This is a genomic window from Streptomyces sp. NPDC051180 (assembly GCF_040689545.1).
In the GTDB taxonomy this organism is placed as follows: domain Bacteria; phylum Actinomycetota; class Actinomycetes; order Streptomycetales; family Streptomycetaceae; genus Streptomyces.
Genome location: NZ_JBFBBC010000007.1, coordinates 1 through 57,671 on the forward strand (window position 1 = coordinate 1; position 57,671 = coordinate 57,671).

The window sequence follows — 57,671 nt, forward strand, 5'->3', positions numbered from 1 at the left end:
CTCGGCGCCGGCGGCGAGGGAGAGGTCGGCGCCGACGAGGGGGGTGTAGGTGGTGCCCGGGGAGGTGGCGCCGTCGAGGGCGACGCGGCGGGCATGTCCGCCGCGTCGCAGGCCCGCAGGCTCAGGCCGGCCGGGGAGTTGGAGATCGTCGCGTTCGAGCGCGGTCACTTCTCCTCGTACTCGGCCTGCGGAATCCCCTACTGGGTGGGCGGCGACGTCGCGGGGCCAGGGGAGCTGATCGCCCGCTCCCCCGAGGAGCACCGGGCACGCGACATCGACCTGCGGATGCGGACCGAGGTGACGGCGATCGACGTGCCGGGGCAGCGGGTCCTCGCCCGCGACCTGGAGGCGGGTACGGAGTCCTGGACGGGCTTCGACAAGCTGGTCGTCGCGACCGGCGCCCGTCCGCTGCGGCCGCCGATGCCGGGGATCGACGCGCCCGGGGTGCACGGCGTGCAGAACCTGGACGACGGCCGGGCGCTGCTCGACTCGCTGGAGCGGACCCGGGGACGGCGCGCGGTCGTGGTGGGCGCCGGGTACATCGGGGTCGAGATGGCCGAGGCGCTCCTCGCCCGGGACTACGAGGTGACGGTCCTGACCCGGGGCGAGCAGCCGATGGCGACCCTCGATCCGGACATGGGCCGGCTGGTGCACCGGGCGATGGACAGGCTCGGGATCAGGACGGTCGCGTCGGCCGAGGTGACGAAGATCCTCACCGGCGCCGACGGCCGGGTGCGGGCCGTGGCCACGGACGCGGCCGAGTACCCGGCGGACGTGGTGGTCCTGGGGACGGGCGTGGCGCCGGAGACCTCGCTGGCGCGGGCGGCGGGGCTGCCGCTCGGCACGTCCGGCGGGATCCTCACCGATCTGGCGATGCGGGTGCGCGGTCACCGGAACATCTGGGCGGGGGGTGACTGCGTGGAGGTCCTGGACCTCGTCTCGGGCCGGGAGCGGTACGTACCCCTCGGGACGCACGCGAACAAGCACGGCCAGGTCATCGGCGCGAACGTCGGCGGCGACTACGCGACCTTCCCCGGGGTGGTGGGGACGGCGGTGTCGAAGGTGTGCGACCTGGAGATCGCCCGGACCGGTCTGCGGGAGAAGGACGCCCGCGAGGTGGGGCTGCGGTACGTGACGGTGACGGTCGAGTCGACGAGCCGCGCGGGCTACTACCCGGGCGCGGCGCCGATGACGGTGAAGATGCTGGCCGAGCGACGCACCGGGCGGCTGCTCGGCGTGCAGATCGTGGGCCGGGAGGGCGCGGCCAAGCGGGTCGACATCGCGGCCGTGGCGCTGACGGCCGGGATGACGGTGGAGGCGATGACGGCCCTGGACCTGGGGTACGCGCCGCCGTTCTCGCCGGTGTGGGACCCGGTCCTGGTCGCGGCCCGGAAGGCCACGGCGGCGGTCCGGGCGGCCTGACGGCCGCGGTACGGCGACGGCCGCCGGGGAGGAGGTCCCCGGCGGCCGTCGCCGTCCCTGCGTGGGTGCCGGGCGCCGGTCAGACGGCCGTCCGGGTGTGGACGTGCTCGACGAGGCGGGTCAGCGCGTCCGGGTCCATCGCCGGCATGACGCCGTGACCCAGGTTGAAGACGTGCCCCTCCAGGCCCTTCGCCGCGGCGAGGACCTCGTCCGCCTTGGCCTCGACGACCTCGCGGGAGGCGAAGAGCACGGCCGGGTCCAGGTTGCCCTGGAGCGCCTTGCCGGGGCCGACGCGGCGGGCGGCCTCGTCGAGCGGGACGCGCCAGTCGACGCCGACGACGTCCGCGCCGGCCTCGCCCATGAGGCCGAGGAGCTCGCCGGTGCCGACGCCGAAGTGGATGCGCGGGACGCCGTACCCGGCGACCGCGTCGAAGACCTTCGCGGAGGCCGGCATCACCGAGCGGCGGTAGTCGGCCGGGGAGAGGGCGCCGACCCAGGAGTCGAAGAGCTGGACGGCGGAGGCGCCGGCCTCGATCTGGACCTTGAGGAAGGCCGAGGTGATCTCGGCGAGGCGGTCGAGCAGGTCGGCCCAGAGCTGCGGGTCGCCGTACATGAGCGCCTTGGTGTGCTCGTGGCTGCGCGACGGGCCGCCCTCGACGAGGTAGCTCGCGAGGGTGAAGGGCGCGCCGGCGAAACCGATGAGCGGGGTGTCCCCCAGCTCGCCGGTGAGCATGCCGATGGCCTCGGTGACGTAGTGGACGTCCTCGGGCGTGAGGTCGCGCAGCCGGGCCAGGTCGGCGCGGGTGCGGATCGGGTCGGCGACGACCGGGCCGACGCCCGGCTTGATGTCGAGGTCGAGTCCGATGGCCTTGAGGGGGACCACGATGTCGCTGAAGTAGATGGCGGCGTCGACCTTGTGGCGGCGCACCGGCTGCAGCGTGATCTCGGTGACGAGCTCGGGCCGCATGCACGACTCGAGCATCGGGATGCCCTCGCGGACCTTCAGGTACTCGGGGAGGGAGCGCCCGGCCTGTCGCATGAACCAGACGGGGGTGTGCGGCACGGGCTCGCGCCGGCATGCCTTGAGGAACGCGGAGTCGTGCGTCCGCGACTGCTGCTTCGTCTGCTGGCCCTGCGGGCGGTCAATGGCACTCACGCCCAGAATCTTCGCATGTGGCGGGAAGCCGCTCGTCCGGGCCGGGTGTCCCTCCCTGCGCGGAGGCCCCGTTCCGCCTACTCTTCCCCGCATGGCTGCGGCTCAGGGACATTTTTCCGATCATTCCGACGGCGATCGAGGGACGGACGAAACGGCGGACAGTACGGAGACGAACCCGGTGCCACCCGCGTTCCGGCGGGCGGTGGAGGCGTTGCGCTCGGCGCGGCTGAGGTCCGAGATCGAGGTCGACCCGACCAGGCCGCCGCAGCGCCTGGCGCCGCACGCGTACGCGGTGGAGGCGGCCGTCGTGGACGGCGAGGAGGATCTGGCCGACGGGCGGCTCGTCCTGCTGCACGACCCGGACGGCCACGAGGCATGGAAGGGAACGTTCCGTCTGGTGACGCTGGTCCGGGCGGAGCTGGAACCGGAGATGGCGGCGGACCCGCTGCTGCCGGAGGTGTGCTGGTCCTGGCTGACCGGCGCGCTGGAGGCGCGGGGGCTCGGGTACGGGGAGGCGAGCGGCACCGTGACGATGGCGGGCTCGCACTACTTCGGCGGGCTCGCGGACCGCAGGCCGGCGACGCAGATCGAGATCCGGGCCTCCTGGACGCCCCGCGAGGGGCTCGCCGGGGTGCCGGACACGGCGGCGCACCTGGCGGCCTGGTGCGACCTGCTGTGCCAGGTCGCGGGGCTGCCGCCGGCGCCGGCGGATCCGGGGGCCGGCACGGTGACCGGCGCGGGGGTCGTCTCCCTTCCCCAGCGGCGGGGCCCCCAGCAGCCCTGAGGAGCGCGCCGGAGCGGTCGCGGCAGACACCGAACCCGTCTGCCGCGGCGACCCGGAAGCGGTCCGGCGGCGGTCCGGAGAGGCGTCCCGCCCCTCCCTCGTGCGGGTGACACGGCGGCAGCCGCTCGTAGGATGATCGATCACTCGTCCGAATTGCCCTAATTGTTACTCACCAAATCGTGATCTTTCCCTAAAGGCGGGCGACGGTCCTGCCGAAGGATTCAGTGACCCCTTCACTGCACGGGTTCGCCCCCGGCTTCTTCCCCGAGCCGGCTCCGTCCCGCACCCTTCCCCCCAGGAGGCCTGGTGTCCGTTCTCCTCGAGCAGCCCGCAAGCCTGGTCGCCTACCGCCCGAACAAGCCGACGGCCATGGTCGTCGTGGCCGACCCGCGCGTCCGCTCCACCGTGACCCGCCACCTGTGGGCCCTCGGAGTACGTGACGTGATCGAGGCTTCGTCCATCGCGGAGGCGCGTCCCCGCGTCGGCAACCCACGCGACATCTGCGTGGCCGACGTCCATCTGCCCGACGGCAGCGGCCTGACCCTGCTGTCCGAGACCCGCGCCGCGGGCTGGCCCAACGGCCTCGCCCTCTCGGCCGCCGACGACATCGGCGCCGTGCGCAACGCCCTGGCGGGCGGCGTGAAGGGCTACGTCGTCACCGGCACCCGGACCAACATCGGCCACCCGACCCGGCCCGGAGCCGCCCCCATCGGCTCCGCCGCCGCCCGTCTGGGCCACCGCCGCCCCCCGGGTGCCCCGAGCCACCCGGGCGGCTACCGCGAGCTCTCCGGCCGTGAGGTCGAGGTGCTCCGGCTGGTGGCCGAGGGCCAGTCCAACAAGGCCATCGGCGTCTCCATGGGGCTGTCCGCCCTCACCGTGAAGAGCCACCTCGCCCGCATCGCCCGCAAGCTGGGCACCGGCGACCGCGCCGGCATGGTCGCGGTGGCCCTGCGGACGGGGATCATCCACTGACGGCGGTCGACAAGAAGCCGGCGCCTGTCGACGGAACGTTCCGTCGACAGGCGCTTGCCGTTCACCGATACCCTTGACAGGTGACCGACGCCCAAGAGACCGCAGCAGACACAGCACTGCGCACCACCGGGGGCGGCCCCCCGGACGACGATGTCCCTGCGAATGGGCTTCCGACCCCCTTGCTGGAGCCCCGCGAGGGGATTCCGCCCGTCGTCGAGACGGACGAGGCCCTCGCCGAGGTGATCGCCGCCTTCGCGGCCGGAAGCGGCCCCGTGGCCGTGGACGCCGAGCGTGCCTCCGGCTACCGCTACGGCCAGCGCGCCTACCTCGTCCAGCTCCGGCGCGAAGGCGCGGGCACCGCGCTGATCGACCCCGTCGGCTGCCCCGACCTCTCGGGGCTGGGCGAGGCGCTCTCCGGCACCGAGTGGATCCTGCACGCCGCCACCCAGGACCTCCCGTGCCTGCGCGACATAGGCATGCTCCCCTCCTCGCTCTTCGACACCGAGCTGGCCGGACGGCTCGCGGGCTTCCCGCGGGTCGGCCTCGGCGCGATGGTCGAGTCCGTCCTCGGCTACGCCCTGGAGAAGGGCCACTCCGCGGTGGACTGGTCCACCCGCCCGCTGCCCGAGCCGTGGCTGCGGTACGCGGCCCTCGACGTCGAACTCCTCGTCGACCTGCGCGACGCGCTGGAGAAGGAGCTCGACCGGCAGGGCAAGCTGGAGTGGGCCCTCCAGGAGTTCGACGCCATCGCCTCCGCCCCGCCCGCCCCGCCGCGCAAGGACCCGTGGCGCCGGACCTCCGGCATGCACAAGGTGCGCCGCCGCCGCCAGATGGCGGTCGTGCGGGAGCTGTGGACGGCCCGGGACAAGGTGGCCCAGCGCCGGGACGTCTCCCCGGGCAAGGTCCTGAGCGACGCGGCCATCGTCGAGGCGGCGCTGTCGGTGCCGGTGAACGTGGCCGCGCTCACCGCCCTGCCCGGCTTCGGCAACCGCATGGGGCGGCGTCAGCTGGAGCAGTGGCAGGCCGCCGTCGACCGCGCCCGGGCGCTGCCGGAGAGCGAGCTGCCGCAGCCCGGCCAGCAGGTCGCCGGGCCTCCCCCGCCCCGCGCCTGGGCCGACAAGGACCCGGCCGCCGCCGCCCGCCTCGCGGCGGCACGCACCGCGGTCTCCGCCCTCGCCGAGGAGCTCAACCTCCCGCAGGAGAACCTCATCACCCCCGACACGGTCCGCCGCGTCTGCTGGGAACCCCCGTCGCCGGCCACCCCGGACACCGTCTCCGCCGCCCTCGCCTCCCACGGCGCCCGCCCCTGGCAGGTCGGCCTGGTGACCCCCCTCCTGGTGAAGGCCCTGTCGGCGACGGCGTGACCCGGCCGGTCCCGCCGCCCCGTCGCGAAGGCCCCCGGCAGCCCCGCCGGGGGCCTTCGCGCACCCGGCCGCGGATGTGACCTTCGCCGCTTGGGCGCCAAGGACTGGGCAGCTTGGTTACCCACAAGTAGCATGGGCGGAGCAAGCGCACGCTTAGGCGTGTGCCGCAGCAGTGCCATCCCGCACCCTGGAGGAGAGCCATCGTGCCTCGTACCGTCAGGGACGTCGTCTTCGTCGACGGCGTCCGCACCCCGTTCGGCAAGGCGGGCCCGAAGGGCATCTACCACGAGACCCGCGCCGACGACCTCGTCGTCAAGGCCATCCGGGAGCTGCTGCGCCGCAACCCGGGCCTCGACCCCGCGCGCATCGACGAGGTCGCCATCGCCGCGACCACGCAGATCGGCGACCAGGGTCTGACCCTCGGCCGCACGGCGGGCATCCTCGCCGGCCTGCCGCAGTCGGTGCCGGGCTACTCCATCGACCGCATGTGCGCCGGCGCCCTCACGGCCGTCACCAGCGTCGCCGGTTCGATCGCCTTCGGCGCGTACGACGCCGTCATCGCCGGTGGTGTCGAGCACATGGGCCGCCACCCCATGGGCGAGGGCGTCGACCCGAACCCGCGCTTCGTGTCGGAGAAGCTCGTCGACGAGTCCGCCCTGTTCATGGGCATGACCGCCGAGAACCTGCACGACCGCTACCCGAGCATCACCAAGCAGCGCGCCGACGAGTACGCCGTGCGCTCGCAGGAGAAGGCCGCCAAGGCGTACGCCGACGGCAAGATCCAGCAGGACCTGGTGCCGATCTCGGTGCGCCGCACCGACGCCTCCACCGGTGAGACCGGCTGGGGCCTGGTCACCGCCGACGAGCCGATGCGCCCGGGCACCACCCTGGAGTCGCTGGCGAACCTGAAGACGCCGTTCCGCGTCCACGGCAACGTCACCGCGGGCAACGCGGCCGGCCTGAACGACGGCGCCACCGCCTCGATCATCGCCTCCGAGGACTTCGCCCGCGAGAACGACCTCCCGGTCAAGATGCGCCTCGTCTCGTACGCCTTCGCCGGCGTCGAGCCCGAGGTCATGGGCTACGGCCCGATCCCCGCGACCGAGAAGGCCCTCGCCCAGGCCGGCCTGTCCATCGAGGACATCGGCCTGTTCGAGGTCAACGAGGCGTTCGCGGTCCAGGTCCTCGCCTTCCTGGAGCACTACGGCATCGCCGACGACGACGCCCGCGTGAACCAGTACGGCGGCGCCATCGCCTACGGTCACCCGCTGGCCTCCTCCGGCGTCCGGCTCATGACGCAGCTGGCCCGCCAGTTCGAGGAGAACCCGCAGGTCCGCTACGGCCTCAACACGATGTGCGTCGGCTTCGGCATGGGCGCCACGGTCATCTGGGAAAACCCCCACTGGGAGGGCAAGTGAGCACCACCGCCGAGCTTCTGAAGGGCGCCGCGGAGCTCTTCCCCGACGAGGTCGTCACCAGCGCCCACGTACGGCACTTCGAGCTGCCCGCGGGTGCGGGCCGGTTCGCCCTCATCACGCTGGACAACGGCTTCGACCACACGAAGCCGACCACCTTCGGCCCGCAGTCGCTGGCCAACCTCAACGCGGCGATCGACCAGGTCGAGGCCGAGGCCGCCAACGGTGAGATCACCGGCGTCGGCATCACCGGCAAGCCGTTCATCTTCGCGGTCGGCGCCGACCTCAAGGGCGTCGAGCTGCTGAAGAAGCACGACGAGGCGCTCGCCATCGGCAAGGGCGGCCACGACGTCTTCAAGCGTCTGTCCGCGCTCGCCGTGCCGACCTTCGCGTACTACAACGGCGCGGCCATGGGCGGCGGCGTCGAGGTCGGTCTGCACTGCACCTACCGCACCGTGTCGAAGGCCCTGCCGGCCTTCTCGCTGCCCGAGGTCTTCCTCGGCCTGGTGCCCGGCTGGGGCGGCTGCGCCATCCTGCCGAACCTGATCGGCGCGGAGAAGGCCGTCTCGGTCATCATCGAGAACTCGCTGAACCAGAACCGTCAGCTCAAGGGCAAGCAGGTCTTCGAGCTCGGCATCGCCGACGCGCTGTTCGAGGGCGCGGACTTCCTGGAGCAGTCGCTGATCTGGACGGCTTCCGTCCTCAACGGCTCCGTGACCGTCGAGCGCCCCGAGGTCGACCGCGGCGACGCCTGGGACCAGGCCGTCGCCAAGGGGCGTCTGGTCGCCGACGCCAAGGTGCACGGCGCCGCCCCGGCCGCCTACCGCGCCCTCGACATCATCGAGGCCGCCAAGGACGGGGACCTGCAGAAGGGCTTCGACGCCGAGGACCAGGCCCTCGCGGACCTGATCATGGGCGGGGAGCTCCGCTCCGGCATCTACGCCTTCAACCTGGTGCAGAAGCGCGGCAAGCGCCCCGCGGGCGCCCCGGACAAGTCGCTGGCCCGCCCGGTCACCAAGGTCGGTGTCGTCGGCGCCGGCCTGATGGCCTCCCAGCTCGCCCTGCTCTTCCTGCGCCGCCTCGAGGTGCCGGTCGTCCTGACCGACATCGACCAGGAGCGCGTCGACAAGGGCGTGGGCTACGTCCACGCCGAGATCGAGAAGCTGCTCGGCAAGGGCCGCATCAACCAGGACAAGGCCAACCGCCTCAAGGGCCTGGTCTCCGGTGTCCTGGACAAGGCGGCGGGCTTCGCGGACGCGGACTTCATCATCGAGGCCGTGTTCGAGGAGATGTCCGTCAAGCAGAAGGTGTTCGCGGAGGTCGAGGCGGTCGCCCCGGCGCACGCGATCCTCGCCACCAACACCTCCTCGCTGTCCGTCTCGGAGATGGCCTCCCAGCTCCGGCACCCGGAGCGCGTGGTCGGCTTCCACTTCTTCAACCCGGTCGCGATCCTCCCGCTCCTGGAGATCGTCCGCGGCGAGAAGACGGACGACGCCTCGCTGGCCACCGCGTTCGGTGTCGCCAAGAAGCTGAAGAAGACCGCGGTCCTCACCAAGGACGCCCCGGCGTTCGTCGTGAACCGCATCCTGACCCGCTTCATGGGCGAGATCCAGAACGTCATCGACGAGGGCACCTCGGTCGAGACGGCCGAGAAGGCCATCGAGCCGCTCGGTCTGCCGATGTCCCCGCTGGTGCTCCTGGAGCTCGTGGGCCCGGCCATCGGCCTGCACGTCTCCGAGACCCTGAACCGCTCCTTCCCGGAGCGCTTCACCGTCTCGCCGAACCTCAAGCGCGTCGTCGAGGCCGGCAAGCGCGGCTTCTACGTCTACAACGCCGAGAACGGCTTCAAGCCGGAGCTCGACCCGGAGGTCGCCGCCCTCCTCGTCCAGGGCGACTCCGTCCTGACCGAGGAGCAGGTCCGCGACCGCGTCCTGGACGCGGTGGCGCAGGAGATCGGCCTGATGCTGGAGGAGGGTGTCGTCGCCGAGGCGCAGGACATCGACCTCTGCCTGATCACCGGCGCGGGCTGGCCCTTCCACCTGGGCGGCATCACGCCGTACCTGGACCGTGAAGGCGTCTCCGAGCGCGTCAACGGCAAGACCTTCCTCGCCCAGGGCGTGGCGAGCGTCCCGGCGTAACACCGGTTCGCCCGCTCGAACGGGTACGCGAACGGCCCCGGCACCTTCCCAGGTGCCGGGGCCGTTCGCGTGTGCGCTCAGAACAGGGGGCGCCAGTTCTCCACGGCCAGGCCGTCAGCCCCGGGCCGCTGCCGCGTGGTGATCAGCGAGGTCTCGTCGACGAGGGCCACCGCGACGAGGCTCTCGTCGTCGGCGCGGGTGAGGGTGGTGACCAGCGGGCCGTGCCGCTCGCCCGTCTCCGACCAGCGGGCGCCGGCGTCCTCCTGCTCGCTCGGGTAGGCGGCGAGCGCCAGCCGGCCGTCCTCGTTCTGCTGGGCCAGCACGGTGCAGTCCAGGCCGTCGACGAGGCAGCGGGTGGCGGTGAGCGGGCCGGTGCCGAGGGCGTCCGCCAGGTACGTCGGCTTCAGGGAGCGCTCGGGCGACCAGGCGCACACCCGGCCGTCGTGGTCGACGTAGAAGAGGGTGCAGTGGCCCGAGGGGCCGGTGACGCCCGCCAGGGTGCCCATGGTGACGGCGGCGGGCAGGATCTCCTCGCGGATCGGCTTGCCGCCGGACTCGCGCTGCACGTAGCGCAGCAGGCCCGTGGCGTGCGAGGTGTAGAGCTCGACGAAGCCCGAGCCGTTGGTGAGGGCGACCGGCGAGGGGTCGGTCTTGGAGCCGACCAGGTCCCACCAGGGGTGCCAGCCGCCGGCGTCCTTCTGGGCCCGCACGCTGATGCCGCCGCCACCGTTGCGCGAGAAGACGTAGGCGCGGCCGATGCCGTCCACGGTGACGCTGGGGTTGCCGGTCCAGTGGTACGAGGCGCCGTTGGGGTGGGTGATGGACTTCCACTCCAGGGCCGGACGGCCCGTCTGGTACTGCGTGGTGTGCACCAGTTCGACGTGCTCCGGCTTCCCGGCCACCGGGCGCATCCCGACGAGGTGGACGTACCCGTCGGCCCCCTGGGCCGCGGAGAGGCCCGGCGTCAGACCGCCGCCGCCGAGCGAGAAGGGCTCGCTCCAGCGGCCGTCGGCGCCTTCGGTCCAGCGCACCACTTCGCCGTTCCGGGGCAGGTAGACGCTGAATCTGCCCTCCTTCCCACGGGCCAGCCAGGCTCCCCGCAACTGCGGGGTGGCAGGGGCACCGTGGGGGTGGGCGGTGGGGGCCTCGGATCGATTCGCCATGAGGGGTCCAGCACTCCGGTCATCGGGTTACGGGTCGGGTACGAGCCGACTGTAGTCGCCCGTTCCGGCGCTCCGACCCGCGCCCGTCGCCCGGATTCCGGCCGCCCCTCAGTACCGGGCTTCCGCGCCCTCCCGGCCCAACCGACTGTGACGGCGGCCGTACAGGAAGTACACGACGAAGCCGATCACCATCCACACGGCGAACCGGAACCAGGTCTCCCCCGGCAGGTTCAGCATCAGCCAGACCGAGGCGGCGATCGAGATGATCGGCAGCGCCGGGACCCACGGGGTGCGGAAGGCCCGGGGCAGGTCGGGGCGGGTGCGGCGGAGCACGATGACACCGACCGCGACGACGACGAAGGCGAAGAGGGTGCCGATGTTCACCAGGGTCGCCAGCTCGTTGATGCTGGTGAAGCCCGCGACGATCGCGATGATCACGCCGAGCAGGATCGTCGGCCGGTAGGGGGTCCTGAACCGCGGGTGCGTGACGGAGAAGAAGCGGGGCAGCAGTCCGTCGCGGCTCATGGCGAAGAAGACGCGGGTCTGGCCGAGGAGCAGGATCAGACAGACCGTGGTGAGGCCGACGGCGGCGCCGAAACTGATCACGCCCGCGTAGAAGGGATGTCCGGCCGCCTTGAAGGCGTCGGCGAGCGGGGCGCTCACGGAGAGCTCGGTGTAGTGCTGCATGCCGGTCACGACGAGCGCCACGGCCACGTAGAGCACGGTGCAGATGAGGAGCGAGCCGAGGATGCCCCGGGGCATGTCCCGCTGCGGCAGCTTGGTCTCCTCGGCGGCGGTCGCCACCACGTCGAAGCCGATGAAGGCGAAGAAGACCACGGAGGCGGCGGTGAAGATGCCCATGACGCCGAAGTTCGTGGGCTCGTATCCGAAGATCAGCTGGACCATCGGGGAGTCCCAGCTGGAGCCGCCGCCCTCGGGGGTGACGGCCGGCGGGATGAACGGCTTGTAGTTGTCGCCGACGATGAAGAACAGGCCGGCGATGATCACGATCATGACCACGGTGACCTTGATCGCCACGACGACCGCGGTGATCCGGGCCGACAGCTTCATGCCGAGGACGAGGACCACCGTCAGCACGAGGACGAGCAGGAAGGCCAGGATGTCGAAGGTGCCCCCCGCCACGTCCGGCCCTTCGAGCGAGGCCGGTAGGTGCCAGCCGATGTTGTCCATCAGCGAGCGCACGTAGCCCGACCAGCCGACGGCGACCACCGCCGTGCCGAGCGCGAACTCCAGGACGAGGTCCCAGCCGATGATCCAGGCGGGCAGTTCGCCGATGGAGGCGTACGCGAAGGTGTACGCCGATCCGGCCACCGGGACGGTGGAGGCGAACTCGGCGTAGCAGAGGGCGGCGAGGGCGCAGACGATGCCCGCCGCGACGAAGGCGAGGGCCGTGGCCGGCCCGGCGTTCTCCTTGGCCACCTTGCCCGTGAGCACGAAGATGCCGGTGCCGATGATGACACCGACGCCGAACACCGTCAGATCCCAGGCGGACAGGGACTTCCGGAGTGCGTGCTCCGGTTCCTCCGTGTCGCGGATCGACTGCTCGACCGTCTTGGTCCGGAAGATTCCGGAGTTCGCCCGTGGCTGCTGATCCGTACTCACACTGGTACCTCCGCGCCGTGCCTGGACCTCGGTCGCTCTGGGCCACCGCGGGCGGGTGGCTGGGATACGCCTGCCCGCTCAGAGTCAGCATGCACGCGAAAGGGCCGGTCGGCACCCGGGAGGGTGAGCCGACCGGCCCAAGGGTCACGCACGGTGACCGGTGCCGTGGGGGCGGGGTCAGTCGCGGGCGGGCTCCACGGCCTGCGCGCTGGGGTCGAAACGGCCGTCGAGCCGCGAGACCAGACCGGTGACCTGGCGCGCGATGTCCGGCGCGGTCAGCCCGATCTCGGCCATCACCTCGCCGCGCGAGGCGTGGTCGAGGAAGCGCGGCGGGATGCCGAAGTCACGCAGCGGCACGTCGACACCGGCGTCGCGCAGCGCCTGCGAGACGGCCGAGCCGACGCCGCCGACGCGGCTGTTGTCCTCGACGGTGACGACGACCCGGTGGCGTTCGGCCAGCGGGGCGAGGGCCTCGTCGACGGGCTTGACCCAGCGGGGGTCGACCACGGTGGTGGAGATGCCGTGGTTGTCGAGGAGGTCGGCGATCTCCAGGCACATCGGGGCCAGCGCGCCGACGGAGACCAGGAGGACGTCCGGGGTGTCGCTGCCGGGCTCGCGGAGCACGTCCATGCCGCCGACGCGCCGCAGCGCGGGCACCGCCGGGCCGACCGCGCCCTTGGAGAAGCGGACCACGGTGGGGGCGTCGGTGACCTCGACGGCCTCGCGCAGCTGGGCGCGGACCTGGTCGGCGTCGCGCGGCGCGGCGAGCCTCAGGCCGGGCACGACCTGGAGGATCGACATGTCCCACATGCCGTTGTGGGAGGCGCCGTCGGTGCCGGTGACGCCGGCGCGGTCCAGGACGAAGGTGACGCCGCACTTGTGCAGGGCCACGTCCATCAGGACCTGGTCGAAGGCGCGGTTGAGGAAGGTCGCGTAGACGGCGAAGACCGGGTGGAGTCCGCCGGTGGCGAGGCCGGCGGCGGAGACCGCGGCGTGCTGCTCGGCGATGCCGACGTCGAAGACCCGGTCGGGGAACGCCTTGGCGAACCGGTCGAGGCCGACGGGCTGGAGCATGGCCGCCGTGATGGCGACGATGTCCGCGCGCTCCTCGCCGAGCTTCACCATCTCCTCGCCGAAGACCGAGGTCCAGTCGGCGCCGGAGGAGGCGATGGGCAGGCCGGTGTCGGGGTGGATCTTGCCGACGGCGTGGAAGCGGTCGGCCTCGTCCTGGAGCGCGGGCTGGTAGCCACGGCCCTTCTCGGTGAGGCAGTGGACGATGACCGGGCCGCCGAAGCGCTTGGCGCGGGTCAGCGCGGACTCCAGGGCCTCGATGTCGTGGCCGTCGATGGGGCCGACGTACTTGAGGCCGAGGTCCTCGAACATGCCCTGCGGGGCGATGAAGTCCTTGAGGCCCTTCTTGGCGCCGTGCAGGGTCTCGTAGAGCGGCTTCCCGACGACCGGGGTGCGCTCCAGGATGTCCTTGCCCCGGGCGAGGAAGCGCTCGTAGCCGTCGGTGGTGCGCAGGGTCGCCAGGTGGTTGGCGAGGCCGCCGATGGTCGGCGCGTAGGAACGCTCGTTGTCGTTGACCACGATGACGAGCGGGCGGTCCTTGGCCGCGGCGATGTTGTTCAGCGCCTCCCAGGCCATGCCGCCGGTGAGCGCGCCGTCGCCGATGACGGCGACGACGTGGTCGTCCTTCTTCAGGACCTCGTTCGCCTTGGCGAGGCCGTCGGCCCAGCCGAGGACCGTGGAGGCGTGCGAGTTCTCGATCACGTCGTGGTCGGACTCCGCCTGCGAGGGGTAGCCGGAGAGGCCGCCCTTCATCTTGAGCTTCGAGAAGTCCTGGCGCCCGGTGAGGAGCTTGTGGACGTAGCTCTGGTGGCCGGTGTCCCAGAGGACCCGGTCCTTCGGGGAGTCGAACACCCGGTGCAGGGCGATGGTCAGCTCGACCACACCCAGGTTGGGCCCGAGGTGCCCGCCGGTCTTGGAGACGGCGTCCACGAGGAACGTCCTGATCTCGTCGGCCAGCTGGTCCAGCTGTTCCGGGGAGAGCCGGTCCAGATCTCGCGGTCCCCTGATACGGGTCAGCAGAGCCACCCGTGCCTCCTTGCTTTGAGCTGGTCGAGCTTGCCGATTTGTCGAGTCTAATGTTCCGTCTTGGATCGTGGGCATCGGGCCGGGGGGTCAGGCGTCACCCTCACGGCCGACACGCCGCTGATCTGTACGGCTCCGTGCGGTCCCGTGCACTGCTCCGGACGCAGCAGAGCCCGGCGCCGGTTTCGCGGCGCCGGGCGGTGTGGCGAGCGTTACGCGCGCGGGACGGGGTCCCTAGGCGCGTCCCGCCGTCTTCTGCGTCTTGCGGGAGACCGAGTCGATGATGACGGCGATGAGCAGGACCGCTCCCGTGATCATGTACTGGATCGCGTTGGAGGAGAGGTTCATCTGGTTCAGGCCCTGGACGATCGACTGGATGACCAGGATGCCCAGGAGCGCCGACCAGACCTTGCCGCGTCCGCCGAACAGGGACGTACCGCCGATGACCGCGGCGGCGATGCACATCATCAGCTGGTTGCCGCCGCCGAGGGAGCGGTCGGCGCCGCCGGTCGCGGAGGCGAGGAACAGACCGCCGATGGCGCCCATGGTGCCGGAGATCATGAAGACCGAGATCCGGATCCACGAGACGTTGATGCCGGCGCGGCGGGCGGCCTCGATGCCGCCGCCGACCGCGAAGACCTGGCGGCCGTAGGTGGTGCGGCGGAGCACGAAGTCGGTGACGAGCAGGATCACCAGGAAGATCACCAGGGAGAGCGGGAGGCCCTGCTCCTGGTTGAAGCCGTAGGCGGCGACGAGGACCAGGACCGCCAGGACCGCGGTGCGCAGGATGATCTCGCTCTGCGGGCGGTGCGGCAGCCCGGCGTTCTTGCGGCGGCCGGAGTCGCGCAGCTGGGCGACGTAGAAGGCGGCGACGACGGCCACGGCGAGGCCGTAGGCGGCGGCGACGTCGGAGAAGTAGTACTTCGTGAGGTCGCCGACGAAGCTGCCGATCGGCGTCGGGATGGTCGACTTGTCGCCCATCACCCAGGTCTGGAGACCGGCCCAGCCGAGGAAGCCGGCCAGGGTCACGACGAACGCGGGCACGCCGATCTTGGCGAAGACCAGACCGTGGAAGGCGCCCAGGAGGGTGCCGGAGAGGATGCCGAGGAGGATCGCGAGGCCGTCCGGCATGTCCGTGCCGAGGACGCCCCAGACCGAGCCGGCCAGACCCGCCACGGAGCCGACGGCGAGGTCGATCTCGCCGAGCAGCAGCACGAAGACGATGCCGACGGCCATGATGCCGGGGCCGACCGCGTACAGCGTGATCTGGTCGAGGTTGTACGAGGTGATGAAGTTGCCGGTCAGCGCCTGGAAGACGATGCCGATGACGATCAGGCCGATGACGACCGGCAGCGAGCCGATCTCGCCGGAGCGGATCTTGCGCTTGAACTCGTCGACGTAGCCCTTGAAGCCCTGCTCGCGGACGAGGAGGCGGGGGTCGACGGCCGGGACCGCGGCCGGGGCCGGGGCCTCGGTCGCCGCGACCTCGGTCTCCGGGGTGCGGGGGTCCGGCACGGCTGCCTGGTCGCTCGCGGTGGGAGGGGTCTTGCTCACTTCGCTACCTCCGCGTTGCGGGCCTGGCGTCGGGTCACGGCGTTGTCCGTGGCACCGGTGATCGCGGCGATGATCTCTTCGTGCGTGGTGGTGGCCACCGGGAAGGTGCCGTTGTTGCGGCCCAGGCGCAGCACCGCCACCGTGTCGGCGACGGCCTTCACGTCGGCCATGTTGTGGCTGATGAGGATGACGCCGAGGCCCTGCTCGCGCAGCCGCTCGACCAGGTCGAGGACCTGGGCGGTCTGCTCGACGCCGAGGGCGGCGGTCGGCTCGTCCAGGATCACGATCTTGGGGTCGCCGACCAGGGCGCGCGCGATGGCGACGACCTGGCGCTGGCCGCCGGAGAGGGCGGCGACGGGGATGCGGACGCTGGGGATGCGGATGGAGAGCGTGGAGAGCAGGTCCTTGGCCCGCTTCTCCATGGCGACCTCGTCGAGGACGCCGCCCTTCTTGATCTCGCGGCCGAGGAACAGGTTGGCGACGACGTCGAGGTTGTCGCAGAGCGCGAGGTCCTGGTAGACGGTCGCGACACCGAGGTTCTGGGAGTCGTGCGGGCGCTGGATGTCGACCTGCTCGCCCTCCCACTCGATGACGCCCTCGTCGATGGGGTGCACGCCGGCGATCGTCTTGACCAGCGTGGACTTTCCCGCTCCGTTGTCGCCGACGAGCGCGACGACCTCTCCTGCGTGGACTTCGAGATCGACACCGGAGAGGACCTGGACCGCTCCGAATCGCTTGAAGATCCCGCGCAACGCCAGCACGGGCGTCTGGGACACGTGAACCAACTCCTTCGCCGCCCGCGGGCGGCGGCATGTCGCGCCGCCGGTGCAGCGCCAAAGTTCGAGGGGGGCTGGGCTCGTCCGGCCCCCGGACCGACAGCGGGGTCTGGGTCGGCCGGGGGCCGGACGGGCTTGAGGGGTACGGATCCGGGCGCCGTGCGCCTCCCGGCGGTACGAGGGGGTGTTCACCCTCTGTACGCAGCCGGTGGCGCCTCATTCCGTGGGAACGGGCTGCGGGGCGCCGGGGCGCTCCGTTCCGGGATCCGTGCGCCGGGCCTGCGAGCGGCCCGGCGGCGGGGTGGGGCAGGGTTACTTGATGCCCAGCTCGGTGCACTTGGCGGCGAGGTCCGCCGTGCAGAGGTCGGCGGCCTTGTAGATGCCGTCCTGGACCACCGTGGACTGGATGTTGGCCTTGTCGACCACGACCGGGGCGAAGAGCGTCGACGGCACGCCGTCGGTGGTGCCCTGGGCGCCCACGTCCTTGCCCTGGAGCAGGTTCACCGCGAACTTGGCGGCCTCGGGGGCCAGCTGCAGCGGCGACTTGTAGATCGTGAAGGTCTGCGTGCCGGCGATGATCCGCTGGATGCCCGCGACCTCGGCGTCCTGGCCACCCACCGGGATGCCCTTGATGCCCGCGTTCTCGAGGGACGTGATGATGCCGCCGGCCATGCCGTCGTTGGCGGAGTAGACCGCGGCGATCTTGTCCTTGCCGAGGGAGGAGATGGCGGCGGCCATCTTCTCGCCGGCGATCTTCGGGTCCCACTCGCCGGACGCCTCGTAGGCGATCTTGCCGACCTTGCCGTCGAGCGCGGTGTGGGCGCCCTTCTTGAAGAGCCCGGCGTTCGGGTCCTTCTCGTCGCCGTTGATCATGACGACGTTGGCGGAGGCGGCCTTGGCGCCGAGGGCGGTGATCAGGGCCTGGCCCTGGAGCTCGCCGACCTTGTTGTTGTCGTGGCTGACGTAGGCGTCGGCGCCGGCGACGGCACGGTCGTACGCGACGACCTTGACGCCCTTGGCCTTGGCGTCCTTGACCCAGCCCGCGGCCTTCTCGGCGTCGACCGGGTCGAGCGCGATGACCTTGACGCCGTCGGCGATCAGCTGGTCGAACTGCTGCTTCTGCTTCACGACGTCGGAGACCGCGTTGTTGTAGACGATCTCGCAGTCGCCGCAGGCGGCCTTGACGGCCTTCTCGAACTGCGGCTTGTCGAGCGCCTCGTAGCGCGAGGTCTTGTTCTCGGGAAGGAGCAGACCGATCTTGGTCGAGCTGCCCTTGTCCTTGCTGTCGTCGCCGCCGGCCTGGCCGCAGGCGGCGAGCGAGAGAGCCATCGAGACCGCGGCCGTTGCTATGACGGCACGACGCGTCACTGCGTTCATGTGGGTTGCCTCCCTGACGAGGCCGCGACGTTGCGGCCGAGGTGTCCCGAAGTCAACTCGGCCGCAACGTTGCCGTCAAGAAGTAAATTCTTAACGAGATGACAACGGTGGTGTTCGTTATCTAAGTGAAGGCAAGCCGGGAGACCGGAGCGGCCGTGGGCAGGGCACTCTCCAACAGGGTCGAATCGCCCATCTCGCTCAGGACGAGGGCCAGCGCGCCGAGCACCTCCGCGCGGCCGCCCAAGGCCCCCTGGGCGAGCGAGAGCTGCCGGGCGGCACTGGGGATCGCGTACCGCGAGACGGAGTCCCTGATGGGCGCCAGGACCAGCTCGCCGGCCTCGGCGAGGTCGCCGCCGAGGACCACGCGGCTCGGGTTCAGGAGATTGCAGAGGTTGGCGATGCCGCTGCCGATGTGCCGGCCGACGTCCGCGATCACCCGCCGGCAGCCGGGGTCGCCCTCCCGGGCCAGCTGCACCACCCGTTCCATGGTCAGGTCGGGGCCGTGGCTGGGCTGGAGCAGCGGCAGGACGTACCGGGCCGCCGTGAAGGTCTCCAGGCAGCCCCGGTTGCCGCAGCGGCAGACCGGGCCGGACTCGTCGAGCGTGATGTGCCCGATCTCGCCCGCGGTGCCGCCCGGGCCCCGGTAGACCCGCCCGTCGATCACCAGGCCGGCGCCGACACCGCTGGCCACCTTGATGTACGCCAGGTCCTTGACGCCCCGGCCGCTCCCCCAGACCAGCTCGCCGAGGGCGCCGAGGTTGGCGTCGTTGTCGACGTGGACGGGCACGCCGAGCCGGCCGCTGAGCTCCTCGGCCGGATTGATGCCGCTCCACCCCGGCAGGATCGAGGTCGACCCGAGGGTGCCGGAGGAGACGTCGATCGGGCCGGGCACGCCGAGTCCGACGCCGATGACCTTGTCCCGGCCGATGCCGGTGGCCTGGATCAGCCGGTTGACGAGCTGCTCCGCCCGGTCGAAGCCCTCGGCGGCGGAGGCGTCGACGTCGAGCGGCTCGGCCTCCTCGGCGAGCACCTGGTGGGCGAGGTTGCCGACCGCGACCCGGAGGTGCGTATGGCCGAAGTCGACGCCGATCACGATGCCTGCGTCGCCGGAGAGCGAGACGCTGCGGGCCCGGCGGCCCCCGGCGGAGGTCGGCGTGACCTCGACGGTGCCGCCGTCCTTCAGCTCCCGCACGATGTTGGAGACCGTGGCGGCGGAGAGGCCCGTCGCCCGTGCGATCTCCGCCTGGGTGAGCGAGCCGGCCATCCGCACCGCCCGGACGACCCGTTCGAGATTGGCCCTGTGCAGAGACGTCTGCGACCCCGGAGTCTCCATCGACTCACTCACTCCCACCGTTTTCTCCAACATGTGAACTCTAAGGGGACTCTTTCGGCTTGCTCCCCGTCAAGACCTTGAGTGGCGGACGGTACGGGTCACACGATGCGAAGGGCCCCCGGCGCGCGGTGCGCCGGGGGCCCTTCGGGCGGATTCGGGAGGGGCTCGACGCCCCGGGGGTCACTTCACGGCGCCGGCGGTCAGACCCGCCACCACCTGCCGCTGGAAGATGATGTACGCCGCGAGGACGGGGAGCATCGCCATCACCAGACCGGCGAAGAGACCGGACCAGTCGCCCTTGTAGCCCTGGCTGACCGCGAGCTGGACGAGACCCTGCGAGAGCACCTTGTTCTCCGGTTCGGTGTTGAGCACCGTCGGCAGCAGGTACTGGTTCCACTGGCCGAGGAAGTTGAAGATGCCGACGCTGATGAGGCCGGGCTTCGCCATGGGCAGCATCACCTGGAAGAAGGTCCTGGTGTGCGAGGCGCCGTCCACGAACGCCGCCTCCGCCACCGAGGTCGGCAGGGTGCGGAAGAAGGCGGTGAGGAAGAAGACGGTGAACGGCAGCGAGTACGCGATGTAGACGATGATCAGGCCGTGGAGCGTGTTCAGCAGGGCCATGTTCTGCATCACGTAGAACAGCGGCACCAGCGCCAGGATGATCGGGAAGCTCATCCCTCCGATGAAGAGGAAGTAGATGAAGCGGTTGCCCGGGAAGTCGAAGCGGGCCAGTACGTAGGCCGCCATCGAACCGAGCAGCAGGGTGCCGAGGAGCGAGCCGCCGACCACCAGGATCGTGTTCAGGAAGTAGTCGCTCATGTGCGCCTCGGTCCAGGCGCGCGACCAGTTCTCGAAGTGCAGCTTGTCGGGGAGCGACCACGGCGAGGTGAAGATGGCCCGGTCGGTCTTGAACGAGGTCATCACCGCCCAGAGGAGCGGCGTGACGACCATGACCGCCCAGAGGATCAGGATGCCGTGGGAGAAGACGTTGAGCGTCCTGCCCTCGCTCTTCGAGTCCTTGACGGCGGCGGGCTCGGAGCTCTTGCCGAGGGTGGGTCCCGGGCCGGCCGGGGAGCCGGGGGTGTCCTCGACGCCGGTCGAGGCAGTGTCGGTCGTCTTCATCAGAACTCCAGCCGCTCGCGCCGGCCCAGCTTCATCACGACGGCCGCGAAGGCGAGCGTGACGACGAGGAGCGCGACGCCGATGGTCGTTGCGTAGGCGGCCTGACCGTCCCGGAACGCCTTCTGGTAGACGTACAGCGGCAGGACGATGGTGGAGTAGTCGGGCCCGCCGCCGGAGGGGCCGACGGTCATGATCTGGACGACCGCGAAGGACTCCGCGCCGAGCGCGAGGATGCCCATGTAGATCCAGCCGGACTGCACGGTGTCCCAGAGCAGCGGCAGGGTGATCTTGAAGAACGTGGTGAAGCGGTTCGCGCCGTCGAGCAGGGCGGCCTCGTAGAAATCCCTCGGAATGGACGCCATGCCGGCCGAGAAGAGGACGACGAAGAATCCGACCGTGGACCAGACGAGGACCATCATCACGCAGATCAGGGCGAGGTCCGGATCGCCGAGCCAGTCCGGCTGGACGCTGCCCAGACCGACGCCCTTCAATACGGAATTGATGGCTCCGCTATTCGGGTTGTACGCGAACTGGAAGAGCAGCGCCACGATCGCGATCGACAGCACCTGCGGGAAGAAGTACACGATTTTGTAGAAGGACGAACCGCGCACACCCGCGATCGCCGCCCCCCTGCGGCGCCGACCGCCGACATTGAGCATGAAGGCGAAGAAGAGCGCGAGACCGACGGTCACCAGCGGCAGCACCACCGCGAAGGTCAGACTGTGCTGGAGCGATTTCCAGAAGATCTCGTCGTCCAGCATTCTGCTGTAGTTGTCGAATCCGACCATCCCGAATTCGGGACTCAGTCCGGTCCAGTCCGTGAAGGAGTAGTAGATGGACTGGACGAACGGCCAGATGACGAAGAGCACGTAGAGCGCGAGCGGGGCCGCCAGGAACCCCACGATGAAACGGTACTTGCCGTGTTGCATTCCTACCGACCCCGATCTTCCCGCGGAGGCGCGCCGCCGGTGCTGCGCGCGAAGTGGCCGGGGCCCGCTCCCGGTCGGCGGGAAGGGGCCCCGGCACTGTTCGTCAGTGCTTGTAGTGCTTGATCGACGAGTCCTTGGCCGCCTCGTCGGCGTACTTCTGGATCTTCTTGATCGTCTCGGCCGGGGTGGCGCGGCCGGCCATCATCTCGCCGATGCCGGCGACACCGATCTTCTCCTTCTGGAGGGCGACGTACCAGTCCTGCAGGCGCGGGTTGACGACGTTCTGGCCGGCCTTCTCCAGCGCGGCGACACCGGACTTGAGGCCGGGGGAGAGCTCGATGCCGTCGGTGCCGCCGTTGAGGGCGGTCAGGGACTTCACCGACTGGGTGAAGTTCTTGGAGGACGCCTCGCTGAGCATGATGCGCAGCTGCTCCATGCCGCCCTCGGCGTTCGCCGCCTTGGCCGGGACGATGAAGGGCTCGCCGCCGGCGGCCCAGATGGTGCCGAAGGGCATCTTGTCGGAGGCGTCGATGCCGGTCGGGGCGGAGACGGAGAGCGCGAAGTCGGCGGGCATGGTCTTGGCCGCCTCGTTCTCCACCCAGGAGCCGTTCGGGATGAACAGCGCCTTGCCCTCGGTCCAGGCGGTCTGCGACTGGATGTGGTCGAGGCCCGGGGTGCCCTGGAGGATGTAGCCCTTCTTGAAGAGCTCGTAGTACGCCTCGAAACACGCCTTGACCGCGGGGTGCTCCCACGCCTTCGGCTCCAGGTTGTCGATGGCGTCCAGGACCTCGCGGCCGCCGACCTTGGCGATCATCGGGTAGAGCGAGAAGGGGAGGTAGTACGGGTGCTTGCCCGCGTACGTCCAGCCCGCGATGCCCTTCTTCTTGGCCTTCTCGCAGACGGCCAGCATCTCGTCCCAGGTCTCGGGGTACTTCGCGTCGAGCGAGTCGAGGAGCTTCTGCGAGTACCAGACGCCGTAGACGGTGTAGGCGTAGTTGAGGATCCAGCACTGCTCGCCGTCGAACTGGCCCATCTCGACGATGCCCGGACGCAGGGTGTCGCGGACCTTCTTGCTCGGGTCGTCGATCGAGGGCGCGTCCAGCAGCGGGGTGAGGTCCGCGAGCTGCTTCTGGCCGACGAGGACGCCCATGTCCATCTGCTCGGCGCCGGAGTTGTCGATGAGGTCCGGCGGGTTGCCGCCGTTGAAGCGCGGCTGGAGCGTGGTGGTGATCTTCTGGGTGGGGGTGAACTTGACCTTGGCCTTCGGGTAATTCGTCTCGTAGACCTTGACCGCGTCCTTGGCGTAGTCCTGTCCGAATCCACCGTCGAAGAGGACGAAATCGAGCGGGGCCGACTCGTTCACCCCGAGCGGGTTCTTTTCGGACTTCGTGCCCTTCTCGACCTTTCCGTTGCCACCGCTGTCACTGCTCGCACAGGCGGACAGGAAGCTCATCGTCGGCACCGAGATCAGACCGATAGCGGCGGACCGCTTGATCAGATCGCGACGGCCGAGGCCGCCCTCATTGGTCTGTGCGGAGGTGGATCCCATGCTCAAGTCCTCGCCTTCATTCAGGACTCAGGCGGTGTACCGGTCGCCCGTCGTACTCACTCGCCACAGGCGAAGGGCCCCGCCACCGCGGTCATTTGCAGCCGGGTCGTGCAGGCGTCGGGCCGTCGTCCGATGGAAACGACTGGCTGGACGCCGACAGGTATAGTCCACTTCCCTTCGCCGGAGCAAGATCGAAAGCAGGTTTTCACGGCCATCTTTCCCGAGTTGAGACCTGCGCGATAAGCACGCCGGATCTTGCGGCGTTTCGTCCAACCCTTCGTGAACCGACACCCTTGACACCACCCCGAAGGTGCCCGTACTGGGGCCTGTTCGGCGGGACTTCGCCACACGGCCTGGCGGAACAGGCGGGATACCGTACGACAAACAGGACATATGATCTTGGACCGAAACAGTTGTGTCACAAACCAGTTGCCAGGTGAAGATCCCGTAAGAAGGATCCTGGATCATAGAGAGCCCGCTGCCTGCGCCCCTCGGGTGTGCGCGCGGCGGGAACCGACTCATTCCACTCGGATCTGGAGTACTACGTGGCCAACTCTTCTGGCCTGAACCGCGCGGGCGTCCTGTCCCGTGTCACCGTCGCGGCGATAACCGCCGCCCTCGTCGGCACCACCACCGCCGCTGTGGCGGCCGACGCGCCGCAGCGTTCGGTGTCGGGTGTCCAGCAGCAGGCGTCGAACGCGAGCGCCTTCGCCGCGTCCACCGCTGCCGTCACCCCGGTGAACGCGCTGTACGGCGTCAACAGCGCCGGCACCATCTACGGTTACGTCCCGAACGGCCAGGGCGGGCTCACGCTCCCCACCGAGAACTCGGGCACCGGCTGGAACTACAGCCAGCACATCAACCAGGTCGACCAGACCGCCGACGGCAAGTCCGACGGCCTGTTCGACGTCACGGGCGGCACGCTCTACTACACCAAGTGGAACACCACCCCCCGCAAGATCGGCGCCGGCTGGGGCATCTACAACAAGCTGGTCTCGGTCGGCAACACCGGTGGTGCGGCCGCCGACGACCTGCTCGCCCGCGACTCCGCGGGTGTGCTGTGGCACTACCTGGGCTACGGCACGGGCAGCCTGACCACCCGCACCAAGATCTCCGCGGGCTGGGGCGGCTACAACCAGCTCGCCGGCAAGGGCGACCTGACCAGCGACGGCAAGGCCGACCTCGTCGCCCGCGACGGCGCCGGCGTGCTCTGGCTGTACAAGGGCACGGGCAACTACAAGACGCCCTTCACCGGTCGTACCAAGATCAGCGCCGGCTGGGGCGGCTTCAACGCCCTGGTCTCCGTCGGCGACATCAACTACGACGGTGTCACGGACCTGATGGCCCGTGACGCCGCCGGCGCCCTGTGGCTGTACAAGGGCACGGGCAACGCCACCACGCCGTTCTACAACCGCGTCAAGATCGGCACGGGCGGCTGGAACGGCTTCAAGCAGCTGTTCTGATCCTCCGGCGCGCCGGTCGTCCACCCGCCCGCGGGTGAGCGCACGAAAGGGCCCCGCTCCTCTTCCGAGGAGCGGGGCCCTTGCCGTTCATCCGATCCGTCAGCCGCGGATCAGGTTGCGCAGCACGTACTGCATGATGCCGCCGTTGCGGTAGTAGTCCGCCTCGCCGGGGGTGTCGATGCGGACGACCGCGTCGAACTCGACACCGGTGTCGGTGGTGACCTTCACCGTGCTCGGCGTGGTGCCGTCGTTCAGCTCCGTGACGCCCGCGATGGAGAAGGTCTCCTCGCCGGTCAGGCCGAGCGAGTCGGCCGACTGGCCGGCCGGGAACTGGAGCGGCAGGACGCCCATGCCGATGAGGTTCGAGCGGTGGATGCGCTCGTACGACTCGGTGATGACGGCCTTGACGCCGAGGAGCGCGGTGCCCTTGGCGGCCCAGTCACGGGACGAACCGGAGCCGTACTCCTTGCCGCCCAGGATGACCAGCGGGGTGCCGGCGGCCTGGTAGTTCTGCGAGGCGTCGTAGATGAACGACACCGGCGCGCCCTCGACGGTGAAGTCGCGGGTGTAGCCGCCCTCGGTGCCCGGCGCGATCTGGTTGCGCAGGCGGATGTTGGCGAACGTGCCGCGGATCATGACCTCGTGGTTGCCTCGGCGCGAGCCGTAGGAGTTGAAGTCACGACGCTCCACACCGTGCTCGGTGAGGTACTTGCCGGCCGGGGTGTCGGCCTTGATGGCACCGGCCGGGGAGATGTGGTCGGTGGTGACCGAGTCGCCCAGCTTGGCCAGGACGCGGGCGCCGACGATGTCGGTGACCGGGGTGGTCTCCATCGTCATGCCCTCGAAGTACGGGGGCTTGCGGACGTAGGTGGACTCGGCGTCCCACTCGAAGGTGCTGCCGGTCGGGATCTCCAGCGCCTGCCACTGGGCGTCGCCCGCGAAGACGTCCTGGTAGGACTTGTTGAACATGTCCTCGCCGATGGCGTTGGCGACGACGTCGTTGACCTCGGCCTCCGACGGCCAGATGTCGGCCAGGTAGACGGGCTTGCCGTCCTGGTCGACGCCGAGGGCGTCCTTGGTGATGTCCACCTTCATGGAGCCCGCGATGGCGTACGCGACGACCAGCGGCGGGGAGGCCAGGTAGTTCATCTTGACGTCGGGGTTGATGCGACCCTCGAAGTTGCGGTTGCCCGAGAGCACCGAGGTCACGGCCAGGTCGTGCTCGTTGACGGCCTTGGAGACCTCCTCCGGCAGCGGGCCGGAGTTGCCGATGCAGGTGGTGCAGCCGTAGCCGACGAGGTTGAAGCCGACCTTGTCGAGGTACGGGGTGAGGCCCGCCTTGTCGAAGTAGTCGGTGACGACCTTCGAGCCCGGGGCGAGGGTGGTCTTGACCCACGGCTTGCGGGTCAGGCCCTTCTCGGTGGCCTTCTTCGCGACGAGCGCGGCGGCGACCATCACGTACGGGTTCGACGTGTTGGTGCAGGAGGTGATCGCGGCGACGGTGACGGCGCCGTGGTCGATCGTGTAGGTGGTGCCGTCGGGGGCGGTCACCTCGACCGGGTTCGACGGGACGCCGTTGCTGACGGCCGGGGCGTCGGAGGCCGGGAAGGACTCCTCGCCCGCCTCGTCGGCGGTGGAGACGTAGTTGCGGACGTCCTGGGCGAACTGCGCGGCGGCGTTCGCGAGGACGATGCGGTCCTGCGGGCGCTTCGGGCCGGCGATGGAGGGGACGACCGTGGAGAGGTCGAGCTCCAGCTTCTCGGAGAAGTCCGGCTCGGCGGCCGGGTCCAGCCAGAGGCCCTGCTCCTTGGCGTACGCCTCGACGAGCGCGACCTGCTGCGCGGAGCGGCCGGTGAGCTTGAGGTAGTTCAGGGTCTCGCCGTCGATCGGGAAGACCGCGGCGGTGGAGCCGAACTCCGGCGACATGTTGCCGATGGTGGCGCGGTTCGCGAGGGAGGTGGCGGCGACGCCCTCACCGTAGAACTCGACGAACTTGCCGACGACACCGTGCTTGCGCAGCATCTCGGTGATGGTCAGCACCAGGTCGGTGGCGGTGGTGCCGGCGGGCAGCTCGCCGGTCAGCTTGAAGCCGACGACGCGCGGGATGAGCATGGAGACCGGCTGGCCGAGCATCGCGGCCTCGGCCTCGATGCCGCCGACGCCCCAGCCCAGCACACCGAGGCCGTTGACCATGGTGGTGTGGGAGTCGGTGCCGACGAGGGTGTCGGGGTACGCCTGGCCGTTGCGGACCATGACCGTGCGGGCCAGGTGCTCGATGTTGACCTGGTGGACGATGCCGGTGCCCGGCGGGACGACCTTGAAGTCGTCGAAGGCGGTCTGGCCCCAGCGCAGGAACTGGTAGCGCTCCTTGTTGCGGCCGTACTCCAGCTCGACGTTCTGCGCGAAGGCGTCGTGGGTGCCGAACTTGTCGGCGATGACGGAGTGGTCGATGACCATCTCGGCCGGGGAGAGCGGGTTGATCTTCGCCGGGTCGCCGCCGAGCGCGGCGACGGCCTCGCGCATGGTGGCGAGGTCGACGACACACGGCACACCGGTGAAGTCCTGCATGATCACGCGGGCCGGCGTGAACTGGATCTCCTGGCTCGGCTGAGCCTGCGAGTCCCAGCTGCCGAGCGCACGGATGTGGTCGGCGGTGATGTTCGCGCCGTCCTCGGTGCGGAGCAGGTTCTCCAGGAGGACCTTCAGGCTGTAAGGGAGGCGCGCAGAGCCCTCGACCTTGTCCAGCTTGAAGATCTCGTACGACTCGTCGCCCACGCGCAGCGTGCTGCGGGCGTCGAAGCTGTTCGCCGACACGACAGTCTCCTTCATCAATGTGCGCGTACTACCGTCATGCTGCCGCCACGACCCCTCGCCGATCCGCTAAGGTAAGGCTAAGTTAGGTAGCCCTTACCGGGCGGGCGGCCGTAGTGCGCCGTAAGCAGTTATCTCGATGTCGAGATAACTCTAGTGCATCCCCGCCCCGCGGTCATGCCCGGGCATGCCGTTTTCCCGTCCCGCCCGTCCGCCCCGGCGCCGCTCCGTCCGGCCCCGCGCACCCCGGACGCCGCACGGACTCCCCCCGCTGCCGGGTCACCGCAGGTCACCGCCGTCGGGGAGGGCGGCGAGAGCCTGGAGGAGCCGGCGCAGCGCCGGCGACGGCGGGCCCGGCCGCACCGCCAGGGAGGTGGTGACGGCGGGCGCGTCCAGCCGCCGCACCGCCACCCGGGGGACCCGCGGCACCCCGGCGACCTCGTAGAAGACCGTCCAGGACGGCGGCCCCGTCCCGATGGCCATCAGGGTCTCCTGCAGTCCGGTGAACGACGGGCCCAGGAGCGGTTCGGCCCCCGCGGCGCGCAGGGCGCCGGTGATCAGATCATGGAACGGAGGGTTCTCCTCCCGGGGCGCCAGCCGCAGCGGAAGACCGGCCGGCAGTTCCCGCCCGGTCAGCGGCCCGGCCGGCAGGGGGTGGTCCTCGGGCAGCGCCACGTACAGCGGATCGGTCCACACCGGCAGCAGCTCCAGTCCCGGCGACGCCGTCAGGCCCCGGACGAGCGCGGCATCCAGTTCCCCCGCGCGCACGGCGGCCGGCCGCTCGGCCGGGGGCAGGCGCCGCGGCCGGACGTGCAGCCCCGGCGCCGACGCCGCGAGCTCGTCCAGGAGCCGGTAGATCCGGTCGCCGGGACCGCGCACGGTCCCCAGCCTCAGCACCCCTTCCGCGCCGGAGGCGAGGTCTGCGGCCACCCGCCGCGCGCGCTCCGCGGCCGCCAGCACGCCACGGGCCTCGGGCAGCAGCCGTTCGCCGGCGCCCGACAGCCGCACCCGGCGGGTGGAGCGCTCGAACAGCGTCACACCGAGCTGCCGCTCCAGCCGCCGCACCTGCTGGCTCACCGCCGACTGGACGATCCCGAGCCGCTCGGCGGCGCGGCCGAACCCGCCCTCGTCGGCGACGGCCACGAAGTAGCGCAGCTGGCGCAGCTCCATCGACTCCTCCGATTCATCACGACCGGTGATCTCCGTCGACGACAACAGCCTCTGGTTCGCGGCTTCTTCCCCGGCTGGAATGGGGTGCGCGGCCGGGACCGTCCCTCGGCGCGCGGCACAAGACGCGGACGGAGGAGAGGACGGGATGACGACGATGGCCCCGAACACCGGAGAGACCCCGCGGGCGCTGGTCGTGCGGGCGGAGGAGGTCGAACACGTCCCCCTGCCGCACGGCGGCGGCTTCGGACTGCTGGCCGACGCCGCCGCGACCGGAGGCGCGCTCGGCGCGAACCGGCTGACCCTCGGCGCAGGGGCCGACGGAGCCGGGCCGCACCTCCACACCCGGTCGTCCGAGCTCTTCCACGTACTGGACGGCACGGTGGAGTTCCTCCTCGGCGGGACGAGGACGACCGTCGGCGCCGGCGGACTCGTCGTCGTCCCTCCCCGGATGCCGCACGCCTTCGGCGCCGTCCGCGGCTCCACCGCCGAGCTGCTGGTGGTGCTCACGCCGGGCGTCGACCGGTTCGGCTACTTCCGCGCGCTGGGACGCGCCGGACGGGGAGCGGAGGGTCTCGTCGGCCTCGCCGGTCTCGCCGCCGAGCAGGAGCGGTACGACGTCCACTTCCTGGACGTACCGGAGTGGCGGCGGGCACCGGTGGCCGGCTGACCTTCCCGAGGGGGCGGCCCCGGTGCACCCGTACGGCGGCGGGGGGATTGCCGGGGCCGCGGGGCGGGGCGACGATCGAGCCATGTTCAGCGGCGCGCATGTGATTCTCTACACCCGGGACGCGGAGGCCGACCGCGCCTTCCTGAGGGACGTCGTGGGCTTCGAGCACGTGGACGCCGGAGGAGGCTGGCTGATCTTCCGGCTGCCGCCCTCGGAGATCGCGGTGCACCCCACGACGGCGGAGCCGAAGCACGAGGTGTACCTCATGTGCGACGACCTCACCCGCACGCTGACGACCCTGTCGGACCGGGGCGCGGAGATCTCACGGGCCATCACCGACGAGGGCTGGGGCCTCCTCGCGGCCGTACGGCTGCCGAGCGGCACCGAACTGCCCCTGTACGAACCGCGCCACCCGACGGCACACGGCGATTCACCCTGACGGCCTACCCCGATGACGGGTCACATCTCATATCTGAGATAACGTGACGCCATGGCAGACGACTACCTCGTACGCATCGGCAAGCTCATCCGTGACGCCCGGCAGCACCGCGGCTGGACACAGACGCAGCTTGCCGAAGCGCTGGCCACGAGCCAGAGCGCCGTCAACCGGATCGAGCGCGGCAACCAGAACATCAGCCTTGAGATGATCGCCCGGATCGGCGAGGCCCTCGACAGCGAGATCGTGTCCCTGGGCTACGCCGGCCCCATGCACCTCCGCGTCGTCGGCCGCCGCCGGCTCTCCGGCGCCATCGACGTCAAGACGAGCAAGAACGCCTGTGTCGCGCTGCTCTGCGCCTCGCTCCTCAACAAGGGCCGTACGGTCCTGCGCCGGGTCGCCCGCATCGAGGAGGTCTTCCGGCTCCTGGAGGTCCTCAACTCCATCGGCGTGCGCACCCGCTGGATCAACGAAGGGGTCGACCTGGAGATCGTGCCGCCCGCCGAGCTGGACATGGAGTCCATCGACGCCGAGGCCGCGATCCGCACCCGCTCGATCATCATGTTCCTCGGCCCGCTGCTGCACCGCATGGACCGCTTCAAGCTGCCGTACGCCGGCGGCTGCGACCTCGGCACGCGCACGATCGAGCCGCACATGATCGCCCTGCGCCGCTTCGGCCTGGACGTCACCGCCACCGAGGGCATCTACCACGCCCAGGTCGAGCGCTCCGCCTCCCCCGACCGCCCGATCGTCCTGACCGAGCGCGGGGACACGGTCACCGAGAACGCCCTGCTCGCGGCCGCCCGCCACGACGGCGTGACGGTCATCCGCAACGCCTCCTCCAACTACATGGTCCAGGACCTGTGCTTCTTCCTGGAGGCCCTCGGCGTCCGGGTCGACGGCATCGGCAGCACCACCCTGACCGTCCACGGCGTGCCCCAGATCGACGTCGACGTCGACTACTCCCCCTCCGAGGACCCGGTCGAGGCGATGAGCCTGCTCGCCGCCGCCGTCGTCACCGAGTCCGAACTGACGATCCGCCGCGTCCCCATCGAGTTCATGGAGATCGAGCTCGCCGTCCTGGAGGAGATGGGCCTCGACCACGACCGCTCGGCCGAGTACGCCGCCGACAACGGCCGCACCCGCCTGGTCGACCTGACGGTCCGCCCCTCCAAGCTGGAGGCGCCGATCGACAAGATCCACCCGATGCCGTTCCCCGGCCTCAACATCGACAACGTGCCCTTCTTCGCCGCCATCGCGGCCACCGCCCAGGGCAAGACCCTCATCCACGACTGGGTCTACGACAACCGCGCCATCTACCTCACCGACCTCAACCGCCTCGGCGGCCGCCTCCAGCTCCTCGACCCCCACCGCGTCCTGGTCGAAGGCCCCACCCGCTGGCGCGCCGCCGAGATGATGTGCCCCCCGGCCCTCCGGCCGGCGGTGGTCGTCCTCCTGGCGATGATGGCCGCCGAGGGCACCTCCGTCCTCCGCAACGTCTACGTCATCAACCGCGGCTACGAGGACCTCGCCGAGCGCCTCAACTCGATCGGCGCCCAGATCGAGATCTTCCGGGACATCTGAGCACGCACCGGAGTCCCGTACGCCGACGGCCCCGTCGCCCCCTCGTGGGGGTGGCGGGGCCGTCGGTGCGGGTGGGGCCGGGGTCAGCGGGTGAAGAAGAAGTCGGTGGAGGCGGGGACGGAGTCGGTGGCGGTGCCGTAGTGGCCGAGGGCGAGGACGTCGAGGGTGCAGGGGCCCGCGCTCGGCACGTACTGCTGGATCCGGACGGTCTCGCCGAGGCTGGTCTGCCAGGTGCCGGAGACGCAGCTGAAGCGCCAGCGGTAGCCGCTGACGCCCTTGCCGAGGTCGGCGAGGGCGGGCTGGACGTCGACCTTGACGGCGATGCGGACGTCCTGGACGACGGTCAGCCGAGGGGCACTCAGCGGGGCGGTGAGGACCGGGGCTTCGCGGACGACGTCGACGGTGGCGGAGGGGGCGCCCTCCTCCCCCGCCGCGTTCAGGGCGACCACGTAGTAGGTGGCCCGGCCGAGGGGGGCCGTGCGGTCGGTGGCGGTGCCGGGTTCGGCGTCCGGGGAGTCGACGGCGGTCCAGAGGGGGGAGGCGGCGGTGCGGCGGTAGACGCGGTGGCCGCTCGCCGGGCCGGCGTCGGCGGCCTCCGGCAGGGTGAAGGCCAGGTGGTTGCCGTCGTCCTCCGGCACGCCGGTGACCGAGGCCGGGACCGGGACGTCGGCGGGTGCGGGGCGGGTGACGGTCACGGACTCGGCGGGCGAGACGTTGCCGTAGGCGTCGACGGCGCCGACGCGGTACACCGTCGCGGTGCCGGCCGTCGCCAGGGCGTCGTGGAGGGCCGTCCCGGTCACGAACTCGGGGCCGTCCTGGTCGGTCTCGCCGGCCGGGGCCGCGAACACCTCGTACCCCACGGTGTCGGTGGAGGCCGAGGCCGCCCACGTGACGCGGTTGCCGGCCGTGGTGCCGGTCGCCGCGAGGGAGGTGACGGGCTCGGGCGCGGTGGTGTCCGGGACGCCGGTGGTGCCGGTGGCGGAGGCCGCGGAGAGGTTGCCGGCGGCGTCACGCGCGGCGACCCGGTAGTACCACTGCTGCCGGATGTCGACGGCGGTGTCCTGGCGGGCGGTGCCGGTGACGCTGTCGACGGCCGTGGTCCAGGGGCCGGTCGGGGCCGCCGCGCGGACGACGCGGTAGCTCGTCGCCCCGGCCACCGGCTGCCAGCGGACGTCGACCGCTCCGGCGCCGACGGTCGCCGTGACTCCGGTCGGCGCGCCCGGCGGGGTCCGGTCGACGGTGGCGACGGCGAGGTCGGCGGTACCGGGGGACTCGTTGTTCGCGCGGTCGACGGCGCGGACCTCGTACAGGAAGGTCTGGCCGGTCGCGGGGGTCGCGTCGGTGTGGGTGAGACCGGTCACGGCCACCAGCGGACGGGCGGGGAACGCCTGCCCGGACAGGCGCCGGTAGACCCGGTATCCGGCGAGGTCCATCTCCTTGTTCCGCGCCCAGGAGATCCTGGTCCGGCCGGTGGCGCGGTCGTGGGAGACGGTCGCGGCGGTGGGGGCGAGCGGCTTGACCCTGTCGACGGCGGCCGCGGTGCGGGGCAGGTAGGAGAAGGCGACGTCGGCCGCGCCGGTCCAGTTCACGAAGTCGACCCGGAGCGTGTGGCGGCCCTGGGGGACGGTGAGGTTCACTGCCCCCTTGCGGGCGGTGGCGAGGTCGCTCCAGGCGCTGTACTTCCGTACGCCGTCCAGGTAGACGCGGACGCCGTCGCGGGCCGCGACCGACAGGGTGAAGGGGCCGCCGGAGCCGAAGTCGCGGGTGACGGTCCAGCGGACGCCGAACCGGTCACGGGGCAGGCCGTAGGCGGGGGCGCCGGTCCAGTGCTCGTTGACGGCGCTGTCGCAGTCGGTCCGCTTGGGGGTGCCGGTGAGGGTGGTGTTGGCGAAGTACTCCCGCTTGAAGAGCGGGGCGGCACAGGTCACCGCGGCGGAGGCCGTGGGAGCGGTGGCGAGGAGTCCGCCGGCCGCGGCGAGGACCACGGTGGCGGCCACCGTGGTCTGTCGGGCAGTTCTCAATGCGATCCTTCGGTCCTGATCCTTGCGTGTCGTGCGACAGGCGAGAGCAAGACCGTCGGGAAGGGTCCGGGGTTGTACGGCGAGCGGGGCGGGTTTCCACCGGTCAGCCGCCCGGCATCACGCCCACGCCGCCCTTGAGGCGGTCGATGTCCGACTGGCGGACCTTGATGACGAAGATGGCGACGAGGGCACCGACGACGGCGAAGACGGCGGCGGTGACGAAGCCGGCGGAGACGCCGGAGGTGAGGACCTGGTCGGCGTAGGGCGGGGGGAGCTGGCCGGTCTGGGCGAACTGGGCCTTCTCCAGGGGGCCGGCCTGGGCGAGGAAGGCGGGGACCTGGACGTCGGCCTCGTTGCGGCTGGCGGTGCCGAAGACGGTGACGAGGATGGAGAGGCCGAGCGAACCGCCGACCTGCTGCATGGCGTTGAGCAGGCCGGAGGCGGCGCCCGACTCCCTCGGCTCGACGTTGGAGAGGGCCATGATGGTGAGCGAGACGAACATCAGGCCCATGCCGAGGCCGAAGACGAGGATGGGCCCGAGGATGCTGCCCAGGTAGGTGGAGTCCACGTCGGTGAGGGTCAGCCAGGACAGGCCGGCCGCGGCGAGGATCGAGCCCGTGACCATGAAGGGTTTGGGGCCGTACCGGGGCAGCAGGTTGGACGTGAGGCCGGCGCCGACGCCGATGATGGCGCTGACCGGCAGGAACGCCAGACCCGTGGTCAGGGGGCTGAAGCCCAGCACCTGTTGCACGAACAGGGTGAGGAAGAAGAACATCCCGAAGATGGCCGCCGCCAGGCAGAGCATGATGACGTAGGTGCCCGAGCGGTTGCGGTCGGCGAACATGTGCAGGGGCGTGATGGGCTGCTGGGAGCGCCGTTCGATCAGGATGAACGCGGCCAGGAGGACGACGGCGGCGACGAACGAGCCGATCGTGTAGGGATCGCTCCAGCCTTCCTGCGCGGCCCGGATGAAGCCGTACACCAGGGCGACCATGCCCAGGGTCGAGGTGAGCGCGCCGGCGAGGTCGAAGTGGCCGGGGTGGCGCTCGGACTCCTTGACGTGACGCGGCGTCAGGAAGGCGATCACCAGGGCGATCGGGACGTTGACGAAGAAGATCCAGCGCCAGTCGAGCCACTGGACGAGCATGCCGCCGGCCACCAGGCCGATCGCGCCGCCGCCGGCCGAGACGCCGGCGAAGACGCCGAAGGCCCGGTTGCGCTCCGGGCCTTCGTCGAACGTGGTGGTGATGAGGGAGAGCGAGGTCGGCGACGCGATGGCGCCGCCGACGCCCTGGAGTGCCCGGGCGCCCAGGAGTTGCCACTCGCTCTGGGCCAGTCCGCAGAAGAGGGAGGCGAGTCCGAAGAGCAGGACGCCGAAGATGAAGACGCGCCGCCGGCCCAGGATGTCACCGGCGCGGCCGCCGAGGAGCAGCAGGCCGCCGAAGGTGAGCGTGTAGGCGTTGACGACCCAGGACAGGCTGGTCGTGGAGAAGTGCAGGGCGCTCTGGATGTGCGGGAGCGCGATGTTCACGATCGTGATGTCGAGGACCACCATCAGCTGGCAGGACGCGATGACGAACAGGGCGATGCCCTTGCCGTCGCCGCCCTTCCTCGGAGTGGCGGTCTGTGCCGGAGTCGTCGGCTTGGGTGTACTCATTGGGCGCCTCGTGCCTCGCCTGGTGAGTGAGCCGTGGGCCGGTCAGTCCACCTTTCGACACTAAGCCCGGCCCGTACGGGTCACCAGTTGATCAAGCGTGGGCGGGCTCGTCCAGGACTGCGAAGCCGTCGAGTTCGACGCGCGCCTGCTCGTCCCAGAGGCGTACGACCCCGATGACCGCCATCGCGGGGTAGTCGCGGCCCGCCAATCGGCGCCATACGCGGCCCAGTTCGACGGCGTGTTCGCGGTACTCGTCGACGTCGGTGGTGTAGACGGTGACGCGGGCGAGGTCGGCGGGGGTGCCGCCGGCGTGCCGCAGGGCGGTCAGGAGGTTGGCGAGCGCGACGGTGAACTGCTCGGGGAGGGTGTCCCCCACGACCTTCCCCGCGGTGTCGAGGGCGGTCTGCCCGGCGAGGAAGACGAACCGGGTCCCCGTGGCGGTGACCGCGTGCGTGAACCCGGCGGGCGGGGCGAGTTCGGCGGGGTTGTGGCGGTGCAGGCTCATGAGGACGTGACCTCCTCCGTACGGGGTGCGGCGGCGCGGTGCGGTGCGGCACCGGGCGCCCCTCTCCCATGGTCCTCCCTGCGGGACGCGTACAGCTCCTTGGCGATGATCGTGCGCTGGACCTCGGTGGCGCCTTCGTAGATCCGGGGCGCGCGGACCTCGCGGTAGAGGTGTTCGAGGAGGTGGCCGCGTTGGAGGGCGGCGGCGCCGTGGAGTTGGACGGCGGCGTCGACGACGTACTGGGCGGTCTCGGTGGCGAGGAGTTTGGCCATGGCGGAGCGCCGGGGCACGTCGGGGTCGCCCTCGTCGTACGCGGTGGCGGCCGCGTAGACCAGGAGGCGGGCGGCCTCGGTGCGGGTGGCCATCTCGGCGACGCGGTGGGAGACGGCCTGGAGGTCGGCGAGGACGCCGCCGAAGGCGGGGCGGGCGGCGGTGTGGGCGAGGGTCGCGTCGAGGGCGGCCTGGGCCATGCCGACGGCGAAGGCGCCGACGCTGGGGCGGAAGAGGTTGAGGGTGTTCATGGCGACCCGGAAGCCGGCGTCGGGTGCGCCGAGGAGGTCGCCGGGGCCCACGGGGACGCCGTCGAAGGTGAGCGTGCCGAGGGCGTGCGGGGCGAGCATGTCGAGGGGCTCGCCGCCGAGGCCGGGACGGTCGGCGGGGACGAGGAACGCGGTGACGCCGCGGGCGCCCGCGCCGGGGGTGGTGCGGGCGAAGACGGTGGCGAAGTCGGCCTCCGGGGCGTTGGAGATCCACCGCTTCTCGCCGTGGAGGTGCCAGCCGCCGCGTCCGTCGGGGACGGCGTCGAGGGCGAGGGCGGCGGCGTCGGAGCCGGCGCCGGGCTCGGACAGGGCGAAGGCGGCGACGGCCCGTCCGGCGGCGACCTCGGGGAGCCAGCGGGCGCGCTGGGCGGGGCTGCCGAAGGCGGCGACGGGGTGGCCGCCGAGGCCCTGGAGGGCCAGGGCGGTCTCGGCCTCGGTGCAGGTGCGGGCGAGTGATTCGCGCAGCAGGCAGAGGTCCAGGGCGCCGGCGTCGAAGACGCGGGCGAGGAGGCCGAGCTCGCCCAGGGCGGCGACCAGGGGGCGGTTGACCCGGCCGGGTTCGCCCTTCTCCGCGAGGGGCTTCAGGCGTTCGGCGGCGAGGGTGCGGAGCTCCGCACACCAGGTGATCTGTTCCGGATCGAGCGAGAATGCGGGCATGTGGGCCCTCTCTGACGCCCTCGGGCGTCTTCGTCCCTGCGCCGACCGGCGCCCTTGTCGCGAACCGTTGACTGTCGTCACCAACACGATACGCTCGTGGGGCGTCGCGCGACCCCACCACGACAGGGGGACGGACTCATGGAGCTGACACCCTCGGCCCACCTCGACACCTTCGCCCGCGACGGGCTGCCGCCGCCGGACCGGTGGCCGCGTCTCCTCTTCGACCTGCCGGAGCTCGCCTACCCCGACCGGCTCAACTGCGGGGCCGAACTCCTCGACCGCACGACGGAGCGCTTCGGCGCGGACCGGCCCGCCTTCCACGACGGCGACGGCACGGTCTGGAGCTACGGGGAGCTCAAGGACCGGGTCGACCGCATCGCCCACGTCCTCACTTCCGACCTGCGGGTCGCACCCGGCAACCGGGTCCTCCTGCGCGGCCCCACCACCCCCTGGCTGGCCGCCTGCTGGCTCGCCGTGATGAAGGCGGGCGGCGTCGCCGTCACCGTCCTGGCCCAGCAGCGCGCCCCCGAGCTGGCCGTCATGGCGGAGGCCGCCCGCTGCACCCACGCCCTCTGCGACGCCGACTCCCTCGACCAGCTCCTCCAGGCCGGGATACCAGGGCTGCGCGTCACCCCGTTCGGCGGAACGGAACCCGACGACCTGCTGGCCCTCGCCGCCCGCCACACCGGCCCCTACGAAGCCGTCGCCACGGCCGCCGACGACGTGGCCCTGATCGCCTTCACCTCCGGCACCACCGGGCGCCCCAAGGGCTGCGTCCACTTCCACCGGGACGTCCTCGCCGTCGCCGACACCTTCTCCGCCCAGGTGCTGCGCCCCCGCCCCGACGACGTCTTCGTCGGCTCGCCGCCGCTCGCCTTCACCTTCGGCCTCGGCGGCCTCGTCGTCTTCCCGCTGCGCGCCGGGGCGAGCGCGGTCCTGCTCTCCCAGGCCGGCCCCAAGCAGCTCCTCGCGGCGATCGAACGCCATCGCGCCACCGTGCTCTTCACCGCCCCCACCGCCTACCGCGTCATGCTCGACGAGCTGACCGGCGACGGCGCCCACGACGTCGGTTCGCTGCGCCGCTGCGTCTCCGCCGGCGAGAACCTGCCGGAGGCGACCTGGCGGGCCTGGTACGGGCGGACCGGCCTGCGCCTGATCAACGGCATCGGCGCCACCGAACTGCTGCACATCTTCATCGCCGCCGCCGACGGCGACATCCGCCCCGGCACCACCGGCCGCCCGGTGCCCGGCTGGCAGGCCAGGGTCGTCGACCGGGACGGCCACGGCGTCCCCGACGGCACCGAGGGGCTGCTCGCCGTCCGCGGCCCGGTGGGCTGCCGCTATCTGGCCGACCCACGCCAGTCGGAGTACGTACGGAACGGCTGGAACGTCACGGGCGACACCTACGTCCGCGAACCCGACGGCTACTTCCGCTACGTCTCGCGCGCCGACGACATGATCATCTCGGCCGGGTACAACATCGCCGGGCCACAGGTCGAGGAGGTGCTCCTCGACCACCCCGACGTGGTGGAGACGGCGGTGGTGGGCCGCCCCGACGACCTGCGCGGCCAGGTCGTGGTGGCCTACACGGTCGTACGCGACGGGGTGCCGCGCGACGCGAGCACCGCCGCCGCCCTGCGGGCCTTCGTCCGCGCCCGCCTCGCCCCGTACAAATCCCCCCGGGAGGTCGTCTTCCTCGACGCGCTCCCCCGCACCGCCACCGGCAAACTCCAGCGCTTCCGGCTCCGCGACCTGGTCTGACCGGCCTGACCGGCCCGACCGACAAGAGACCCCCTAGAGTGATCGCGTGGCCGAGCAGCACACCCCCCGTTCCCTGATCGTCTCCCTCTACGGCGCGTACGGACGGGCGCCCGACGGGGCGCCGATGCCGGTGGCCGGGGTCATCCGGCTGCTGGCGGCCGTCGGCGTGGACGCGCCCTCGGTGCGCTCCTCGGTGTCGCGGCTGAAGCGGCGCGGGCTGCTGCTGCCGGCGCGGACGGCCGACGGGGCGGCCGGGTACGCCCTGTCCGAGGACGCGCGGCGGCTGCTGGACGACGGCGACCGCCGGATCTACGCCCGCACCGAGCCCAAGCTCTCCGAGGGCTGGGTCCTGGCCGTCTTCTCGGTGCCGGAGGCCGAGCGCCACAAGCGGCACCTGCTGCGCTCCCGGCTCGCCCGGCTGGGCTTCGGCACGGCCGCCCCCGGCGTCTGGATCGCGCCCGCGCGGCTGTACGAGGAGACCCGCAACACCCTGGAGCGACTCGGCCTCTCCCCCTACGTCGACCTCTTCCGCGGCGACCACCTCGGCTACGCCGCGACGGCCGAGGCGGTGGCCCGCTGGTGGGACCTGCCGTCCATCGCCCACCTCCACGAGGAGTTCCTGGCGGTCCACGAACCGGTCCTGCACGCCTGGCGCACCGCCCCCGGCGGCGCCGAGGACGCCTACCGCGCCTACCTCCTCGCCCTCGACTCCTGGCGCCGGCTGCCCTACGCCGACCCCGTCCTGCCGGCGGAGCTCCTCCCCGACGACTGGCCCGGCCGCCGCTCGGCAGAGGTCTTCGCCGCGCTGCACGAACTGCTGCGCGACCGGGGCGCGGAGTACGTGACCGGGGTCTGACGACGGTTTGACGACCTGACGGACTCGGGATCCTTCTCGGCGTCACCCTTGCCAAAGTCATATGTGCGGCTGTTGGGTTGATGCGTTCTTCAGGTGTTCATCGTGGTGCCGGAGGAGGAGTAGAAGCGATGGATCTCTGCTGCAACGTCTACGTCACCACGGGATCCCCGTCGCGGCTGCTCAGCACCCTGTCCGGCACCCCGGGAGGCGTCCGAACCGGTCCGGACGCGGTGTGCTTCGCGGCGATGTCCGTCCAATCCGTACGCGACGAGCGGGAGACCGGCCGGGAGGACGCCACCGGCGTCGACCCGTGGTCCACGGTCCTCGCCTGCACGTCGCGGCCCGGAGCCTCGCAGGACGACGTGATCGCCACCATGGCGGACATCCTGGAAGCCCTCTGGGGCGCCGGTTTCGGGGCGGTGGCCTCCTGCGCGTACGAGGGGCGGCTGCCCCGCGCGGCCCGCGTGGAGGTCTAGGCGGCGGCCTGGACGCTGCGGCGCACCGTGCCGGCCCGGAGCAGGCAGAGGAGGCCGGCGGTGGTGAGGAGGGCGCGGACCGCGTTCCAGGCGACCCAGGGGCCTTCGAAGGCGGCGCGGGCGGCGGTGGGGTCGTGGGCGGCGGCGAGGGCGTCGTTGAGGGGGACGCTGACGGCGGCGGTGACGAGGAAGACCGCCACGGCGAGCACGAGGGCGGCGAGGGTCCAGATCCGCGCGCGGCCGGCGCGGTGCTGCCAGGCGGCCACGGCGGCGAGGAGCGGCGCCCCGAGGAACGGGGCGAAGAAGAGCGGGTTCTGGATCACGTCGTTGACGTTCCGCATCACCTCGACGTAGACGCGGTCGTCGCTCCTGGCCAGCGCCGGCATCACCGAGCAGACGTACGCGAACCACACCCCCGCCAGGATGCCGGTGGCCGCCGTCGCCGCGCCGAGGACCGCCCCGGCGCCCTTCTCTCCCGTGTTCTGTGTCATGTCCCCATTCAAGAGCGCGGGGGCCGCGGGGCCCATGCTCCCGCGTCGCAGCCGCATACGCGGGCGTCCAGGGCGGTCAGCCGGTCTGGTCCTTGCGGCCCGTCGGGGGCCGGCGGCTGCCGGCGCGGTAGGGCGCGGGCCAGGGGGCGGCCGGGCCCTCGTAGCCCTGCTCGGCGGCGGCGTGGAGGGTCCAGTGCGGCTCGTAGAGGTGGGGGCGGGCGAGGGCGCAGAGGTCGGCGCGGCCCGCGAGCAGGAGGGAGTTGACGTCGTCCCAGGAGGAGATGGCGCCGACGGCGACGACGGGGACGCCGACGGCGGCGCGGATGCGGTCGGCGTAGGGGGTCTGGTAGGAGCGGCCGTAGGCCGGGGTCTCGTCGGGCACGACCTGGCCGGTGGAGACGTCGACGGCGTCGGCGCCGTGGGCGGCGAAGGCGCGGGCGATGGTGACGGCGTCCTCGGCGGTGTTGCCTCCCTCGGCCCAGTCGGTGGCCGAGATGCGGACGGTCATCGGGCGGTCGTCGGGCCACACCTCCCGTACCGCGTCGAAGACTTCGAGCGGGAAGCGGAGGCGGGCCTCGGGGGAGCCTCCGTAGGCGTCGGTGCGGTGGTTGGTGAGCGGGGAGAGGAAGCCGGAGAGCAGGTAGCCGTGGGCGCAGTGCAGTTCGAGGAGGTCGAAGTCGCAGCGGGCGGCGCGGCGGGCCGCGGCGGTGAACTCCTCGCGTACGGCGGTGAGTCCGGCGCGGTCCAGGGCTCGGGGGGTCTGGTTGACGCCGGGGCGGTACGGGAGGGGGGAGGCGGCGACGAGCGGCCAGTTGCCGTCGGGCAGAGGCTGGTCGATCCCCTCCCACATGCGGCGGGTGGAACCCTTGCGGCCGGAGTGGCCGAGCTGCACCCCGAGCGCCGTGCCGGGTGCCTGGGCGTGGACGAAGGCGGTGATCCTGGTCCAGGCCCGGGCCTGTTCGTCGTTCCAGAGTCCGGAGCATCCGGGGGTGATGCGGCCCTGGGAGCTGACGCAGACCATCTCGGTCATGACCAGTGCGGCGCCGCCGAGGGCCCTGGCGCCCAGGTGGACGAGGTGGAAGTCGCCGGGGACGCCGTCCTCGGCGACGTACAGGTCCATGGGCGAGACGACGACGCGGTTGCGCAGGGTGAGTCCGCGCAGCCGGAGCGGGGTGAACATCGGCGGGGTGCCGGGCGGGCAGCCGAAGTCGCGTTCGACGGTGTCGGTGAAGGCGGGGTCGCGCAGCCGCAGGTTGGCGTGGGTGACGCGGCGGCTGCGGGTGAGCAGGTCGAAGGCGAAGAGGCGGGGCGGCCGGTCGACGTGGTCGGCGAGTTCCTCGAACCAGCGGAGGCTGGCGGCGGCGGCGCGCTGGGTGGACTCCACGACGGGTCTGCGCTCGGCCTCGTAGGCGGCGAGGGCCGCGGGCAGGGTGGCATGCGCGGTGAGCCGGTCGGCGAGGGCGAGGGCGTCCTCGACGGCCAGTTTGGTGCCGGAGCCGATCGAGAAGTGCGCGGTGTGGGCGGCGTCGCCGATGAGGACGGTGTTGCCGTACGACCAGCGTTCGTTGACGACGGTGCGGAAGGCGGTCCAGGCGGAGCGGTGGGAGCGCAGCTCGCGGGCGCCGAGCGCCTCGGCGAAGATCTTGGCGCAGCGGGCGGTGGACTCGGCCTCGTCGAGTTCGTGGAACCCGGCGGCGCGCCAGACCTCCTCGCGCATCTCGACGATGACGGTGGAGCTGCCGTCGGGGTGCTCCCGGCGGGCGGGTTCCTGGCGGGCGGGTTCCCGGCGGGCGTAGGGGTAGGCGTGGAGCTGCATCACGCCGTGCTCGGTCTCGGCGATCTCGAAGCGGAAGGCGTCGAAGGGGAAGTCGACGGCGAGCCAGATGTAGCGGCAGCGGTGGGTGGTGACGCGGGGCCGGAAGTGGTCGGCGTACGCCTCCCGGGTGCGGCTGTGGACGCCGTCGGCGGCGATGACCAGGTCGTGGGCGGCGGCGAGTTCGTCGGGGGGCGGCGCCTCGGAGCGGAAGCGGAGCCGTACCCCGAGTTCGGTGCAGCGGGCGTGCAGCAGCTCCAGGAGCCGGCTGCGGCCGAGGGCGGCGAAGCCGTGGCCGGTGGAGGTGGTGCGGTGGCCGCGGTGGACGACGTCGATGTCGTCCCAGCGGACCAGTTCGCGCCGCAGCGCCTCGTACACGGCGGGGTCGGCGTCCCGGATGCCGCCGAGGGTCTCGTCGGAGAGGACCACGCCGAAGCCGAAGGTGTCGGAGGGCGCGTTCCGCTCCCAGACGGTGACCTCCCGGCGCGGGTCGAGCCGCTTGAGCAGCGCGGCGGCGTACAGCCCGCCGGGACCGCCGCCGACGACGGCCACGCGGGAGGCGGTCGGGCCGGTGTCCGGGGGGCGCGCCATGGCTAGCGGCCCTGCCATTTCGGGGGGCGCTTCGCGGTGAAGGCGGCGTGGAACTCGGCGTAGTCCTCGCCGTGCATCAGGAGCGCCTGGGTGGCCGCGTCGAGCTCGACCGAGGCGGCGAGCGGCATGTCGAGTTCGGCGGTGAGCAATGCCTTGGTCTGGGCGAGGGCGAGGGCGGGTCCGTCGGCGAGGCGCCGGGCGAGGTCGGCGGCGCGGGAGTCGGCGGCGCCCTCCTCGGTCAGCTCGCCGAGCAGGCCGATGCGCTCGGCCTCGGCGGCGTGGACGGCTTCGCCGAGCATGAGGATCCGGGTGGCGTGGCCGAGGCCGACGACCCGGGGCAACAGGTAGGCGGCTCCCATGTCGCCGCCGGAGAGGCCCACCCGGGTGAAGAGGAAGGCGAAGCGGGTTGTGGGGTCGGCGACGCGGAAGTCGGCGGCGAGGGCGAGGACGGCTCCGGCGCCGGCCGCGACGCCGTGCAGGGCGGCGACGACGGGGAACGGGCATTCGCGCAGGGCCCGGACGACCTGGCCGGTCATCCGGTTGAAGTCGAGGAGGGCCGCGGTGTCGAGGGCGAGGGTGGCGCCGATGATCTCGTCGACGTCGCCGCCCGAGCAGAAGCCGCGGCCCTCGCCGCCGAGGACGAGGGCGCGGACGGTCCGCTCGCGGGAGAGCTCGGCGAGCAGGTCGCGCAGGTCGGCGTAGGCCCCGAAGGTGAGGGCGTTGAGTTTCTCCGGGCGGGCGAGGGTCACGGTCGCGACGCCCCGGTCGATCTCCAGGCGCAGGTGCCGCCAGCGGGGGGTGCGGGTCGCGGAGCCGGTAAAGGGGCTCATTCGGAACGGCCTCCTTCCTCCGTTCGGAGGGTATCACCATACTGTGACTGTCGTCACGAGTACGCGATACAGGGAGAGGGAGCCCTGGGCCGACAAGGTCCCCGCACCCTGGTGACGGAAGTCCCCGGAAGCGAGGGAGGGGTGCCCTGGGAAAGGGGTGCCCCGCGTCCTAACGTTTCATATCGGGATGTTTCATTTCTGGATGTTTCAGACAGCACGCATCAGAACGGAACGCGCACACCTGCCCCATGTCCGCCCGCCCGGCGAAGGGAGCCCGCCCCCATGCCCGACCCCACCGGCCCCGCCGTTCCAGGACCCGCCGACGCCGGCCGCCCCGGCGCCGGGTCCGGGGCGCCGGGGCCCGCACCCACCACCTGGCGCGTCCGGCTGCCCCACACGACCGCCGCCGTACCGCTCGCCCGCGCCCTGATCCGTACCGCGCTCGACGACCTCGGTCCCGGCGCCGGACGCCCCGACGGCGACACGGCCGAGCTGCTCACCGCCGAGCTGGTCGCCAACGCCGTCGAGCACACCGCGGGCCTCGGGCCCATCGAACTCGTCGTGGAACTGCTCGCGGGGCCCGGCGGCTGCCAGGTCGAGGTCCACGACTCCGAACCCGCCCCGCCCGGCCGGCTCGCCTGCCCGGACCCGGAGGTCGGGGTGGACCCCTGGCAGGAGCACGGCCGCGGCCTGCTGCTGATCCGGGCCCTCAGTAGCGACTGCGGACACCGGCCCACCGAGCACGGCAAGGCCGTGTGGTTCACGCTCCCGTCGATACCGGCCCAGCGCAGGGAGTCCTGACACACGGAGGGGGCCCTGGCACGCGCAGGGAGTCCTGACATGCACAGGGAGTGCTGACACGCGGAGGAAGCACGGGGGCACGGCAAGCCGACCGGGAGCGCCCCGCGGACTCTCCGGGGATCCGGCCCGCTCCGCAGGGGAGCCTCAGGCCCCCGCGGTCCCCGCCATCGTGGCGACGAGGACGGCCTTGATGGTGTGCATCCGGTTCTCGGCCTCGTCGAAGACGACGGAGTGCGCCGACTCGAAGACCTCGTCGGAGACCTCGAGCTCGGTCAGGCCGTGCCGGGCGTGGATGTCCCGGCCGACGGCGGTGCCCAGGTCGTGGAAGGCCGGCAGGCAGTGCAGGAACTTGACGCCGGGGTTGCCGGTGGCGCGCAGCACGTCCATGGTCACGGCGTACGGGGACAGCGCGGTGATCCGCTCGTCCCAGACCTCCTTGGGCTCCCCCATGGAGACCCAGACGTCGGTGGCGACGAAGTCGGCGCCCCGGACGCCCTCGGTCACGTCCTCGGTGAGGGTGATCGTGGCACCGCTGCTCTCGGCGAGCTCGCGCGCGGCGGCGACGACGCCCTCGGCGGGCCAGTACGACTTCGGGGCGACGATCCGCACGTCCATGCCGAGCAGGGCGCCGGTGACCAGGTAGGAGTTGCCCATGTTGAAGCGGGCGTCGCCGAGGTACGCGAAGGTGACCTCGTCGAGCGGCTTGTCCGTGTGCTCGGTCATGGTGAGCACGTCGGCGAGCATCTGGGTGGGGTGCCAGTCGTCGGTGAGCCCGTTGAAGACCGGGACGCCGGCGTGGGCGGCGAGTTCCTCGACCGCGATCTGACTGTCGCCCCGGTACTCGATCCCGTCGAACATCCGGCCGAGGACCCGGGCGGTGTCCTTGACGGACTCCTTGTGGCCGATCTGGGAGCCGGAGGGGTCCAGGTAGGTGGTGGACGCGCCCTGGTCGGCCGCGGCGACCTCGAAGGCGCAGCGGGTGCGCGTCGAGGTCTTCTCGAAGATCAGGGCGATGTTCCGGCCGCGGAGCCGCTGGACCTCGGTCCCCGCCTTCTTGGCGGCCTTCAGCTCGGCGGAGAGCGCGACCAGGGCGCGGAACTCCTCGGCGGAGAAGTCCAGCTCCTTGAGGAAGTGGCGGCCGATGAGGTCAGTGGCCATGGGTCGCGCTCCTGGGGTACGGGTCGAGGGGACGGCAGCCGGGGACGACGGCCGGGGACCCTGGAAGTCTATACGAGGGTCAACATTTCTATACAGCCCCCCTGCCCGTCCGCTCTCAGACCGCGTCGCGCTCCACCGGACAGCTCATGCAGCGCGGACCGCCCCTCCCCCGGCCGAGCTCGCTGCCCGGGATCTCGATCACCTCGATGCCCTGCTTGCGCAGATGCGTGTTGGTCGTGACGTTCCGCTCGTACGCGACGACCACGCCCGGCTCCACCGCCAGCACGTTGCACCCGTCGTCCCACTGCTCGCGCTCGGCCGCGTGCACGTCCTGGGTCGCCGTGAGGACCCGGATGTCCTGGAGCCCCAGCGCCGCCGCGATGGCGCCGTGCATCTGCTCCGGCGGGTGGTCCGTCACCCGCAGGGACTGCCCCTCGTCGCCCGGCTCGATCGTGTAGGAGCGGAGCATGCCGAGCCCCGCGTACTGGGTGAACGTGTCCTGGTCGACCATCGTGATGACCGTGTCCAGGTGCATGAACGCCCGCCGCTTCGGCATGTCGAGCGCGACGATCGTCCGCGCCGAACCGGCCGCGAACAGCCCCCTGGCCAGCATCTCCACCGCCTGGGGGGTGGTGCGCTCGCTCATCCCGATCAGGACGGCGCCGTTGCCGATGACGAGGACGTCCCCGCCCTCGATCGTCGACGGGTAGTCGGCCTGCCCCTCCGACCAGTGGTGGAAGTCCCCCGCCTCCGGGCCGGTGAAGAGGGGATGGTGCCGGTAGATCGCCTCGAAGTGCACCGTCTCGCGCTGCCGGGCCGGCCACCGCATCGCGTTGATGGAGACCCCGTCGTAGATCCAGGCCGAGGTGTCCCGCGTGAAGAGGTGGTTCGGCAGCGGGCCCAGGAGGAAGTCGTCCAGGTCCAGGGCGTGGAAGCGGACCGAGGTCGGCTCCCGGTGCGCCGCCAGGAACTCCCGCTTCGTCATGCCGCCGACCAGCACCTCCCCGAGCGCGGTGGCGTCCAGCGAGTCGAAGGCGGCCCGGAGGTGGTCGGTGGCGAGCGGCCCGTACTCCTTCTCGTCGAAGACCCGCTCCAGGACCATCGACCGGGCCGCGGGCACCTCCAGGGTCTCGCGCAGCAGGTCGCCGAAGAGGTGCACCGCCACCCCCCGGTCGCGCAGCACGTCGGCGAACCCGTCGTGCTCCTGCCGGGCCCGCCGCACCCACAGCACGTCGTCGAAGAGGAGCGCGTCCTTGTTGGACGGCGTGAGCCGCTTCAGCTCCAGATCGGGCCGGTGCAGGATGACGCGGCGCAGCCGCCCGGTCTCGGAGTCGACATGGAATCCCATGCGCCCATCCTGACGGAGCCGGACGGCCGCGGCCTGCCTTTCGGAACGGGCCGGGGTCATGTCAGCGCCCCCCACACGCCGATCAGGACGATCGCGACCACCAGACCGCCCAGGAGCAGCGCGGCCCGGGTGAGGAAGCGGCGGGTGTAGCCGTTGCCCCCGTCGTCCGCGGGGACGGCGGCCGGGGAGACCGGCGCCCCCGGCCGCGGCGGCGTGCGGGGCAGGCCGTACGCCTCCTTCAGCAGCGTCAGCCACACCGCCTCCGGCAGCCCCGGCCGGTCCCCGTCGACGATCAGCCAGAACGTCTCGCGGGCCGACGGCTCTGGGCTCGTCCGCAACTGCGACAGCAGCGCGGCGACCGCCCCCAGCCGGGCGTCGCCCCCGCCGAGCAGCGGGCGGACCGCCCAGCGGTACAGCTCGGCCGCGTTCGCCGCGCGCTGCTCCTGCGGCGGCTCCGGGGGATGCGCCCCCGCGCCGGGCGGCGCCACCGCCCACAGCTCCCGGGCGAGCACCACCTCGCACAACTCGCGGCGCAGCGGATGCTCCCAGGCCGGCAGCCGCCGGCCGATCTCCTGGAGCAGTGCGGTCAGCACGGGGTACTCCAGCGGGCGGGGCAGCACGTCGAGCAGCTCCCGGCTCCCGGCCCGCTCCACCAGCTCCCGCGCCTCCTCCCCGTCCCGCGCCGTCGGCAGCTTGTGCACCAGCCCCGTCTCCGCCTCCCCCTCCTTCCCCTTTCCTCTCACCCTCGCCCACGGCCTGCCCCGCTCCCGCCCGGGACCGGTCCACTCCGCCGCTACGCCGGGCAGCACGGGACGGGGGTACGCGTCCCCGGCCACCCCTCCGGGCGCGGCACCCGCCGGGCTGACCGGGCGGTGGGCCTCCTCGGGACCGGCGGGCGCGGCTCCGGGGGCCGGCGCGGTGGCGACGGGGGCGGGAGCGAGGGGGTCGGGCCCGGGGGCCGGGGCGGGAGCGAGGGGGGCCGGGGCGGGTGGGCTGGTCGGCCGCTCCGGGGCCGCCGGGGGCGGTCCGGCCGATGCCGGAGAGCGGTCCGACGCCGTGGGAGAGCGGTCGGGCGGCGTCGGTGGGCGGTCCGGCGGCGTGGGAGAGCGGTCCGGCGGCGTCGGCGGGCGGTCGGTCGGACGGGTCGGCGGGCGGTCGGGCGCCGTCGGGGCCCGCTCGGGTGCGGGACGGGTCACCGGGACGTACGGGTTCGCCTCGCTGCCCCGCTCGGGTGCGGAAGGGGGCGACGGGACGTACGGGTTCGCCTCGCGGGGCGGCCACGGCCCCTCGTCGTCGCGGTCCGCCGGGGGACGACCGGACCGGTCGACGCCCGACGGGCGGTGGTCCGGTCCGCCGACGTCCGGGGGCCTGCGGTCCGGCCGGTCGACGCCCGGCGGGCGGTGGTCCGGCTCCTCGGGCTCCGGCGGGCGGTGGTCCCGGGCGGGGCCCGGGGCGGGCGGGGTGCGGGGGGCGGCGACGGGCGGGGGTGTGCGGGGGCCGGGGTCGCCGGTCCGGCGGTCGAGGGTGTCGAGGGCGCGGGCGGCGGTGTCGAGGAGGGTGCCGCGGCGGGCGGAGGCGGTGGCGTGGAGGGTGCCGGCGACGGCGTACTCCTGGCCCTCGGCGACCGCCCTCAGGTGGTGGTGGACGAGCCCGGTCGCGACCGCCTCGGCCCGGTCGCCGTACCGGTCGCCGGGGTCGACGCGGCGGCGGTCGGTGTTGCGGCTCGCCGCGCCCGACCAGCGGCCGACGAACACGAAGCGGAGCTCGGTGAGTTCGACGGTGTCGTGGGTGGCGAAGGTCCACCGGCGCTTGGTGGTCCCGCCGAACATGCCGTGCAGCCCCCAGAGCACCGGGTACGCGGTGTCGCCGCGTTCGTCGAGGACGGTGAACCGTTCGGTGGGGTGGCGCAGGAACTCGGCGACGACGCCGACGAGTTCGCCGGCGACATCGGGCAGGCGCCGTTCGAGGCCACCGAGCCCCCGGCCGACGGCCTCCGACCCCAGGGCCTCCTCGGGGACCGGCCGCAGCCGCCCGCGGACCCGGGCGGCGTCGATCGCGGCCGCGCCCTCCCAGTCCCAGGCGTGGAGCCCCAGGCAGGTGGAGGGGGTGAGGAGGTCCGCCGAGCCGACGAGCGCGTGGCAGAGCACGGAGGTACCGCCGCCCGCGTCGGTGAAGGGGGCGCGCCGGATCAGCATCACGCCGGCGGTCCTCTGGAGCCGGATCAGGGCGGGCCGGGTCTCGTCCCCGGTGGCCCGCAGGACGGGGCCGGAGATCCGGAAGAGGTTCTCGACCTCCTCGCGCGGCCCGGACCAGGCGACCGGGCCGAAGCCGGTGCTGCCGGAGAGGTTCTCGCTGTCCCAGCGGAAGACGATCTGGTCGGCCTCGTTCTCCGTCCGCGTCATCGGACGATCCCCTCCCTGGGCTCCGCCCCGGGCAGCAGCCCGCACATGGCGAAGAGTGACAGCAGCGGTGCGAGGACGCGGCGCGGCCGGGCCCCGTGCGGAAAGCGGTCGCCGCGCGCCTGTCCGCCGGTCGCGGCGACGAAGTGCAGGGTGCAGTCGGCGCAGTCGTCGAAGGGCTTGAGCCAGGCGGCGCTGGCGTGGTGGGCGAGGAAGGCGTACGCGTCGCGGCTCTCGTCCCGCACCGCCGCCGGGTCGTGGCGGCCCGGCAGGGAGCGGGCGAGCCAGCGGTCGACGGCCGGTTCGAAGCGCACCAGGTCGCTCTTGTTGACCGCGAGCGCCGCGGGTGCGGCGACGAGGCCGCCGCGCTGCCGGGGGATGCGGTTGAGGACGGTGGTGAACGCCTCGTCGCCGAGGTCGCGGCGGCGCAGTCCGCTCTGCGCGCGCACCGGGTCGAGGGAGGAGAGCCGCAGGGCGCGCAGCGGGTCGAGGACGAAGACGAAGGCGTCGACGCCCATCAGGAAGCGGCCGACCTCGCCGTCCTGGGCGAGGTCCTCCCCGGCGAGGTCGAAGAAGACGACCGGCCGTGGGGTGGCGCCGCCGGCCGAGACGAGCAGGCCGTCGGCGAAGCGCGCGAAGGTCTGCTGCCCGGTGCGGCCCAGCTGCCGTCCCTGCTGGAGGCTCTGCACCCGTTCCCGCAGATACGTGCGGTGGGCGTCGGGGTTGAGCGGCCGGCACTTCAGTCCGTACGGTTCGAGGCCGCCGAGCTCGACCTCACCCAGCATGGCGGCGAGGAGGTGGGTCTTGCCGACGGAGGAGCTGCCGACGAGGGCGACCGACAGCGGCTCGCCGGTGGTGAGGTAGGGCACGGGGAGTTCGTGCTCCTCGTCGCCGTCGACGGTGTGCGGACACAGGTGGTACGCCTTGCGCAGCGCGTCCGCGACGTGGCCGGGGCGGCGCTCGGCGCTGAGGTCCAGCGGGATCCGGTTGCCCTTGGCGTCGATGGTGACGAGCAGCCGTTCGTCGTAGGCGACGGGCAGCAGGCAGTGCGGGCACATCCGGCTCGGCGACGGCGGCGCGGGCGCGGCCCCGGGCGTGGGCTCCGGCACGGTGTCGGGGCGGGCCGCCTCCTGTCCGCCGCCGAAGATCCGGTCGAGGAACGAGGTGCGCGGCACGCGGGTCCCGGCGCTCGCGCGGTCGCCGCCGGGCGGCGGGGCGCCGACCGGCCCGGGCCCTTCGAGCAGCGCCCGTTTGCGGGCGATCTGGAGGTCGTACTCGGCACGCCACCGCCCGAGCGGGTCGGCCGCCCCGATGCCGGTCGCGAGCGGGTCGGGCACGTGGAGCAGCCGCATGAGGTCGGCGGCGCGGGGCCGTTCGGCGGCGTGCGGGGAGTAGAGGCCGCTCTGCGCGAGGGCGGCGAGCCTGCGGTAGTCGGCGAGGTCGGCCGGGGGGCCGTCGCCGCGGTCGGGGCGGCCGGAGAGCAGGTAGTACGCGATCTGGGCGACGGACCACAGGTCGTCGCGGGGGTCGGCGGCGCCGCGTCCGGCCCGCTGCTCGGGCGAGGCCCAGGGGGCGGCGCCGAAGGGCTCGCGGGCCTCCCCCGCGCGCTGGGCCGCGTAGGGCTCGCACAGCCGCACGCGGGAGCCGTCCCACCGCACGGTGTCGGGGGCGACGGCCCGGTGCACGAGGTCGAGGTCGGCCAGGAGCCTTCCCGCCATGGCGAGTTGGCCGGTGATCCGTTCCTGGTCCTCCGCGCCGAGACGGCCCGCCCACTCCGACAGGGGCCGGCCGGTCGGCGGCCGGTACAGCACGAAGGGCTCGGCCGCGGTCAGGTCGTGCCCGACGATCCGGGGGAAGACGGCTCCGAACTTCTGCTGTCCGTACCGCCGTTCGACGGCGATGGCGGCGGCCACCTCGCGTTCGAGGAGCCCGTGGGCCCGGGGGTCGTCCTGCGCGGACGCCGTCAGCCGGTACTGGAGCACCGACCATCCCGCGCCGAGCGTCGCGCGGCGCGCGAGGACGCCGGGGCGGCCGGGCGGCCGGTGGTCCTCGCCGTACCGGACCGCGAACCGGACCGGCACCTCCTCGTGGGTGAGGAACTCCAGCTCCTGGTAGTACGGATGGGTCGGCGTGCCCGGCTCCCTCAGGTGGTCGGGGTGGTCGGGGTCGATCGGCGGGTACGGGTCGGCCGGGCGGTCCGGCCCCTCCCCGTGGTGCGGTGGGTTCGGTTGGTTCGGGTCGGTCACGGTTCTCCCGCCTCCTCGGCGCGGACGGTGTTCACGACGTCCGCGCGCAGCGGTACGAGGCGGAGGATGCCGGCGTGTCGTCCCGCGCCGGTCCACACCACGTCCTCCGCGGTGCCGCGCCAGATGTCGTCCCCCGCCGCGCCGCGCCGCATCGCCTCCGGCACGAAGCGGACCTGGCGGGCGGCGAGCGGGTCGTGGGACAGCAGTCTCAGGTGTTCGGGGCCGCAGAGGGCGACCGTGCGCCCCGGGTCGTCCTCGGACAGGAGCAGCCGGGCCACCGCGTCGGGGGCGACGCCGGTGAGCCGGGCGGCGTCGGGCCGGTCGGAGCGGTCGGTGAAGGCGGCGAGCCCGGTGAGGGTCGCGCGGTCCCGCAGCCCGTCGTGCGCGGGCGGCGGCGAGGCGGCCACGTCGCGCTCCAGCCGCAGCCGGGTCTCGGCGAGCAGCTCCCCGAGCCGTCGCTCGTGGACCGCCGACGCGCCGGCGCCGGGGTCGCGCTCGATCCCCGCCCAGCAGGCGTCGAGGATCAGGACGGTGCCCGCGACGAGGTCGCCGACGAGCGTGTCGACCAGTGCGGGGCCGCCGTCCCCGTACCGCCGCTCCAGCCAGCCGGGCGCCGGACCGGACCCCCGCGGGGCCTCCGGTCCGCCGGGCCGTCCGAGCGGATCGTGCGGGCCGGCCGGGTCTCCCGGACCCCGCCGGTCGAAGGCGCCGAACGGGTCGTCGGGGCCGCCGTCCGGGCGGGGCGGGTACGGCGTCCCCGCCGGGGTGCCGACCCGGGGTTCCGCGTCGAGGTCGGACCAGGAGTCGTCCTCGTCGCCGTCCCCCCAGTCCTCCCAGCTCCACGACGCCGTACCGGGGTCCGGGGCCGGCGGCGGCGCGCTGCGCGGGCTTCCGGCGTCCTTCGCGGGGGCGTACGGCTGCCCGTGCGCGTCCGCGGTCTCGGCGAGGGCCCGCAGCAGCCGGGCCACCGCGCCCGCACCGGCCGAGCAGTGGTGGCGCACCTCCGCGAAGAGCCAGTCGTGGACGGCGGTCGTGACGACCAGGGCGTGGACATCCCGGAGGATCCGTCCGGCCTCCTCCGGGTCCGCGCGGGCCCACCAGTCGTCCACGGCCCGGCTCCAGTCGCGCAGCGCGAGGAGGACCACGGCGGTCACGGAGACCGCGGACGCGACGGCCGCCCCCCACACCGGCGGGTCCAGGAACCCGCCCAGGACCGCACCGGCGAGGCCGCCGAGGACGCCGCCGAGGAGGCGCGGCGCGGCGCCCGTGGCACCACCGCCGTCGATCCGGCCGTCGGGCGAGCGGTTGGGCCTGCGCCGCAGCATCAGATGGGCGAGGCCGGCGGCCAGGACGCCTACGGCGGGTCCGAGGGCCCAGCCGATGACCGGCCAGAGGCCGGCGAGCAAGGCCAGCAGCCCCGTCACCGCGAAGGCCGCCGGCCGCCCGCCGCCGGCCGTGAAGGGGTGCCTGCGGCCGAGCCGCAGCAGCCGCTCGGGCCCGCAGATCGCGTCGAGCCGGGCGAGCCGGGCGGCGCTGCCCACCGGAGCCGTGCGCGCGGAGAGCGCCGCGAGCCGGGCCGCGACGGAGCGCAGCGGCAGCCCCTTGCCGATCAGGTCGTGGGTGTGGTCACGGAGCGCCGGGACGATGCCGGTCCGCGATATCTCCCTCGGCATCTCGGGGAGTTCGACCCCCCGGTCCCGCAGCAGGCCCCGGTGCTCGGCGGTCAGCCGCGTACCGCCCGCCGCGCCGAACGCGTCCGCGACGGCGGTGCGGAACCCGGCGAGCTCCTCCGCCACCCGCTCGATGTCGCCCGGCAGGTCGACCGAGGCGCCCGCCCCGGTGAGGAGTCCGGCCGCGCCCCGCACCCGCTCGTAGCCCTCGACGGCGACGCCGAGGGCCTCCTCGCAGGCGGCGAGCCGTGCCCCCGCCCGGCCGCGGGCGGGCAGCCAGGGGTGGCCGGAGAGAGAGCGCGGCACGCCCTCGTCGAGGAGCAGCGCGAGCGCCCCCGGCACCTGGTCGGCGACGACGCCCACGGCGGGGACCTCCGGTCCGGCCAGGCCCTCCACCGCCTGGCGCCAGGCGCGGGCGCGCGCCTCGTCGGTGAGGTCGTGCTCCAGGACGCGCACGGCCGGCACGGCCACGCCGTGCACCACCTCGCCGAGCGCGCGGAGCACCGCGTCGAAGACCTCGGGGGTGGACAGGACGTCCACCAACGGCCGCAGGACGGCGTCCCCCGGGACGCCGTCCTCCGTCGAGTCGAAGACCCACAGCACCCCGGCGGCCGGCGGCCGCAGGGTGAGGGAGCGGCGCAGGGTCCGCTCGCCCCGCGCGCCGACGGCGAGGCAGACGATGTGCGCGGGGCCGTAGGACGACAGCCGCTCGTAGAGGAGCTGGTGGCCGACGAGGCGGTCGGCCTCGTCCACCACGAGGAACCGGCGCTCACCGCCGGGCTGCGGGGCGTCGAGCGCCGCGCGCACGGCGTCGTCGACACCGGCGCCGCCGCCGTGCGCCCCGGCTCGGGCGCCCGGCCCCGCCGTCCGCAGGTCGAGGCAGACGGCGTGGCCCGGCAGGGGTCGTTCGGGAAGGACGGGGGAGCTCACTCGGCCTCACCGGCCCGGTCACGGCGGCGCGGCGCGGCGCCGAAGCCGTCGCGAAACGCGTCGTCGAAGCCGTCGTCGTACGCGCTGTCGACGTCGTCGTACGCCCTGTCGACGTCGTCGTCGAAGTCGTCGTCCGCGTCGTCCGTGAACGGCGGACCCCAGTCGGGGGCCGCGCCGGACCGGGCGTCCGGCCCGGCGTCGTACCCGTCGTCCGGCCCGAAGTCCGCTTCGGGCTCCCGCTCCCAGTCGTCCTCGGGGAAGGAGCGGTCGGACGGGCGCGCTCCGGAGTCGGGGCGGCGCCTGGTCCCGTACGCCGAACGGGATTCGTGGTCATAGCCGTTCTGCCGGCCGGCACCGGTCCGGCGGCCGGTGTCGTCCCGCGGGTCGGCGCCGTTCCGGCGGTCTCCGACGTTCTGGCGTCGGGGTTCGTCGTGCCACCCGCCCCCGCCGTCGAAGCGCTCGCGGCTCTCGTACCGGCTCTCGTCTCCGTACCGGCTCTCGTCTCCGTACCGGCCGTCGTCGCCGTATCGGGCGTCGTCTCCGTACCGGCCGTCGTCTCCGTACCGGCCTTCGTCGGCGCGGTGGGGGCGGGGCTCGGGCCTCGGGCGGGGCGGGCGGGCGGGCGTCCGGTGCGGGGCGTGGCGCTCGTAGAGGGCGCGGAGGGTGGAGCGGGTGGCGCGGGAGGCGCTGGGGAAGCGCATGTCGAGGGCGCCGGGGTAGGTGACCGACCAGAAGTGGCGCAGCGGGGCGAGCCACTCGCTGTCCGCCTCGCCGTACTCGGCGGCGAGCCGGTCGACCAGGACGAGCTGGCGCGGGGCGATGTCCTCGACGAACCGGGTGAAGAGCGCCGACGGAGGCTGCGGCACGTGCGCGAGGCCCTTGGGCAGGGCGCGCATGAGCCGTTCGCAGAACTGCTCGATGATCTGGCCCTCGTCGAGCAGCGCCCAGCGCTCGTACGCGCGAAGGAGCCCGGCCCAGCTGGAGAGCGAGCCGTCGAAGCCCTCCAGGCGCAGCGACATGGTCGCGGACTCGCCCTCCTGGAGCCGGATGCGGACGAGGTGCGGGGAGGTCTCCGGTCCCTCGGTGGCGATGTGGCCGTTCCACAGGGTGCAGAGCAGCCGGTGCAGGATGCGCTGGCGGTCCTGCTCGGTCGAGACCAGCCAGTCGTCCTGGTAGCCGAGCCGCTGGCGCCAGTGCAGGAAGTCCTCCTCGCCGCCGGAGTCGCGGGCCTCGGACCAGAGGCTGAGGACGCTGCGGACCTCGGAGATGTCGGTGAGGTTCATGCCGCTGCGGAAGAGGACGACGGTGATGGAGTCGGTGTCGACGGCCCGGCACTCGGGCGACACCCGCGAGGGGAGGTTGAGTTCCTGGGAGAGGAAGCCCGCCGCGCGGCCGTCGGACTCGCTGGCGGGGTGCACGATGAGGATCTTCATCGGACCGCTGCCGTCCGGGACGAAGCCCACCGGGAGCAGCCCGGCGAGCCGGGAGCGGAACTGGTCGAGCCAGCGCGGGTCGACCTTCGCCTCGGCGCTCTCGTCGCCCGAGGCGGCGCGCAGCAGGAGTTCCATGGAGGGCAGCAGGGGGCGGGCGAAGACGTCCTCGTTGGCCTCGCCGAAGAGGCGCTTGACGCGCCGCTCGACGACCTGCTTGATCTCCTTGACCGCGGCGCCGGCGGAGCGGCGGACCGCGTCGAGTGCGCGCCGCCAGTCGTCCGCCCCGACGAGCCGGTCGAGGAGGGTGGCGGCGTCGGTGGTCTCCGGGAGGCCCTCGCTCTGGGCGAGCCGGTCGACGACGTCGTCGTAGAAGGCGCGCAGGGTGTTCTGCGGGGGCAGCAGGTAGGCGATGCCGGCGCGGTCGTCCCGGTAGAGCTCGCGGCGGCGGTCGGCGAAGGACTTGCCCTCGTCCTGCTCGTGGGCGCGGAGCACCTTGGCGAGCTCCGCGACCTCGTTGGTGACGCGGTTGAGGGACGGCCGCCACTGGGACTCCCCCGCCTGCCAGCCGCGGTGCCACAGGACGCGGGCCCGCCACTGGTACCAGGCTTCCTGGGCGGCGAGCGCCTCCTGCACGTCGGGGTCGGTCCAGCGGGCCGGCACGACACCGCCGACACTGCGCTTGATCCGCGGGATGGCGGGCGCCGAGGTCTGGACGTGCGGGGGCCGTTCGGGCTCGTTGCGCCGGTTGTCCAGCATGCCGGTGAAGCCCTCCCTGGCGACCCGGTCGGGGTGGCCCGGCAGGCCGGCGAGGACGGTCTCCAGCTGGAACGGGCCGACGGTGCCGAGGAGTTCGCGGGCGCCCGCGCCGGGCCTGAAGTCCTCGGTGAGGCGCGGGATCTCGCGGGAGAGGTGGAGGTCGAGGCGGTGCAGCGACTCCTCCATGTCCTGGAGGCGCTGCCGCAGCTCCTGGGTGATGTCCCGGCTTCCCCGCGGGAGTTGTTCGGGCAGGGGTACGTCGGGGGCCTCGCGGCTCCAGAGCCGGCCGACGCCGGAGCGGGTGAAGAGGTCGCGGACGAGGTCCTGTCCGTCCCGGGCGGGCCTGCGGGCGCGCTCGGACATGCCGCGGACGGCCTGCGCGAGGAGCCGGGCGGCGACGATCTCGGCGAGGTCGTCGACGGGGACCGTGAGGGAGGCGGCGAGGCTGGTGGACATGCCCCGGTAGCCGATGCCGGTGCGGGCGGGGGTCGCGCGCTCCACGCTCTTGTTGATGAAGCTCGCGGCGAAGGACTGGTAGTCGTCGTCGGCGCGGTTCACCGAGCCGTTGTCCTCGCCGAGTTCGGTGCCGATCAGCGACATGACCATGGCGGTGATGGAGCGGCGGAGGTCCTCGCTGCCGATGACGGCCGGCTTGGAGAAGAGGAAGGCGGTCTGCATCGTGGCGGGGCGGAGGGCGACGACCCCGTCGCCCGGGTAGGTGACGCTGAGACGGCCGTGCTCCTCGACGTCGCCGACGGTGTCGAGGGCGTCGGGCACGTTCTGGTCGTCGACGAGCCGCGACAGGTCCACGAGGGCGCGGGCGGCGTTGAGTTCGGCCTCGCGTCCGCCGCCCGCCTCGGGCGGGAAGGCGGACGGCATGACGACGAGCGGGTAGATCTTCACGCCGGGCACCTTGGCGTTGCGGAACTCGTGCCCGATGAGGTGGATGAAGTCGTAGAAGATGCCGGCGCCGGTGCCGCCGGCGACCGAGAAGGCGACGAAGACGTCGCAGCCCCGGATGCGGCCGCCGCCGACCCTCTTGAGATCCCCGGCCGCCTGTCCGATGGCGCCGATCGCCTCGCGGAGCTGCCGCAGGACGGGTTCGAGGCCGGACCGCACGGACGCGAAGAACGCGGCCCGTCCGACGGTGGGGAGCTGTCCGGCGCCGCTGTTGAGCGGGGCGACGCGCGGCTGGCGGGCCTGGGGCGGCAGCCACAGCCGGGTCTCCTCGTGGACGGAGACCCGCAGGGTGCGGGTGACTTCGGGCGAGGAGTCGAAGTCGGTGGGCAGCAGGTCGCGGACCATGCGGGAGGTGCGGGCGAAGGCGGCGCCCTCGGCCCCCTTGGCCCGGAACTGCGGCTGGCTCAGCAGCTCGCCCTCGCTGAAGTCGGCGTAGACGAACTGGAGGCAGTCGGGCAGCTGGAAGGGCAGCCGGCGGCCGCCGTCGACCAGGTCGGTGCCGTCGGGGCCGCACAGTTCACGGCGCAGACCGCGTTCGAGTTCGCTGCCGATGCGCCCGCCGGTGCCTCCGAGTCCCACGAAGAGCATGGGCTGGTAGATCTTCATCTCGTCTCCTCGGTGACCCGTTCAGAAGTTGTCGTCGTACGCGCCGGGGCCCGCGGTCTCCCCCGCGCCGGAGCCCGCACCCGGGCCGGAACCGGGACCCGAGCCGGCGTACCCGGTGCCCCCACCGCCGCCCCTGGCCTCCTCGCCCGTACCCCGGCCGCGTCGCCTGCCGCCCCCTTCGCCCGGCGCCCCGGCCTGCCCGCGGGGCGTGCGCGTCCGGCGGGACCACGGGAACTCCCGGGTCGCGACCGGCTCCACGCGTCCG

At 72.6% G+C, this 57,671-nt stretch carries 41 protein-coding genes (1 of these 41 running past the window's edge); 14 read left to right on the forward strand and 27 right to left on the reverse strand.

Going from position 1 to position 57,671, the window contains the following annotated elements:
- Window positions 1-93: 93 nt before the first annotated feature.
- Window positions 94-1,422: an FAD-dependent oxidoreductase gene (locus AB0424_RS14810; protein WP_366305332.1), complete on the forward strand. Its 1,329-nt coding sequence runs from the start codon at window positions 94-96 to the stop codon at window positions 1,420-1,422.
- Window positions 1,423-1,501: 79 nt separating this feature from the next.
- Here the strand turns inward: AB0424_RS14810 and hemE are convergent, their stop codons facing one another.
- Window positions 1,502-2,578 (reverse strand): uroporphyrinogen decarboxylase, encoded by a 1,077-nt coding sequence (gene hemE / locus AB0424_RS14815; RefSeq protein WP_366305334.1) that lies wholly within the window; start codon window positions 2,576-2,578, stop codon window positions 1,502-1,504.
- A gap of 91 nt (window positions 2,579-2,669) precedes the next feature.
- On the opposite strand from hemE, the gene AB0424_RS14820 reads away from it, so the two are divergent.
- The 5 genes from AB0424_RS14820 (at window position 2,670) to AB0424_RS14840 (ending at window position 9,251) form a co-directional block, all read left to right on the forward strand.
- On the forward strand, window positions 2,670-3,362 hold the full coding sequence (locus AB0424_RS14820) for a DUF3000 domain-containing protein (RefSeq protein ID WP_366305336.1): 693 nt from the start codon (window positions 2,670-2,672) through the stop codon (window positions 3,360-3,362).
- A gap of 306 nt (window positions 3,363-3,668) precedes the next feature.
- Window positions 3,669-4,334 carry a response regulator transcription factor gene (locus tag AB0424_RS14825; RefSeq protein WP_017242457.1) on the forward strand — a complete coding sequence of 222 codons (666 nt, stop codon included), beginning with the start codon at window positions 3,669-3,671 and terminating at the stop codon, window positions 4,332-4,334.
- 80 nt (window positions 4,335-4,414) lie between these two features.
- Window positions 4,415-5,698, forward strand: a complete 1,284-nt coding sequence (locus tag AB0424_RS14830) for a ribonuclease D (protein WP_366305338.1) — start codon at window positions 4,415-4,417, stop codon at window positions 5,696-5,698.
- 203 nt (window positions 5,699-5,901) lie between these two features.
- The gene (locus AB0424_RS14835; RefSeq protein WP_148002942.1) at window positions 5,902-7,116 is read left to right on the forward strand and encodes an acetyl-CoA C-acyltransferase; all 1,215 of its coding nucleotides are present in this window, start codon (window positions 5,902-5,904) and stop codon (window positions 7,114-7,116) included.
- A complete protein-coding gene (locus AB0424_RS14840) occupies window positions 7,113-9,251 on the forward strand; it encodes a 3-hydroxyacyl-CoA dehydrogenase NAD-binding domain-containing protein (protein ID WP_366305340.1) in 2,139 nt (712 codons plus the stop codon). The genes AB0424_RS14835 and AB0424_RS14840 overlap by 4 nt, the downstream gene beginning before the upstream one ends.
- Window positions 9,252-9,328: 77 nt before the next feature.
- Here AB0424_RS14840 and AB0424_RS14845 read toward each other — a convergent pair whose 3' ends face one another.
- From AB0424_RS14845 to ngcE, 10 genes are all read right to left on the reverse strand, one after another.
- Window positions 9,329-10,414, reverse strand: a complete 1,086-nt coding sequence (locus tag AB0424_RS14845; protein WP_366305342.1) for a hypothetical protein — start codon at window positions 10,412-10,414, stop codon at window positions 9,329-9,331.
- Window positions 10,415-10,522: 108 nt separating this feature from the next.
- Complete coding sequence (locus AB0424_RS14850; RefSeq protein WP_366305344.1) at window positions 10,523-12,037, reverse strand: amino acid permease; 1,515 nt, start codon at window positions 12,035-12,037, stop codon at window positions 10,523-10,525.
- Between the two features lie 177 nt (window positions 12,038-12,214).
- Window positions 12,215-14,134 (reverse strand): 1-deoxy-D-xylulose-5-phosphate synthase, encoded by a 1,920-nt coding sequence (gene dxs / locus AB0424_RS14855; RefSeq protein ID WP_366305346.1) that lies wholly within the window; start codon window positions 14,132-14,134, stop codon window positions 12,215-12,217.
- A 231-nt stretch (window positions 14,135-14,365) separates the two neighbouring features.
- Complete coding sequence (locus AB0424_RS14860; RefSeq protein ID WP_366305760.1) at window positions 14,366-15,646, reverse strand: sugar ABC transporter permease; 1,281 nt, start codon at window positions 15,644-15,646, stop codon at window positions 14,366-14,368.
- A 35-nt stretch (window positions 15,647-15,681) separates the two neighbouring features.
- Entirely contained in the window at window positions 15,682-16,470 is a 789-nt protein-coding gene (locus AB0424_RS14865) for an ATP-binding cassette domain-containing protein (RefSeq protein ID WP_366305347.1), read from the reverse strand.
- Window positions 16,471-16,773: 303 nt separating this feature from the next.
- Window positions 16,774-17,838, reverse strand: a complete 1,065-nt coding sequence (locus tag AB0424_RS14870; protein WP_366305349.1) for a substrate-binding domain-containing protein — start codon at window positions 17,836-17,838, stop codon at window positions 16,774-16,776.
- Window positions 17,839-17,959: 121 nt separating this feature from the next.
- On the reverse strand, window positions 17,960-19,171 hold the full coding sequence (locus AB0424_RS14875) for an ROK family transcriptional regulator (RefSeq protein ID WP_366305351.1): 1,212 nt from the start codon (window positions 19,169-19,171) through the stop codon (window positions 17,960-17,962).
- Between the two features lie 180 nt (window positions 19,172-19,351).
- Window positions 19,352-20,293, reverse strand: a complete 942-nt coding sequence (locus AB0424_RS14880; protein WP_366305353.1) for a carbohydrate ABC transporter permease — start codon at window positions 20,291-20,293, stop codon at window positions 19,352-19,354.
- A complete protein-coding gene (locus tag AB0424_RS14885; protein ID WP_366305355.1) occupies window positions 20,293-21,222 on the reverse strand; it encodes a sugar ABC transporter permease in 930 nt (309 codons plus the stop codon). Before AB0424_RS14885 ends, AB0424_RS14880 begins: the two co-directional genes overlap by 1 nt.
- Window positions 21,223-21,325: 103 nt before the next feature.
- Window positions 21,326-22,771 (reverse strand): N-acetylglucosamine/diacetylchitobiose ABC transporter substrate-binding protein, encoded by a 1,446-nt coding sequence (ngcE, locus tag AB0424_RS14890; RefSeq protein WP_366305357.1) that lies wholly within the window; start codon window positions 22,769-22,771, stop codon window positions 21,326-21,328.
- A 545-nt stretch (window positions 22,772-23,316) separates the two neighbouring features.
- On the opposite strand from ngcE, the gene AB0424_RS14895 reads away from it, so the two are divergent.
- Window positions 23,317-24,234, forward strand: coding sequence for a VCBS repeat-containing protein (locus AB0424_RS14895; protein WP_366305359.1), 918 nt, complete (start codon window positions 23,317-23,319; stop codon window positions 24,232-24,234).
- A 99-nt stretch (window positions 24,235-24,333) separates the two neighbouring features.
- On the opposite strand, the gene acnA is transcribed toward AB0424_RS14895, so the two are convergent.
- Window positions 24,334-27,048 (reverse strand): aconitate hydratase AcnA, encoded by a 2,715-nt coding sequence (gene acnA / locus AB0424_RS14900; RefSeq protein WP_366305361.1) that lies wholly within the window; start codon window positions 27,046-27,048, stop codon window positions 24,334-24,336.
- 276 nt (window positions 27,049-27,324) lie between these two features.
- A complete protein-coding gene (locus AB0424_RS14905) occupies window positions 27,325-28,215 on the reverse strand; it encodes a LysR family transcriptional regulator (RefSeq protein WP_366305363.1) in 891 nt (296 codons plus the stop codon).
- Window positions 28,216-28,360: 145 nt separating this feature from the next.
- Here AB0424_RS14905 and AB0424_RS14910 point away from each other — a divergent pair, with 145 nt between their 5' ends.
- The 3 genes from AB0424_RS14910 to AB0424_RS14920 all read left to right on the forward strand — a co-directional run bounded on the left by AB0424_RS14910 (window position 28,361) and on the right by AB0424_RS14920 (window position 30,902).
- Window positions 28,361-28,882: a cupin domain-containing protein gene (locus AB0424_RS14910; protein ID WP_366305365.1), complete on the forward strand. Its 522-nt coding sequence runs from the start codon at window positions 28,361-28,363 to the stop codon at window positions 28,880-28,882.
- 82 nt (window positions 28,883-28,964) lie between these two features.
- Complete coding sequence (locus tag AB0424_RS14915; protein ID WP_366305367.1) at window positions 28,965-29,321, forward strand: VOC family protein; 357 nt, start codon at window positions 28,965-28,967, stop codon at window positions 29,319-29,321.
- Between the two features lie 51 nt (window positions 29,322-29,372).
- Complete coding sequence (locus AB0424_RS14920; RefSeq protein ID WP_366305369.1) at window positions 29,373-30,902, forward strand: UDP-N-acetylglucosamine 1-carboxyvinyltransferase; 1,530 nt, start codon at window positions 29,373-29,375, stop codon at window positions 30,900-30,902.
- 83 nt (window positions 30,903-30,985) lie between these two features.
- On the opposite strand, the gene AB0424_RS14925 is transcribed toward AB0424_RS14920, so the two are convergent.
- The 4 genes from AB0424_RS14925 to AB0424_RS14940 all read right to left on the reverse strand — a co-directional run bounded on the left by AB0424_RS14925 (window position 30,986) and on the right by AB0424_RS14940 (window position 36,281).
- Entirely contained in the window at window positions 30,986-32,923 is a 1,938-nt protein-coding gene (locus AB0424_RS14925; protein WP_366305371.1) for a PA14 domain-containing protein, read from the reverse strand.
- A gap of 103 nt (window positions 32,924-33,026) precedes the next feature.
- Window positions 33,027-34,580 (reverse strand): MFS transporter, encoded by a 1,554-nt coding sequence (locus tag AB0424_RS14930; protein WP_366305373.1) that lies wholly within the window; start codon window positions 34,578-34,580, stop codon window positions 33,027-33,029.
- Window positions 34,581-34,671: 91 nt separating this feature from the next.
- A complete protein-coding gene (locus AB0424_RS14935; RefSeq protein WP_366305375.1) occupies window positions 34,672-35,085 on the reverse strand; it encodes a RidA family protein in 414 nt (137 codons plus the stop codon).
- Window positions 35,082-36,281, reverse strand: a complete 1,200-nt coding sequence (locus AB0424_RS14940; protein ID WP_366305377.1) for an acyl-CoA dehydrogenase family protein — start codon at window positions 36,279-36,281, stop codon at window positions 35,082-35,084. The genes AB0424_RS14935 and AB0424_RS14940 overlap by 4 nt, the downstream gene beginning before the upstream one ends.
- Before the next feature lie 138 nt (window positions 36,282-36,419).
- On the opposite strand from AB0424_RS14940, the gene AB0424_RS14945 reads away from it, so the two are divergent.
- The 3 genes from AB0424_RS14945 (at window position 36,420) to AB0424_RS14955 (ending at window position 39,374) form a co-directional block, all read left to right on the forward strand.
- Window positions 36,420-38,042 carry an AMP-binding protein gene (locus tag AB0424_RS14945; RefSeq protein ID WP_366305379.1) on the forward strand — a complete coding sequence of 541 codons (1,623 nt, stop codon included), beginning with the start codon at window positions 36,420-36,422 and terminating at the stop codon, window positions 38,040-38,042.
- A 46-nt stretch (window positions 38,043-38,088) separates the two neighbouring features.
- Window positions 38,089-38,898 carry a PaaX family transcriptional regulator C-terminal domain-containing protein gene (locus AB0424_RS14950; RefSeq protein WP_366305380.1) on the forward strand — a complete coding sequence of 270 codons (810 nt, stop codon included), beginning with the start codon at window positions 38,089-38,091 and terminating at the stop codon, window positions 38,896-38,898.
- A gap of 128 nt (window positions 38,899-39,026) precedes the next feature.
- Window positions 39,027-39,374 carry a hypothetical protein gene (locus AB0424_RS14955; protein WP_366305382.1) on the forward strand — a complete coding sequence of 116 codons (348 nt, stop codon included), beginning with the start codon at window positions 39,027-39,029 and terminating at the stop codon, window positions 39,372-39,374.
- Here the strand turns inward: AB0424_RS14955 and AB0424_RS14960 are convergent.
- From AB0424_RS14960 to AB0424_RS14970, 3 genes are all read right to left on the reverse strand, one after another.
- Complete coding sequence (locus AB0424_RS14960; RefSeq protein WP_366305384.1) at window positions 39,371-39,865, reverse strand: anthrone oxygenase family protein; 495 nt, start codon at window positions 39,863-39,865, stop codon at window positions 39,371-39,373. The genes AB0424_RS14955 and AB0424_RS14960 overlap by 4 nt on opposite strands.
- A gap of 76 nt (window positions 39,866-39,941) precedes the next feature.
- Window positions 39,942-42,269 carry a bifunctional salicylyl-CoA 5-hydroxylase/oxidoreductase gene (locus tag AB0424_RS14965; RefSeq protein ID WP_366305386.1) on the reverse strand — a complete coding sequence of 776 codons (2,328 nt, stop codon included), beginning with the start codon at window positions 42,267-42,269 and terminating at the stop codon, window positions 39,942-39,944.
- A gap of 2 nt (window positions 42,270-42,271) precedes the next feature.
- On the reverse strand, window positions 42,272-43,099 hold the full coding sequence (locus AB0424_RS14970; protein WP_366305388.1) for an enoyl-CoA hydratase family protein: 828 nt from the start codon (window positions 43,097-43,099) through the stop codon (window positions 42,272-42,274).
- Between the two features lie 282 nt (window positions 43,100-43,381).
- Here AB0424_RS14970 and AB0424_RS14975 point away from each other — a divergent pair, with 282 nt between their 5' ends.
- Window positions 43,382-43,900: an ATP-binding protein gene (locus tag AB0424_RS14975; protein ID WP_366305390.1), complete on the forward strand. Its 519-nt coding sequence runs from the start codon at window positions 43,382-43,384 to the stop codon at window positions 43,898-43,900.
- Window positions 43,901-44,044: 144 nt separating this feature from the next.
- Here AB0424_RS14975 and argF read toward each other — a convergent pair whose 3' ends face one another.
- The 7 genes from argF to AB0424_RS15010 all read right to left on the reverse strand — a co-directional run.
- Window positions 44,045-45,058, reverse strand: a complete 1,014-nt coding sequence (argF, locus tag AB0424_RS14980; protein WP_366305392.1) for an ornithine carbamoyltransferase — start codon at window positions 45,056-45,058, stop codon at window positions 44,045-44,047.
- A gap of 115 nt (window positions 45,059-45,173) precedes the next feature.
- The gene (locus AB0424_RS14985) at window positions 45,174-46,406 is read right to left on the reverse strand and encodes an arginine deiminase (RefSeq protein WP_366305394.1); all 1,233 of its coding nucleotides are present in this window, start codon (window positions 46,404-46,406) and stop codon (window positions 45,174-45,176) included.
- Between the two features lie 56 nt (window positions 46,407-46,462).
- Window positions 46,463-48,808: a hypothetical protein gene (locus AB0424_RS14990; protein WP_366305396.1), complete on the reverse strand. Its 2,346-nt coding sequence runs from the start codon at window positions 48,806-48,808 to the stop codon at window positions 46,463-46,465.
- Complete coding sequence (locus AB0424_RS14995) at window positions 48,805-51,051, reverse strand: hypothetical protein (RefSeq protein ID WP_366305397.1); 2,247 nt, start codon at window positions 51,049-51,051, stop codon at window positions 48,805-48,807. Before AB0424_RS14995 ends, AB0424_RS14990 begins: the two co-directional genes overlap by 4 nt.
- A complete protein-coding gene (locus tag AB0424_RS15000; protein ID WP_366305399.1) occupies window positions 51,048-53,651 on the reverse strand; it encodes a hypothetical protein in 2,604 nt (867 codons plus the stop codon). Before AB0424_RS15000 ends, AB0424_RS14995 begins: the two co-directional genes overlap by 4 nt.
- A complete protein-coding gene (locus AB0424_RS15005) occupies window positions 53,648-57,406 on the reverse strand; it encodes a tubulin-like doman-containing protein (protein WP_366305401.1) in 3,759 nt (1,252 codons plus the stop codon). Before AB0424_RS15005 ends, AB0424_RS15000 begins: the two co-directional genes overlap by 4 nt.
- A gap of 21 nt (window positions 57,407-57,427) precedes the next feature.
- Window positions 57,428-57,671, reverse strand: partial view of a vWA domain-containing protein gene (locus AB0424_RS15010; protein WP_366305403.1) — the final stretch only. The gene runs 2,210 nt beyond the window's last position; the window shows 244 of its 2,454 coding nt (coding positions 2,211-2,454); its start codon lies beyond the right edge, outside the window — the gene reads right to left on this strand; the stop codon is at window positions 57,428-57,430.

Coding starts and splice junctions, on each gene's coding strand:
- AB0424_RS14810 (WP_366305332.1), top strand. CDS start 94: ATGTCCGCCGCGTCGCAGGCCCGCAGGCTCAGGCCGGCCGGGGAGTTG.
- AB0424_RS14820 (WP_366305336.1), top strand. CDS start 2,670: ATGGCTGCGGCTCAGGGACATTTTTCCGATCATTCCGACGGCGATCGA.
- AB0424_RS14845 (WP_366305342.1), bottom strand. CDS start 10,414: ATGGCGAATCGATCCGAGGCCCCCACCGCCCACCCCCACGGTGCCCCT.
- AB0424_RS14870 (WP_366305349.1), bottom strand. CDS start 17,838: ATGAACGCAGTGACGCGTCGTGCCGTCATAGCAACGGCCGCGGTCTCG.
- AB0424_RS14875 (WP_366305351.1), bottom strand. CDS start 19,171: ATGGAGACTCCGGGGTCGCAGACGTCTCTGCACAGGGCCAATCTCGAA.
- AB0424_RS14880 (WP_366305353.1), bottom strand. CDS start 20,293: ATGAAGACGACCGACACTGCCTCGACCGGCGTCGAGGACACCCCCGGC.
- AB0424_RS14885 (WP_366305355.1), bottom strand. CDS start 21,222: ATGCAACACGGCAAGTACCGTTTCATCGTGGGGTTCCTGGCGGCCCCG.
- ngcE (WP_366305357.1), bottom strand. CDS start 22,771: ATGGGATCCACCTCCGCACAGACCAATGAGGGCGGCCTCGGCCGTCGC.
- AB0424_RS14905 (WP_366305363.1), bottom strand. CDS start 28,215: ATGGAGCTGCGCCAGCTGCGCTACTTCGTGGCCGTCGCCGACGAGGGC.
- AB0424_RS14910 (WP_366305365.1), top strand. CDS start 28,361: ATGACGACGATGGCCCCGAACACCGGAGAGACCCCGCGGGCGCTGGTC.
- AB0424_RS14915 (WP_366305367.1), top strand. CDS start 28,965: ATGTTCAGCGGCGCGCATGTGATTCTCTACACCCGGGACGCGGAGGCC.
- AB0424_RS14920 (WP_366305369.1), top strand. CDS start 29,373: ATGGCAGACGACTACCTCGTACGCATCGGCAAGCTCATCCGTGACGCC.
- AB0424_RS14930 (WP_366305373.1), bottom strand. CDS start 34,580: ATGAGTACACCCAAGCCGACGACTCCGGCACAGACCGCCACTCCGAGG.
- AB0424_RS14935 (WP_366305375.1), bottom strand. CDS start 35,085: ATGAGCCTGCACCGCCACAACCCCGCCGAACTCGCCCCGCCCGCCGGG.
- AB0424_RS14940 (WP_366305377.1), bottom strand. CDS start 36,281: ATGCCCGCATTCTCGCTCGATCCGGAACAGATCACCTGGTGTGCGGAG.
- AB0424_RS14945 (WP_366305379.1), top strand. CDS start 36,420: ATGGAGCTGACACCCTCGGCCCACCTCGACACCTTCGCCCGCGACGGG.
- AB0424_RS14955 (WP_366305382.1), top strand. CDS start 39,027: ATGGATCTCTGCTGCAACGTCTACGTCACCACGGGATCCCCGTCGCGG.
- AB0424_RS14960 (WP_366305384.1), bottom strand. CDS start 39,865: ATGACACAGAACACGGGAGAGAAGGGCGCCGGGGCGGTCCTCGGCGCG.
- AB0424_RS14965 (WP_366305386.1), bottom strand. CDS start 42,269: ATGGCGCGCCCCCCGGACACCGGCCCGACCGCCTCCCGCGTGGCCGTC.
- AB0424_RS14970 (WP_366305388.1), bottom strand. CDS start 43,099: ATGAGCCCCTTTACCGGCTCCGCGACCCGCACCCCCCGCTGGCGGCAC.
- AB0424_RS14975 (WP_366305390.1), top strand. CDS start 43,382: ATGCCCGACCCCACCGGCCCCGCCGTTCCAGGACCCGCCGACGCCGGC.
- argF (WP_366305392.1), bottom strand. CDS start 45,058: ATGGCCACTGACCTCATCGGCCGCCACTTCCTCAAGGAGCTGGACTTC.
- AB0424_RS14985 (WP_366305394.1), bottom strand. CDS start 46,406: ATGGGATTCCATGTCGACTCCGAGACCGGGCGGCTGCGCCGCGTCATC.
- AB0424_RS14990 (WP_366305396.1), bottom strand. CDS start 48,808: ATGACGCGGACGGAGAACGAGGCCGACCAGATCGTCTTCCGCTGGGAC.
- AB0424_RS15005 (WP_366305401.1), bottom strand. CDS start 57,406: ATGAAGATCTACCAGCCCATGCTCTTCGTGGGACTCGGAGGCACCGGC.